Origin of the sequence: Bradyrhizobium sp. 1, from assembly GCF_023073315.1 — a bacterium.
Taxonomy (GTDB): domain Bacteria; phylum Pseudomonadota; class Alphaproteobacteria; order Rhizobiales; family Xanthobacteraceae; genus Bradyrhizobium.
This window is the reverse complement of record NZ_JADPJH010000014.1, coordinates 403,791-452,679: the sequence shown is the minus strand read 5'-3', so window position 1 is coordinate 452,679 and position 48,889 is coordinate 403,791. Positions and strand designations below refer to the sequence as shown.

At 64.3% G+C, this 48,889-nt stretch carries 50 protein-coding genes and 1 pseudogene; 28 read left to right on the top strand and 23 right to left on the bottom strand.

The window, feature by feature from the left end:
- Positions 1-765 precede the first annotated feature (765 nt).
- The gene (locus IVB29_RS10815; RefSeq protein ID WP_247503366.1) at positions 766-1,479 is read right to left on the bottom strand and encodes a DUF599 domain-containing protein; all 714 of its coding nucleotides are present in this window, start codon (positions 1,477-1,479) and stop codon (positions 766-768) included.
- 122 nt (positions 1,480-1,601) lie between these two features.
- On the opposite strand from IVB29_RS10815, the gene IVB29_RS10810 reads away from it, so the two are divergent.
- The 5 genes from IVB29_RS10810 (at position 1,602) to IVB29_RS10790 (ending at position 4,744) form a co-directional block, all read left to right on the top strand.
- Positions 1,602-2,264: a glutathione S-transferase family protein gene (locus IVB29_RS10810; protein ID WP_247503365.1), complete on the top strand. Its 663-nt coding sequence runs from the start codon at positions 1,602-1,604 to the stop codon at positions 2,262-2,264.
- A gap of 88 nt (positions 2,265-2,352) precedes the next feature.
- Complete coding sequence (locus IVB29_RS10805) at positions 2,353-2,721, top strand: YidB family protein (RefSeq protein ID WP_247503364.1); 369 nt, start codon at positions 2,353-2,355, stop codon at positions 2,719-2,721.
- 188 nt (positions 2,722-2,909) lie between these two features.
- Positions 2,910-3,113 (top strand): hypothetical protein, encoded by a 204-nt coding sequence (locus IVB29_RS10800; RefSeq protein ID WP_084292202.1) that lies wholly within the window; start codon positions 2,910-2,912, stop codon positions 3,111-3,113.
- 152 nt (positions 3,114-3,265) lie between these two features.
- Entirely contained in the window at positions 3,266-4,261 is a 996-nt protein-coding gene (locus IVB29_RS10795; protein ID WP_247503363.1) for a hypothetical protein, read from the top strand.
- A 42-nt stretch (positions 4,262-4,303) separates the two neighbouring features.
- A complete protein-coding gene (locus IVB29_RS10790; RefSeq protein ID WP_247503362.1) occupies positions 4,304-4,744 on the top strand; it encodes a DUF1489 domain-containing protein in 441 nt (146 codons plus the stop codon).
- Positions 4,745-4,747: 3 nt separating this feature from the next.
- Here the strand turns inward: IVB29_RS10790 and IVB29_RS10785 are convergent, their stop codons facing one another.
- The gene (locus IVB29_RS10785) at positions 4,748-5,239 is read right to left on the bottom strand and encodes a hypothetical protein (protein WP_247503361.1); all 492 of its coding nucleotides are present in this window, start codon (positions 5,237-5,239) and stop codon (positions 4,748-4,750) included.
- Between the two features lie 121 nt (positions 5,240-5,360).
- Positions 5,361-6,212: a pantoate--beta-alanine ligase gene (gene panC, locus IVB29_RS10780; protein WP_247503360.1), complete on the bottom strand. Its 852-nt coding sequence runs from the start codon at positions 6,210-6,212 to the stop codon at positions 5,361-5,363.
- A gap of 284 nt (positions 6,213-6,496) precedes the next feature.
- Between panC and IVB29_RS10775 the strand changes: the two genes are divergently transcribed.
- The 3 genes from IVB29_RS10775 (at position 6,497) to IVB29_RS10765 (ending at position 9,508) form a co-directional block, all read left to right on the top strand.
- The gene (locus IVB29_RS10775; protein WP_247503359.1) at positions 6,497-7,420 is read left to right on the top strand and encodes a division plane positioning ATPase MipZ; all 924 of its coding nucleotides are present in this window, start codon (positions 6,497-6,499) and stop codon (positions 7,418-7,420) included.
- A gap of 344 nt (positions 7,421-7,764) precedes the next feature.
- Positions 7,765-8,625 (top strand): alpha/beta fold hydrolase, encoded by an 861-nt coding sequence (locus IVB29_RS10770; RefSeq protein WP_092030249.1) that lies wholly within the window; start codon positions 7,765-7,767, stop codon positions 8,623-8,625.
- 139 nt (positions 8,626-8,764) lie between these two features.
- Positions 8,765-9,508, top strand: a complete 744-nt coding sequence (locus IVB29_RS10765; RefSeq protein WP_247503358.1) for a VWA domain-containing protein — start codon at positions 8,765-8,767, stop codon at positions 9,506-9,508.
- Positions 9,509-9,511: 3 nt separating this feature from the next.
- Here IVB29_RS10765 and tehA read toward each other — a convergent pair whose 3' ends face one another.
- The gene (tehA, locus tag IVB29_RS10760) at positions 9,512-10,507 is read right to left on the bottom strand and encodes a dicarboxylate transporter/tellurite-resistance protein TehA (RefSeq protein ID WP_247503357.1); all 996 of its coding nucleotides are present in this window, start codon (positions 10,505-10,507) and stop codon (positions 9,512-9,514) included.
- 156 nt (positions 10,508-10,663) lie between these two features.
- Here tehA and IVB29_RS10755 point away from each other — a divergent pair, with 156 nt between their 5' ends.
- Positions 10,664-11,389 (top strand): DnaJ domain-containing protein, encoded by a 726-nt coding sequence (locus tag IVB29_RS10755; RefSeq protein WP_247503356.1) that lies wholly within the window; start codon positions 10,664-10,666, stop codon positions 11,387-11,389.
- Between the two features lie 310 nt (positions 11,390-11,699).
- Here the strand turns inward: IVB29_RS10755 and IVB29_RS10750 are convergent, their stop codons facing one another.
- Positions 11,700-13,532 carry a D-alanyl-D-alanine carboxypeptidase gene (locus IVB29_RS10750; RefSeq protein WP_247503355.1) on the bottom strand — a complete coding sequence of 611 codons (1,833 nt, stop codon included), beginning with the start codon at positions 13,530-13,532 and terminating at the stop codon, positions 11,700-11,702.
- 389 nt (positions 13,533-13,921) lie between these two features.
- Between IVB29_RS10750 and IVB29_RS10745 the strand changes: the two genes are divergently transcribed.
- Positions 13,922-14,260 carry a phasin family protein gene (locus tag IVB29_RS10745; RefSeq protein WP_247503354.1) on the top strand — a complete coding sequence of 113 codons (339 nt, stop codon included), beginning with the start codon at positions 13,922-13,924 and terminating at the stop codon, positions 14,258-14,260.
- A gap of 76 nt (positions 14,261-14,336) precedes the next feature.
- Here IVB29_RS10745 and IVB29_RS10740 read toward each other — a convergent pair whose 3' ends face one another.
- The gene (locus tag IVB29_RS10740; RefSeq protein ID WP_247503353.1) at positions 14,337-15,992 is read right to left on the bottom strand and encodes a TadE/TadG family type IV pilus assembly protein; all 1,656 of its coding nucleotides are present in this window, start codon (positions 15,990-15,992) and stop codon (positions 14,337-14,339) included.
- A gap of 490 nt (positions 15,993-16,482) precedes the next feature.
- Here IVB29_RS10740 and clpS point away from each other — a divergent pair, with 490 nt between their 5' ends.
- Both clpS and clpA read left to right on the top strand, forming a co-directional pair.
- Positions 16,483-16,815, top strand: coding sequence for an ATP-dependent Clp protease adapter ClpS (gene clpS, locus IVB29_RS10735; protein WP_247503533.1), 333 nt, complete (start codon positions 16,483-16,485; stop codon positions 16,813-16,815).
- A 291-nt stretch (positions 16,816-17,106) separates the two neighbouring features.
- Positions 17,107-19,512 (top strand): ATP-dependent Clp protease ATP-binding subunit ClpA, encoded by a 2,406-nt coding sequence (gene clpA / locus IVB29_RS10730; RefSeq protein ID WP_247503352.1) that lies wholly within the window; start codon positions 17,107-17,109, stop codon positions 19,510-19,512.
- A gap of 80 nt (positions 19,513-19,592) precedes the next feature.
- Here clpA and IVB29_RS10725 read toward each other — a convergent pair whose 3' ends face one another.
- The 4 genes from IVB29_RS10725 to gcvA all read right to left on the bottom strand — a co-directional run bounded on the left by IVB29_RS10725 (position 19,593) and on the right by gcvA (position 23,838).
- Positions 19,593-20,072: a hypothetical protein gene (locus tag IVB29_RS10725; protein ID WP_247503351.1), complete on the bottom strand. Its 480-nt coding sequence runs from the start codon at positions 20,070-20,072 to the stop codon at positions 19,593-19,595.
- A 110-nt stretch (positions 20,073-20,182) separates the two neighbouring features.
- Positions 20,183-21,604: an MFS transporter gene (locus tag IVB29_RS10720; RefSeq protein WP_247503350.1), complete on the bottom strand. Its 1,422-nt coding sequence runs from the start codon at positions 21,602-21,604 to the stop codon at positions 20,183-20,185.
- 182 nt (positions 21,605-21,786) lie between these two features.
- Entirely contained in the window at positions 21,787-22,812 is a 1,026-nt protein-coding gene (locus tag IVB29_RS10715) for an aldo/keto reductase (protein WP_247503349.1), read from the bottom strand.
- Positions 22,813-22,935: 123 nt separating this feature from the next.
- The gene (gcvA, locus tag IVB29_RS10710; protein ID WP_247503348.1) at positions 22,936-23,838 is read right to left on the bottom strand and encodes a transcriptional regulator GcvA; all 903 of its coding nucleotides are present in this window, start codon (positions 23,836-23,838) and stop codon (positions 22,936-22,938) included.
- A 227-nt stretch (positions 23,839-24,065) separates the two neighbouring features.
- On the opposite strand from gcvA, the gene IVB29_RS10705 reads away from it, so the two are divergent.
- Both IVB29_RS10705 and IVB29_RS10700 read left to right on the top strand, forming a co-directional pair.
- Complete coding sequence (locus tag IVB29_RS10705; RefSeq protein WP_247503347.1) at positions 24,066-25,388, top strand: aspartate aminotransferase family protein; 1,323 nt, start codon at positions 24,066-24,068, stop codon at positions 25,386-25,388.
- Between the two features lie 20 nt (positions 25,389-25,408).
- Positions 25,409-26,305 carry an amino acid ABC transporter substrate-binding protein gene (locus IVB29_RS10700; RefSeq protein ID WP_247503346.1) on the top strand — a complete coding sequence of 299 codons (897 nt, stop codon included), beginning with the start codon at positions 25,409-25,411 and terminating at the stop codon, positions 26,303-26,305.
- Here the strand turns inward: IVB29_RS10700 and IVB29_RS10695 are convergent.
- A complete protein-coding gene (locus IVB29_RS10695; protein WP_247503345.1) occupies positions 26,302-26,535 on the bottom strand; it encodes a hypothetical protein in 234 nt (77 codons plus the stop codon). The genes IVB29_RS10700 and IVB29_RS10695 overlap by 4 nt on opposite strands.
- Before the next feature lie 91 nt (positions 26,536-26,626).
- Entirely contained in the window at positions 26,627-27,583 is a 957-nt protein-coding gene (locus tag IVB29_RS10690) for a helix-turn-helix domain-containing protein (protein ID WP_247503344.1), read from the bottom strand.
- Positions 27,584-27,769: 186 nt separating this feature from the next.
- Between IVB29_RS10690 and IVB29_RS10685 the strand changes: the two genes are divergently transcribed.
- Positions 27,770-28,786 (top strand): carbon-nitrogen hydrolase family protein, encoded by a 1,017-nt coding sequence (locus IVB29_RS10685; RefSeq protein WP_247503343.1) that lies wholly within the window; start codon positions 27,770-27,772, stop codon positions 28,784-28,786.
- Between the two features lie 27 nt (positions 28,787-28,813).
- Complete coding sequence (locus IVB29_RS10680) at positions 28,814-29,845, top strand: phenylacetaldoxime dehydratase family protein (RefSeq protein ID WP_247503342.1); 1,032 nt, start codon at positions 28,814-28,816, stop codon at positions 29,843-29,845.
- On the opposite strand, the gene IVB29_RS10675 is transcribed toward IVB29_RS10680, so the two are convergent.
- Entirely contained in the window at positions 29,842-30,480 is a 639-nt protein-coding gene (locus IVB29_RS10675) for an HAD family hydrolase (protein ID WP_247503341.1), read from the bottom strand. The genes IVB29_RS10680 and IVB29_RS10675 overlap by 4 nt on opposite strands.
- Positions 30,481-30,567: 87 nt before the next feature.
- Positions 30,568-31,584, bottom strand: coding sequence for a TRAP transporter substrate-binding protein (locus IVB29_RS10670; RefSeq protein WP_247503340.1), 1,017 nt, complete (start codon positions 31,582-31,584; stop codon positions 30,568-30,570).
- 39 nt (positions 31,585-31,623) lie between these two features.
- On the opposite strand from IVB29_RS10670, the gene IVB29_RS10665 reads away from it, so the two are divergent.
- The 4 genes from IVB29_RS10665 (at position 31,624) to tsaA (ending at position 34,359) form a co-directional block, all read left to right on the top strand.
- Positions 31,624-32,643: a lytic transglycosylase domain-containing protein gene (locus IVB29_RS10665; RefSeq protein ID WP_247503339.1), complete on the top strand. Its 1,020-nt coding sequence runs from the start codon at positions 31,624-31,626 to the stop codon at positions 32,641-32,643.
- 103 nt (positions 32,644-32,746) lie between these two features.
- Positions 32,747-33,487, top strand: coding sequence for an AzlC family ABC transporter permease (locus tag IVB29_RS10660; RefSeq protein ID WP_247503338.1), 741 nt, complete (start codon positions 32,747-32,749; stop codon positions 33,485-33,487).
- Complete coding sequence (locus tag IVB29_RS10655) at positions 33,484-33,834, top strand: AzlD domain-containing protein (protein ID WP_247503337.1); 351 nt, start codon at positions 33,484-33,486, stop codon at positions 33,832-33,834. The genes IVB29_RS10660 and IVB29_RS10655 overlap by 4 nt, the downstream gene beginning before the upstream one ends.
- A 33-nt stretch (positions 33,835-33,867) precedes the next feature.
- Positions 33,868-34,359: a tRNA (N6-threonylcarbamoyladenosine(37)-N6)-methyltransferase TrmO gene (tsaA, locus tag IVB29_RS10650; protein ID WP_247503336.1), complete on the top strand. Its 492-nt coding sequence runs from the start codon at positions 33,868-33,870 to the stop codon at positions 34,357-34,359.
- Between the two features lie 109 nt (positions 34,360-34,468).
- Here tsaA and IVB29_RS10645 read toward each other — a convergent pair whose 3' ends face one another.
- From IVB29_RS10645 to IVB29_RS10630, 4 genes are read right to left on the bottom strand one after another with little or no spacing between them, the layout of a single operon-like run.
- A complete protein-coding gene (locus IVB29_RS10645; protein WP_247503335.1) occupies positions 34,469-34,897 on the bottom strand; it encodes an HIT family protein in 429 nt (142 codons plus the stop codon).
- A 49-nt stretch (positions 34,898-34,946) separates the two neighbouring features.
- On the bottom strand, positions 34,947-36,188 hold the full coding sequence (locus tag IVB29_RS10640) for a GNAT family N-acetyltransferase (protein ID WP_247503334.1): 1,242 nt from the start codon (positions 36,186-36,188) through the stop codon (positions 34,947-34,949).
- Positions 36,189-36,242: 54 nt separating this feature from the next.
- A complete protein-coding gene (locus IVB29_RS10635; RefSeq protein WP_247503333.1) occupies positions 36,243-36,989 on the bottom strand; it encodes a glycerophosphodiester phosphodiesterase in 747 nt (248 codons plus the stop codon).
- A 5-nt stretch (positions 36,990-36,994) separates the two neighbouring features.
- Complete coding sequence (locus IVB29_RS10630; RefSeq protein WP_247503332.1) at positions 36,995-37,462, bottom strand: RidA family protein; 468 nt, start codon at positions 37,460-37,462, stop codon at positions 36,995-36,997.
- A 271-nt stretch (positions 37,463-37,733) separates the two neighbouring features.
- Between IVB29_RS10630 and IVB29_RS10625 the strand changes: the two genes are divergently transcribed.
- Positions 37,734-38,579 carry a cell envelope integrity EipB family protein gene (locus tag IVB29_RS10625; RefSeq protein WP_247503331.1) on the top strand — a complete coding sequence of 282 codons (846 nt, stop codon included), beginning with the start codon at positions 37,734-37,736 and terminating at the stop codon, positions 38,577-38,579.
- Positions 38,580-38,652: 73 nt separating this feature from the next.
- Entirely contained in the window at positions 38,653-39,054 is a 402-nt protein-coding gene (locus IVB29_RS10620) for a RidA family protein (RefSeq protein ID WP_247503330.1), read from the top strand.
- 7 nt (positions 39,055-39,061) lie between these two features.
- Here the strand turns inward: IVB29_RS10620 and IVB29_RS10615 are convergent, their stop codons facing one another.
- The 3 genes from IVB29_RS10615 to IVB29_RS10605 are packed head-to-tail and all read right to left on the bottom strand — an operon-like array spanning position 39,062 to position 41,057.
- A complete protein-coding gene (locus IVB29_RS10615) occupies positions 39,062-39,460 on the bottom strand; it encodes an ACT domain-containing protein (protein ID WP_247503329.1) in 399 nt (132 codons plus the stop codon).
- Positions 39,460-40,749 carry a DNA polymerase IV gene (locus IVB29_RS10610; RefSeq protein ID WP_247503328.1) on the bottom strand — a complete coding sequence of 430 codons (1,290 nt, stop codon included), beginning with the start codon at positions 40,747-40,749 and terminating at the stop codon, positions 39,460-39,462. Before IVB29_RS10610 ends, IVB29_RS10615 begins: the two co-directional genes overlap by 1 nt.
- Complete coding sequence (locus tag IVB29_RS10605; RefSeq protein ID WP_008130066.1) at positions 40,746-41,057, bottom strand: DUF3572 domain-containing protein; 312 nt, start codon at positions 41,055-41,057, stop codon at positions 40,746-40,748. The genes IVB29_RS10610 and IVB29_RS10605 overlap by 4 nt, the downstream gene beginning before the upstream one ends.
- A gap of 229 nt (positions 41,058-41,286) precedes the next feature.
- Between IVB29_RS10605 and IVB29_RS10600 the strand changes: the two genes are divergently transcribed.
- Positions 41,287-41,652 (top strand): response regulator, encoded by a 366-nt coding sequence (locus IVB29_RS10600; protein ID WP_008130064.1) that lies wholly within the window; start codon positions 41,287-41,289, stop codon positions 41,650-41,652.
- Between the two features lie 14 nt (positions 41,653-41,666).
- A complete protein-coding gene (locus tag IVB29_RS10595) occupies positions 41,667-43,040 on the top strand; it encodes a PleD family two-component system response regulator (protein WP_247503327.1) in 1,374 nt (457 codons plus the stop codon).
- A gap of 343 nt (positions 43,041-43,383) precedes the next feature.
- On the opposite strand, the gene IVB29_RS10590 is transcribed toward IVB29_RS10595, so the two are convergent.
- Complete coding sequence (locus IVB29_RS10590) at positions 43,384-43,953, bottom strand: TetR/AcrR family transcriptional regulator (RefSeq protein ID WP_247503326.1); 570 nt, start codon at positions 43,951-43,953, stop codon at positions 43,384-43,386.
- 129 nt (positions 43,954-44,082) lie between these two features.
- Here IVB29_RS10590 and IVB29_RS10585 point away from each other — a divergent pair, with 129 nt between their 5' ends.
- Positions 44,083-45,321 carry an MFS transporter gene (locus IVB29_RS10585; RefSeq protein ID WP_247503325.1) on the top strand — a complete coding sequence of 413 codons (1,239 nt, stop codon included), beginning with the start codon at positions 44,083-44,085 and terminating at the stop codon, positions 45,319-45,321.
- Between the two features lie 72 nt (positions 45,322-45,393).
- On the opposite strand, the gene IVB29_RS10580 is transcribed toward IVB29_RS10585, so the two are convergent.
- Positions 45,394-45,852 (bottom strand): cupin domain-containing protein, encoded by a 459-nt coding sequence (locus IVB29_RS10580; RefSeq protein ID WP_247503324.1) that lies wholly within the window; start codon positions 45,850-45,852, stop codon positions 45,394-45,396.
- Positions 45,853-45,869: 17 nt separating this feature from the next.
- On the opposite strand from IVB29_RS10580, the gene IVB29_RS10575 reads away from it, so the two are divergent.
- From IVB29_RS10575 to IVB29_RS10565, 3 genes and pseudogenes are all read left to right on the top strand, one after another.
- Positions 45,870-47,504 carry a winged helix-turn-helix domain-containing protein gene (locus IVB29_RS10575; protein ID WP_346731279.1) on the top strand — a complete coding sequence of 545 codons (1,635 nt, stop codon included), beginning with the start codon at positions 45,870-45,872 and terminating at the stop codon, positions 47,502-47,504.
- A gap of 115 nt (positions 47,505-47,619) precedes the next feature.
- Positions 47,620-48,132 (top strand): lipocalin-like domain-containing protein, encoded by a 513-nt coding sequence (locus IVB29_RS10570; RefSeq protein WP_247503323.1) that lies wholly within the window; start codon positions 47,620-47,622, stop codon positions 48,130-48,132.
- A 465-nt stretch (positions 48,133-48,597) separates the two neighbouring features.
- Positions 48,598-48,889, top strand: a pseudogene (locus tag IVB29_RS10565) (ABC transporter substrate-binding protein); the annotation flags it as partial.

The following is a 48,889-nucleotide window of genomic DNA, read 5'->3' as shown; positions in this document are numbered from 1 at the left end:
CAAAAATATTCCACTTTACCGAAATTCGGTTTTAGCGTATGTGTCGACCATCCCGGCTCATCCTTGAGGGGCGATCGTACGTCGTCACGATATGCGAGCCGGGTTGCGGTGGACGCGGCAGCGTCGTGCGCGAGAGGTGCGGGCAGGGCGGGTAGTCCCTGTGAGCCCGTGGCCACGTGCGGACGAGCGGCGCCGAAGTCCGGCGAAGCCTCTTGGCGAAGCCGGATGAGCTGCGTACGGCAAAACCGTGTGGTCCTGGCCGTCGTTGCTACGGTCAAGCCTTTCGCGGAGATGCGCGCGAGCCCAACCGGGCGGACAGCATCGTCAATTCGCGGGGCGAGGGAGGCCAGAAGGAAAGTTCGGCTCCCGGGAGAGCACGGCATAAGCCGTCCGACCATCGCGCAGGGAAGGCCGAGTGATTGGCACCACCTGTATGCTGCTGTGCGGTTTTCCTGCGTGTGCTTTTCGCGCAGCGGACCGCGGGTGCCAGCCTGCACCCGGCCTTCCCTGCGCCCTCTTGGCTCAAGAGGGTGAAGCGACGAAGCAAAGCTCGGGCGAAATGCGCCGCGAGGACGCGAAGGTGTGTCCGAGTTGAAGATGAACGCGAAGAAATCCGCTCTCGTGCCCCGGACGCGGCGCAGCGTCCCTTTGACGGTGCGCTGCAGAGCCGGGGCCCACGTCGCTGCATTGGACCGTGTCGCCATCTGGGTCCCGGTTCTGCGCAGCAACGCTAAGAGCGTTGCAGCGCGCCCGGGACACGAGACATCAATGACCGCGCTTGACCTCATCCACGGCCATCGCCTCCGGCGCCATCGCGGCCCAGGCGCTGGATGCGAACTGCCGGCGCCAGGTTACGATCACCACGGCTGCCGTGGTCACGAACAGCACCCAGGGGCTGACGAACCAGCCGAGATAGCCGAGCGCGAAGAAAAAAGCGCGCTGGCCGCGGTTGAAGTGGCGGCCGGCGGATTCGAAGACGCGCGAGGTGCGGATGACGTGGGCCTCGGCCTCCGGTGTGTCGCGCTGGGAGGCGAGCGGCATGCCGCCGAACAGGATCGCGACATAGTTGAACAGGCGATAGGCCCAGGCGAACTTGAAGAAGGCGTAGACGCAGATCAGCACCAGGCCGACGCATTTCAGCTCCCACATCGCGGGCGAAGTGCTGAGATCGATCGGCAGCTTGCTCAGGATCATGATCGCGTCGTTGGTGGCGTGCAGCAGCGCCAGCGCGCCCCCGAGCGCGAACAGGCTGGTGGAGGCGAAGAAGGCGGTGCCGTTCTGGAGCGAGGCCATGATCTGCATGTCCACCATGCGCGCCTCGCGGTCGAGCAGGCGGCGGACCCAGACCTCGCGGTAGCGGTTCATCCGCGCCGACAGGCTGTCGCGGCCATAGGCCGAATGCTCGAGCGTTACGGCATAGACCAGCCATTCGATGATGAAGAAGCCGACGGCGGTGATGTCGACCCAATGCCTGCTCATATCTTGCTCCTCAGGGATCGCAACGATTGCCACGCATGCCCCATGGCGGCAACGATTGATTGGTGGCAGGTGATGGCGCTAAAAGCAGCCGCATCAGACGGACTTTCGGAAGGACCAGTGACATGGCTGCTCTCAAACTTGCCATCGGCAACAAGAACTATTCGTCATGGTCGATGCGGCCCTGGCTCGCGCTGCGCGCCAACGACATCCCGTTCGTGGAGACCCTGATCCCGCTCTACACCGACAACCCCGCCGACAAGGAACAGATCCTGTCCTTCAGCCGCGCCGGCAAGGTGCCGGTGCTGGTCGACGGCGAGACCGTTGTGTGGGATTCGCTCGCTATCATCGAATACATCGCCGAGTGCTACCCGGAGAAGAAGTTGTGGCCCGACGAGGCTGCGGCCCGCGCCCATGCCCGTTCGGTCTGCGCCGAGATGCATTCCGGTTTCGTGCCGCTGCGCAGCGAATGCGGCATGAACCTGCACCGGCCGGTCCGCCCCGTGGCGCTGTCGGCGGATGCCAAAGCCAATGTCGCGCGCATCGAGGAGATCTGGCGCGAGTGCCGGGCGCGCTATGGCGATGGTGGACCTTTCCTGTTCGGCCGCTTCGGCGCTGCGGACGCCATGTATGCGCCGGTCGTGCACCGCTTGCGCACCTACGCGATCGACGTCGCGCCTGATACGAAAGCCTACATGGAGACGATGATGGCGCTGCCGGCATTCCAGGAATGGACTAGCGAGGGGCTTGCCGAAACACTCGTCATCGCGAAGTTCGAGGACGCGTAACCCGCGAAAGTGATTGAGCGCGGCTTGACGATGCGCCGCATGGCGGCGCTCAATTACGGCGCAACGACGGCTGAGGAGAGGGCACGCCATGGGAATTCTGGACTCGCTGGAAAACAACCCCGCGCTGCGCAGCGCACTCGGACAGCTCGGCGCCGCCGTGCTGCCGGCCGTGCTGAGCGAGGTGCTCGGCAGCAACAATCAGGGCGGCCTCAGCGCGATCGTGGCAAAGCTCCAGCAGGCGGGCCTCGGCGACCAGGTCAAATCCTGGCTCGGCAACGGCCAGAATCTGCCGATCTCGGCCGACCAGCTTCGCGCCGTGCTCGGCAACGACACCGTCCGCCAGCTCGCTGCGCGCTACAACATCCCGGTCGACCAGCTCGGCCAGATCCTGGCCCAGGAGCTGCCCAAAGCCGTCGATCATGCGAGCCCCGACGGCAAGTTGCCGCATACCGCCTGATGGGGCGGTTCCAGCGGTATTACCGTGGTCCGTTGTTCCCGTTATCGTCCTGAAAAGACTTAAAAATTTGTAGGTTTGCCATGCTCGCATGAGGCTGGCCAAAAACGTCGCATGCGTGCTATACAGCGGCTGGGTTTCCGGTCGGCCATCGCAGTGGGACATTCGGCGAGGCAGGCGTTGTTTGAGTAATGGAGAGGGTGTTGAAGCACAAATTCCCGATTGGAACGCGCGTCTTGTTCACGGCAAGCAACGTTGCGCGCCCGGCTGCCAGCGGTTCGTATGAAATCATCCGCCTGCTGCCGACGGACGGCGACGATTGCCAGTACCGGATCAAGAGCTCGACCGAAGCCTTCGAACGGGTCGCCAAGGAAAGCCAGCTCGCTCAATCCTGACGCGCGGACTACTGCGCATTGACGTTGCGGGTGAAAGATCCGCTCGCCGTCAAAAGGCCCGCTTCACCTCGACAAGGTGGGCCGGGGGCAGTTTCCGACTCACGGTGCTCGCTTGACCATTCGCTCTCAGCTCGCGTGAAGGGACGCCGCGCATGAACTGGGCATGGGCCTCGTCGCTCGACCAAATCTGGCGCTCGCCGGCCTTCCCGATGTGGATGACGCTGGCGGCTGCCGGCTTCTTCGGATTGATTCTGCTGATCACGCTGCTGCGCGCCGAGAAATCGGTCGCCAACGGCGCGCTGACCGTCATCACGCTGCTTGCGATTGCCATCGCGGTCGCTGCCACCGTGCGCGTCTATGGACCGCCGGGGCAGATCGCGCCCAGCGAGGCGCGCGCGCAGGCTGCGGTCACCGCAAGCCTGCCGGCGCTGTCCTGCCTCGACGATCTCGCCGGTGATGCCGTCGCCATCGGCTGCGAAAAGGTGCTGTTCGGCGCGCCCGACACGGCGGCTGCCGCCATCGTCTACACCGCTGCCAGGATCGACCGGCTGACCGCGCTCGGCGACGCCGCGACCGCCGAGAAAAGCCTGACGCCCGACATGAAGGTGCTGCGCAAGTCGCTGGAGCACGATCGCTACGGCCTCGTCGCGCAGGTGCTGGTCGCCCGCGACGGCTGCACGCAGTTCGATTGCGCCGCCTTCCGCTCGCTGACCGATCAGCAGCAGGTCGCCGCCAACATGGATGCGCATCTCTACGATCAGCTGGTCGCGCGCTACGCGCCGGGCTGGAACGCGCCCGCAGCAGCGCCGGCGACGGCGGCCATGCCGATGCCGGGAGCGCTTGCCGGTCTGCCGCCCACGATGCCGACGGGCAAGCCGACCAATGCCGAGTTCCCGAGTGCCTCGTCGACGCCGCCGGTGAGCATCATGAATCCGGAGCCGCCCACGGCAGCGACGCGCCAGGCGGCGCCTTCTGCCAACGCAGCCGCTCCGCGCGCGCCGGCCGCGACCTCGGCGCAGGCCTCAGCTCCTGCGGTAGCGCCGGCCGCAGCAAAGAAGCAGCCTGCCGCGAAACGTGCACCGGCTGCCGCGCCGGTTCCGCTCGCACCGCCACCGGCCTCGGCTCCCGCGGCTGCGGATAACGAATAGATCGGCATTCCAAATGGGTGGCTGGCCCGCTAATGCTGGGCCATGCCACTCCATCTGATCAAGCTTGCCGTCGGCTGCGACTCCGTCAAGGAATTGAAGGAGTGGGTGGCCGAACGGATGCAGACCGCCAAGAAGAAGGGTCTGCCGCAACATCACATCCACATCACCCGCATGACGCCCAAGCGCGACGCCGAGATCCTCGCCGGCGGGTCGCTCTATTGGGTCATCAAGGGCGAGGTCGCCGCGCGCGAAAAGATCATCGGCATCGAGCCGTTCCGCGACAAGGACGGCATCGGGCGCTGCCGCATCGTGATGCAGCCGAAGGTGATCATGGTGTCGCCGCGGCCGATGCGCCCGTTCCAGGGCTGGCGCTATCTCGCGGACGATTCCGTACCGCTCGATCTCGGCAAATCCGCCGCCGGCTCGATCGCGGCGATGCCTGAGCCGATGCGCCGCGAGCTGCGCGATCTCGGATTGCTGTAGCCGCTACTGCGAAGGCGTCACGATGTGCAGCCGTGCCCAGTCGGCCGGCGGTATGACGACCGGTCGCCCGCCTTCGCCGATGCGATCCACGATGTCGATGAGATCCGGCGCAATGCCCATCTCGTTCAGATATTTCCGGTGTTGTTCGCCAAAATACTCCGTCAGGCTCTCGCGCTGCTCGGTCGAGACGTTGGGTGCAAGCCGGTTACGGATGCCGCGACCTCCAAGCACCACTTTCGCGCCCTGCGGCAGGCTGCGATGCACTCCGCCTGCCAGCGTGAGCACGCAAGCGAAATCGCAAATCAGATCCGACACCGACAATCTTGCATCAAGCGGTCCGCCCGGGCGCTTCAAGGTGAAGCATTCCGCCTCCGGTTTCCCGGCACAGGCTGCGACCTCGGTGGTCCCAGCCGTGGCGTCGAGACCGCGGTCGCGCAGGATGCGGCCGAGGCTGCTCGCGACCTTGAGGTTGGACACACCCCAGCTATGGATCACGACAGGCAGCTTCGCCGCTCACGATTATCGTGCAGATCAATGACATGCTCTGCCGGCCGGTTCGTTTCCCCGCGCCGATCATCCATCCGCGCGAGGGAGCGCGCAAGATCAACCTCGGCGTTCACACCGCGATATTGTCGATCAGCCTGGTGTTGCCGAGCTTGGCGGCGACCAGGATGCGCAATGGGCCGTCCTTGCGCGAGGTGACCTGTGCCAGCGTCTCGGCACGGCGGACCTCGAAATAGTCGAGCGCAAAGCCGGCCGCTGTGATGCTCTCGGCGCCGCGCGCCATCGCGGGCGCGATCGCTTCGCCGGCACGGATGCGGCGGGCGCTGTCCTTCATGGCGCGGTAGAGGACGGTTGCGGTCTGCCGCTCCTCGGGTGAGAGGTAGACGTTGCGCGAGGACATCGCGAGCCCGTCGCGCTCGCGCACCGTGCGGGAGCCTATGACTTTCACGCCGAGATCGAGATCCCGCGCCATCTGCGAGACCACCCGCAATTGCTGAAAGTCCTTCTCGCCGAAGATCGCAAAGTCCGGCCGGCATTGCGTGAACAGCTTGCCGACGACGGTGGCGACGCCGCCGAAGAAGTGCGGCCGGAAGCGGTCCTCGAGGCCGGCCAAGGCCGGGCCCTCCGGCACGATGCGGGTCGCAAAGCCCTCCGGGTACATCGCCTCGACGCCGGGGTGCCAGACGATCTCGACGTTCTCGGCCGCAAGCTTGGCGATGTCGGACTTCCACGTGCGCGGATAGGCACCAAAGTCCTCGGTCGGAGCGAACTGGGTCGGGTTGACGAAGATCGACACCACGACGCGGTTGGCGCGCCGCTTGGCCAGGCGCACCAGCGACACATGCCCGTCATGGAGCGCCCCCATGGTCGGGACCAGCGCGATCGTGGCCTTTCGCTTGCGAAGATTGTCGACGGCGCGTCGCAGGGTGGGGACCGTGCGGGCGATCAAGGGGCTTCGTGACATCAGGACTCGACAGCGTTGGGGATTTGAAGCGGCGCGTCCCGGCGCCCGCAGGGCTAACCTTAACAAGCGGCGCTCGTGGACGCCATGCATCCGGATGCGGCACAGCATCCCGCCCGAAGCCGCGCATGATGTTGCGACATTGTGGGCTGGATCACAGACGGCAGCATGTGCCGCGATTCATGATGAAGAACGGCGCAGTGCGAATTGCATTTACTGTCACGCATTTAACTTGACCGCAGACGCGGCCATCTCGAAGATATTCGTCAGGGGTTTTGAGGATCACTATGCTTGTGCAGGCTAGCCAAGGCCAATCCGGCTCGGCGCATGTGGTCGTGCTCGGCAACGAGAAGGGCGGCTCCGGCAAATCGACCACCGCCCTGCACATCGCGGTCGCGCTCCTGAAGGCCGGCCAGCGCGTCGCCACCATCGACCTCGACTGCCGCCAGCAGAGCTTTACCCACTACATCAACAACCGATCCGCCTGGGCCCGCCGCACGGGGCTCGGCCTCGAACTGCCGCTGCATCGCTGCATCAAGCTCGGCGAGACCATGCAGGTCGCCGAGAACGAGAATTCCGAGTTCCTTCAGTTCATGGAAGCGGTCTCGGCGGTCGAGAGCAGCTTCGACTTCATCGTCATCGACACGCCCGGCACCGACAGCTATCTGATGCGCCTTGCGCATTCGATGGCCGACACGCTCGTCACCCCGATCAACGACAGCTTCCTCGACTTCGACGTGCTCGGCACCGTCGATCCCACCAACTACGCGGTGACGGGCGAGAGTCATTACGCCGAGATGGTGCGGGATGTCAGGCGCAAGCGCCGCCAGCTCGACGGCTCCTCGACCGACTGGATCGTGGTGCGCAACCGCCTGTCGATGCTCGGCTCCCGCAACAAGCAGCTCGTTGCCGACAGCCTGAAGGATTTGTCGCTGCGGCTCGGCTTCCGCTATGTCGACGGCTTCGCCGAGCGCGTGGTCTATCGCGAATTCTTCCCGCGCGGACTGACCGCGCTCGACGAGATCGACGAGGCCACGCTCGGCATGCGGCCCAATCTCGGCCACCTGACCGCGCGCGAGGAGGTGACGAGCCTGCTCCGCCAGCTCAAGCTGCCGCTCGACGAGCGCGGCCGCCGCCGTGCGGCAAATCGCGCCGAATGGTTCAGCCAAGTCGACAAGCCGCTCGAGGTCCACGACATCCTCGGCGCCTGAGCCAGCGGTATATCGCTACTTCCAGCTGCTCAAAGCCGCCGGTTCCCGCGGGAACAGAGCGCGCGCCCGACCGTTTTCACCCAGCGTTTACCGCGAAAATGAACCCAATCGAGACCGGTTGCGTCGGATGGTAACCTGCATCCTGGCGTAGCGGTATGAGAACGGGGTGCCCAAGAAACGTGTGCGCCGCACAATGAAAGGGCGGCCGGTTCACAATATTTAGCCTTCCTGTCACGCCCCTGTGACATATATTAGGGAATAGGCGACCAGGGGCCGAAGAGCCCCGGAAGAACACGATTTTCAACAGGGATTCAGGCCGAAAGAGCCTGAGGCTGAGGACGAAAATGAAGCGTGGAATTGCCGTTCTGGTTTCGGTCAGTGCTCTCTGCGGCGTCGCCTATTTTACGGCGAGCAAGTGGGCGATCAAGCACGAGACCATCACCTTCTACGACGCTTCGCGCGACAACCGTCCCGTGCCTGTCGATATCGCGATCCGTCGCGACAAGGAAATGCAGGCCAATGCCGGCATGATCACGATGCCGGTCGCCGTGATCAATCACGGCAACACAGTCAAGAACACCGAGTACGGCTTCCTCGCCAACATCTTCGCTGCGCGCGGCTACCTCGTCGTGAGCCCCCAGCATGATTTGCCGACCGATCCTCCGATGGTGACCAAGCCCGGCGAGATCTACGTCGGCCGCCTGCCGCAGATTCTGCGCGGCGTCGCCAATATCCATCTCGCCATGCAGGAGATGAAGAAGGTTCAGCCCAACGCCGACTACGACAGGGTGACGATGGTCGGCCACTCCATGGGCGGCGACATCACGATGTATTTCGCCAAGCAATATCCGGATGAAGTCAAGAAGGTCGTCACGCTCGACAATCTGCGCGTGCCCTTCGTCACCGCTGGCAAGTTCAAGATCCTGTCGTTCCGTTCGCAAGATCCGCAGTTCAAGACCGATGCGGGCGTGATCCCGACCGACGAGGAATGCGAGAAGGCCGGCATTCAGGTCGTGAAGACCGAATTCCAGCACAACGACATGCGCGACACCGGTCCGGATAACGCGAAGAACTCGATCCAGGGCATGCTCGACAAGTTCCTGAGCGATACCGACAGCGCGATCGCACCGGTCGACACCCGCTCGGCCCCGCCCAAGATCCTGGAGCCCGGTCCGGTTGCTCTGATGGCGCCCGCCAAAAGCTGACAGCAACAAGAGCTGACACCGCTCTGATCGTCAGCACGACTTCCAAAGCCTCCGTCGGCAGCCGCCCGGGGAGGCTTTGCACATTGACCGGGCGGCATGCGCTATCCACATTAGCTGCTCGTGCAAGAGGTGAGCAGGGATGCCCGGCGAACCCGTCAAACCGCGTGACCGTGATGCCGTCTCGACCGAAGCCGGCGGTGCGCTGCCGAAAGCCAGCACCTCGGAGGATATCGCCGCCTTCGTCGCCAAGGCGCGGGCGCTGTCACCGCACGCGCCCGGCGCCAAGGGGCGGCTGATCTTCGCGCTGGATGCGACGATGAGCCGACAGCCGACCTGGGACATGGCCTGCGCGCTCCAGGCGGACATGTTTCGCGAGACCGCAGCGCTCGGCAGTCTCGACATCCGGCTCGTCTACTATCGCGGCTACAACGAGTGTCGCTCCACGGGCTGGATTTCCGATAGCGCGAGGCTCGCGACGCTGATGAGCAAGATCGATTGCCGCGGCGGCGACACCCAGATCGGCAAGGTCCTGAGCGAGGCGCGGCGCGAGGCGGTCGCATCCGGTGTGCGGGCGGTCGTCTTCGTCGGCGATGCCATGGAAGAGAAGGTCGACGAGCTCTGCGCCAAGGCCGGCGAGCTCGGCATGCTCAAGGTACCCGTCTTCCTGTTTCAGGAAGGCGACGACGCGGTGGCCGAAAGGGCCTTCCGCGAGATTGCGCGGCTGACCGGCGGGGCCTGGTGCCGGTTCGATCCCGGTGCGGCGGCGCAGTTGCGTGAGCTGCTGCGCGCTGTCGCGGTCTACGCCGCCGGCGGCCGCGAGGCGCTGTTGAAATTGGCGAAGAGCGCCGGCAGCGCGGCCAAGCTGATCGGCCAGATGAAGTAGCGCTCAGGCTGGTGCGGCTTGCGTTGGCGGCACCGCTGTGACCGGCGGCGGCAACAGGCGTCCCTGCAGCATCAGGCGCAGCGTGCCGAGCGCGATCAGTCCGACCACGATGTTTGCGGCGGCAAACAGGCAGGGCGCAAGGAGTGCGATCGCACCGGTGTCGCCGTGTCCGGCCATACGGATCGGCGCGATTGCAAGTGCCGTCGCGCCGAAAGTAAAACCCCAATAGGACACCGAGAACGGCTGCTCCATGATCCACGGCAGCAGCCGAAGCAGCAGCAGTGCCATCATCAGCCCGTAGCCCACCAGGATATGCGCAGCCATGTCCGGCACGCCGCCGTTGACCGCGAGCCATGCGACGGCGCCGACCGCGGGCGGTGCGAGCTGGATGCCGAGCGTCGGCCGCAGCGCGACTGGTAGCGTGGCAGCGATGTAGAGCCGGTGCAGCAGCACGGATTCGATCGCGAGCCAGGAGAACAGCGCGACGCCGAAAGCGAGTTGCCCCCAATCGGGGTAGCCGAGCGCCGAGGACACCGCAGCCGTGACGAAGCCGCCGGCCACGGTCGGCAGATACAGGACCGGCGTGGTTGCGGTGTGGTCGCGGTTGCCGCGCCATAGCAATCCCGTTCGCCACAGTGCGAAGCCCAGTGTGAACGCGGCGCCCACGCCGAACAAGATGATTGCGGCAAGATGCGAATAGGGCTCCGCGGCGATTGCGATCAGCATGGTGGAGACGCCGGCAAGACCGATGAAGCAGCACTGCACGGGATGATGAGCTTCGCCGAGCGATTCCGCGCGCGCAAAAATCCAGCGCAGGATGAAGAGAACCAGCAGCAGAGCCCAGACGATGGAAGCGAGGCCGAGCAGGATCTCGCCGACGATCGCCGGCAGATGCCAGACCTGATGCGCGACGCGCCAGGCATTGCCGAGGCCTGCGAGGCCGAGCACGATGCCGAAGAAGGCGGCCGGCACGATCGGCGGCTTGAACCCGTTGCTCATGCTCTTCCCCAAAATGCTCACCCCCACGCGGCCAGCCGTGCCGGAATGACCGGGCAGGGCGCTTATCGGCAAACGAATTTCCCGTGTCACCCTTCAATCGTGGACGCGGGCGAAGGACGCCATGCTTTTTGACAAGAGGACGACTATATTCCGGCCATGACCCTGATCGCCGGCGCCATCGCAATTATCACGCTTTATCTGCTGCTCCAGATGTTCCGCTCCGCCAATCCGGCGGTGCTGGCGCGCACCATCAAATTTGGCGGCGGCGTGGTCGCGCTCGCGGTCGCGGCCTTCACGGGCTTGCGGGGTGAGCTGGCGGTTGCGATCCCGCTCGGAATTTTTGGCGCCGGCTTGCTCGGCTGGACGCCATTGGCGAACGCCGGCTTCGGCAATATCGGCGGGCTGTTCGGCGGCGGCGCGACGCGCCCGACCGGTCAGGCCTCACGCGTGCGCTCGCAATTCCTGGACATGCGGCTCGACCACGATTCCGGCCAGCTCAAAGGCCAGATCGTCGCCGGGCCTTATGCCGGACGCGAGCTCGACGAGTTTGACCTCGCGGGCCTGCTGGCGATGGCCCCGGCGTTCGACGCCGAGAGCGTGGCCTTACTTGAAAGCTATCTGGACCGCCGGTTTCCCGCCTGGCGTCAGAACGCGCAGGGCGACGCGGCAGGGCGGCAGCGCCGCACGACGGCGAGCGGTAAAATGACGACGGAGGAGGCCTATCAGATCCTTGGCTTGCAGCCGGGCGCGGGGCGCGACGACATCAGCAGGGCTCACAAGTCCCTGATGAAGAAACTCCATCCCGACCAGGGGGGCTCGACGTATCTCGCTGCCCGTGTGAACGAGGCCAAGGATACTCTGCTTCGTACGCATAACGGCTAACTCCGGCATCACGCTACAAACGCTAATCCCGCGTCAGCTCCGCTTGCTCTGTCTGCCGTCGCCCCGATGCCCGCCTTGTCGGCGTGGTCGATCTGTTGAGTAAAAATTTAACCGTAAATCGTTGACGAGAGGTTGTCGCGGAACCGACTTTGCGCGACCTGGGTCCCTAAAGCGCGACGAGATCATCGCGCGTTAGGTTGTTGTTTGGGCATGATCTTTTCGGAAAACCGCTTCGCACTTTGCCGGATCATGCCTCGAAACAAAAATGCCCGCGCAAGGCGCGGGCATTTTGATTGGGCGGTCCGGTAAATCAGTTGCGGACGGTGATGCAGGAGATGTCGGCGCGCTTCAGGGCGCGGCAGACGGCTTCGGCCTGGTCGCGCTCGAGCCCGGCGAAACGGGCGCGGTAGAGCTTGCGATTGTCCTTGGCGACAACAGGCTCGGTGAACGGGTCGGCCTTGCTGAGCAGGCCGCGGGCCGAGCTGCGCGCGGCATCGATGCGCTGCTGGGCTTCGTTCTCGCTCTCGAGCGCGCCGACCTGGACGATCCAGCCGCTGTGGGTGACGACCGGCCTGGTGGTGGCGCTCATCTGGATCGTCTGCGGCGCCGGATCGGCGGAGGCGAGCTTTGCGGCTGCCGGGGCGGGCGCGGCGGCGGTCGCAGCCGGCAGCACGCCCAGGATGCCGTTGCCGGTGCCAAAGCCCGCCGGCTGACGGGGCATTTCGGCGCGGGCGATCTCGGCCTTCGGCGCTTCCGGCTGGCTCATCATTTCGGGCTTGTTGATGAGATCGGCCCGGGCGACGACGGCGCCGGAGGTTTCCGCCACGTCGGAGCGAGGGGCAATCGTGTTCGTGACCTGCGGTCCGACCTGAGCGGGGGCGGCGGAGGCGACCTTGACGGTGCCGGCCTTGACCTGAACGGTCTTGACCCGGACCGGCTTCATCGGCTCGGACGAGCCGGGGATGATGGAGAGCGGCTGGCTCGAGATCACGCCACTGGTGAGCGGCGCCGGCTCGATCTTGGATTCAGTCGGCCGAACTTCAGGCTTGGCCTGAGCCGGCGGCATCGCGGCAGTCGCAGCGGCGAGGGCGGACAGGCGCGAAGCAAGACGCGACGGGGCGGCTTCAGGGGCGGCCGCGGCCTGAACCTGCGGCGCGGCGCGGGCGGGGGTCTCCGATGCATCGGTGACGTCGGTATTGGCGTCAGCGCCGTTGCGCTCGGTGACCGCGGCGACGGTGTGGGTGGTCGCGCCCTTCTCGAGGTTCTCCGCGAGCAGGTTGCGCATGATGGCGTCGCGCGAGCCGCCGCTGCGGCCGCCCAGCACCACGCCGATCAAATGGCGGTTGCCGCGGCGCATCGAGGTCACGAGATTGAAGCCGGAGGCGCGGGTGTAGCCGGTCTTGATGCCGTCCACGCCCTCGACGCTGCCGAGCAAGTGATTGTGGTTGCGGATCGACTGGCCGCGCCAGTTGAACGTCGAGGTCGCGAAATAGCGATAATAGCGCGGGAAGCGCTCCTGGATGGCGCGGCCGAGCGTGGCCTGGTCGCGCGCGGTCGTGACCTGCTCGTCGTTGGGAAGGCCGTTGGCGTTGCGGTAGACCGTCCTGGACATGCCGAGCGAGCGCGCCTTGCGCGTCATCATCGTGGCAAAATCGTCCTCGTCGCCGCCGATCGCTTCGGCGATCACCACGGCGGCGTCGTTGGCCGAGCGGGTGACGAGACCCTTGATCGCGTCCTCGACGCGAATGGTCTGGCCGGCACGCAGGTTCAGCTTGGTTGGATCCTGATCGGCGGCATGCTGGGACACCGGCATCTCGGTGTCGAGCTTCATCTTGCCGGACTCCAGACGCTCGAACAGCAGATAGAGCGTCATGATCTTGGTGAGCGAGGCGGGATGACGGATCCCGTCCGGGCTGTTCGACTGAAGCACCGTGCCGGAATTGCCGTCGACGATGATCGACGCGAATTTGGGGCTGGAGCTCTCGGACACATCGCGCTGCACCCGATGGTGCGCGGTGTGACGAGACCGATGGCGCCGCGCCTCGGCAGCATCTGTGGTGAAGATGACTGCGGTGGTGATCGTAAGAAGCCCGAAAACGCCAACCCGCGCCAAGCGCGAGGAAGCCAAGTTTTTACGAAGCATGGAACCCCGTCCCCGTTTCTGACTTGATCACCGGCTCGTGAGGCGAAATTGTGCCCACTGGACCCGTGATCATTACCTGCTCAGGCTGTCCCTCCGCTGGTGTTCGCCGCGGGGGACGTTGGGCCTGAGCCGCTATTCTGGCTAAGGTGATGTTCTCAAACGGCTTTTGGCCGATTGCGGAAGCTGAACACGTCCAGAGAATCAAAGTAGGGGGCCGCGGTTTCCAAAAGCTTAAGGAACCATTGCGGGAAACTCCGGGAATCTCAGCGATTTGGATCTGATTTTGTGCGGCGCACAAGATTCTTGACTTTTTTGTGCGTTGCACTAATTGTGGGCAGAGTCAGGGAGCCGGGGCTTCCGGACGCGAGCTAGGGAAAAGGGATTCCGAAATGTTCAAGGTTGAAGACATTCAGAGCTACGGGAAAGAGCACTTCGAGACGTACGTCGCTTCCGCGACCACGATGCAGCATGGCCTCCAGGCGATCGCCAGCGCCTATGGCGACTACACCAAGAAGTCGTTCGAAGACACCAAGTCCTTCGTCGAGAAGCTTTCCGGCGTGAAGTCGATGGACAAGGCGATGGAAGCGCAGACCGAGTTCGCTCGTTCCGCCTACGAGACCTTCGTTGCGGAATCGCAGAAGATCGCCGGCCTCTACAGCGACCTCGCCAAGCAGGCGTTCAAGCCGGTCGAGACCATCGTTTCGAAGTTCACCCCGGCCGCCAACTAATTTTTCTGGAAGTCCTGGAATCGAAAAGCCCGGCTGGTTCAGCCGGGCTTTTTTTGTTGGCGAGAACAGGTTCGGATTATTTCGCGACGCGCAGCTTGGAGATCTGCGTGAGGATGTTCTTGAACGCGTCGGACGTGTCGGACGACTTCGTGATCATCTGGAAATTGCCATTGGTCGCGCAGTCCTGGAGCACCTGCGATTTCGCGTCCCTGTTGTTGATGTTGACCTGGATCGTGAAAATCGTGACCGGGTTTGTCGTGTCGCCCTTGACGTTCGCGCAGAGGATTTCCTGGCGGGCATCGATGCTCGACTGGCTCGTGCTCCAGCGGTTCTGGGTATTCAAACCGTCGGACAGCAGCACAACGTAGTCCTTGTAGATGTAGTTGCTGGCCTTGGCCGGCGCCGCGATCGGCCCGTTGGTCGTGCTGAGGGATTGCCATCCCCACGCGAGGCCCACGGCCTGGTTGGTATTGCCGCTCGGAGACATCGCCGTGATCTGGTCCTTGAGCGTCTGCCACTGATTGCTCATCGGAAACACCGTGGCCGGAAGGCAGCCGGACCACTGCTCAGCATAGAACTGCGTCGAAGGGGCTGAGCTGCCCGAGCCCGGAGCAGTGTTCAGGGTGTCGTAATTCTGATCGCGATCGTTGACGCAGCCGGTCCAGGTGCTGTGCCCGGGGGCTGCTGCGGCCGTTGCTGCCGTGCCGTCGCCGCGCCAGAGATGACAAATCTTGCTTGAGCCGGTGCCCGTGCAGGTGCAACTCGTGTTCGATCCGCAGCTTGCGCTTGAGCCTGTGACGGTCGTGTAGCAACCATTGTAGTAGATGCCGGACTTGCCGGCGAGTTTGTTGCCGCTGTCAATGCTGGGGCAGATGTACCCGCTATAGGTGCCGCTCGACGGTATGTTGTTGACGCTGTTGGCGCCGCTCAACGTCGCGGGCCGGTCCATGCAGGTAAAGCCATGGCTGTTGTTCGTGAACGGGCAGCTCGATCCGGCGACGGCCGAGTTGAAGCTGTTGGATTTGTTGTTGACGAGGAACGGAGGCTCGGCCTCCCACTCGGTCCAATTGATCCACGATGCACCGACATTGGCAGTGTCGACGTTGACGTCCTTCGAGAACGGAACGATCGAGATGTAAACGTCGCCAGTCTGCTTGTTGTAGCCCGACAGCGTGTCGATCATGTCCTTGGCCGCAGACTGCATGGCGGTCATCTTGCCGTTCTGGGCCATCGATCCCGTGTTATCCAGGATCATCGCCACGCGCATGCGGGTGTTTCCCCATGCCGCGGTCGAAGTCGCATTGAACGGAAGCGTGGGGTAGCCCGCAATCTGCATAAAATCGGTCTGCATGATGCCCGACCCGGTGACTACGATATTCGAGATCCCGCTGGCATTCTTGGGGGTGTAGGTAGCGTGGATGTCGCCGGTCGACACCGTGCCGGTGCGGCCGGTGTAAAGGCCGGTGAAATAGGATTTCGTCTTGGTCTCGATATCGGTTTCCGTGATGGTGCCGTTGGTCAGATCCTTGGAGACCATCAGCGCGGCCGAATCGAGCGCGGTCTGCAGCGAACTGCGCGCATGGACGGCGCGGCTATAATCCACCGCGGCACCGATGAAGCCGAGCACCGGGACCAGCACGATGGCGAATATCACGGCGATATTGCCTTGCTCGGCACCGGCAAAGCGGGCGAGCTGTCGACCAATGCGGCTGACAACGGGCAGGCGAAACATGGCAATCCCCGAAATCTGTGGTTTGCCCGATTTCGCGCCATACTCTTCAACGGCAGGTAAATCAGGCCGTAGAAACCCGGAGATATCCCGCTGCGGTCACGCTGATGTCAGGTTCCTGGTCAACACGTTCTAAACATTTGACGTGGAAATTTTTGTCAAATCGGTCCGGATTGATTAACCTTGGCCCAGATCGCCCGGACCGGGAATCAGGCCGCATAAGGCCAGGCCTTGACTGACAAGCCTTTGCCAACAAGCCGTTGCACGCTTGCGGCGAGCCGGGGGCAGGCCCATATTGCTGACGAACGATCCGGCTTGGACCGGACCGGTCGGAAGCGGCGATCCAACAAGGCGGCGCGCCTGTGCGAGGCTCCGGACCAGGGGGCCGCGCGGCGGACCGTTATTCGCTTCCATGGGGAATTTGAACGCCTGAGCCATGCCGCAACTGACTTCCATAACCGACCTGTCCTCGGCCGCCGTTTCCGCTCCCCGTATGAGCAATGACGAGAACCGTTCCGGCGGCCCGACGGGTCCGAACACCTCCGTCATTACGAAGGTCAAGCCGAAGACCAAGCGGCCGAACCTGTATCGCGTGCTGATCCTGAACGACGACTACACGCCGATGGAATTCGTCGTGCACGTGCTGGAGAAATTCTTCCAGAAGGACGCCGAGGCGGCCACCAAGATCATGCTGCACGTCCACCATCACGGTATCGGCGAGTGCGGCGTATTCACCTACGAGATTGCCGAGACCAAAGTGACGCAGGTGATGGACTTCGCCCGCAAGCACCAGCATCCGCTGCAATGCGTGATGGAAAAGAAGTAACTGCGCGTTCGCATCCAGAGTTCTTCAGATTGGTTCAGTCGTGCGGTGTGTGATGTCAGCGCATCCTGCTGCGCGATCCGGTGAAAATCAGCGCCGGCGTCAATCCTGCCCAAATGGGTAGTTCTGCCCAAATCGGAACGGGTTTTGCATCGAAAATACCGCAGGTGTCGAGCCTGATTGAGTCGCGGAACCGGTCTTTCGCCGCGGCCTTATATAACTATATGTGACAAAGGTTGTTGTTGCCTGACCGGGCGATGGCGATCATGATGGTGGGGGCCATAGAGGACGCGAATGCCGACTTTTTCCCAAAGCCTTGAACAATCCCTGCATCGTGCACTGGCGATCGCAAACGAGCGTCATCACCAATACGCGACGCTCGAGCATCTCCTGCTCTCCTTGATCGACGACTCCGATGCAGCCGCGGTCATGCGCGCCTGTAGCGTCGATCTCGACAAGCTCCGCACGAGCCTCGTCAATTATCTTGAAACCGAATTCGAGAATCTGGTGACGGATGGCGCCGACGACGCCAAGCCGACCGCCGGTTTCCAGCGCGTGATCCAGCGCGCGGTGATCCACGTGCAGTCGTCAGGGCGCGAAGAGGTGACCGGCGCAAACGTGCTGATCGCGATCTTCGCCGAGCGCGAGAGCCACGCCGCGTACTTCCTGCAAGAGCAGGACATGACGCGCTACGACGCCGTCAACTACATCAGCCACGGCATCGCCAAGCGGCCGGGCGTCTCCGAGGCGCGCCCCGTGCGCGGCGTCGACGAGGAGGCTGAGGCCAAGGGCACCGAGGACGCCAAGAAGAAGGGCGAGGCGCTCGAGACCTATTGCGTCAATCTCAACAAGAAGGCGCGTGACGGCAAGATCGATCCGGTGATCGGACGCAATTCCGAGATCAACCGCGCGATCCAGGTGCTTTGCCGCCGGCAGAAGAACAATCCGCTGTTCGTGGGCGAAGCCGGTGTTGGCAAGACCGCGATCGCGGAGGGCCTTGCCAAGCGCATCGTCGACAGCGAGGTGCCGGAGGTTCTGGCGGCTGCGACCGTGTTCTCGCTCGACATGGGCACGCTGCTCGCCGGCACGCGCTATCGCGGCGACTTCGAAGAGCGCCTCAAGCAGGTGCTGAAGGAGCTTGAGGCGCATCCCAACGCCATCCTGTTTATCGACGAGATCCACACCGTGATCGGTGCGGGTGCGACGTCGGGCGGCGCAATGGATGCGTCGAACCTGCTCAAGCCGGCGCTTGCCTCGGGCACCATCCGCTGCATGGGCTCGACCACCTACAAGGAATACCGCCAGCACTTCGAGAAGGACCGCGCGCTGGTGCGGCGCTTCCAGAAGATCGACATCAACGAGCCGACGGTCGAGGACGCCATCGCGATCCTCAAGGGCCTCAAGCCGTATTTCGAGGACTACCACCGGCTGAAGTACACCAATGAGGCGATCGAGGCTGCCGTTCAGCTGTCCTCGCGCTATATCCACGACCGCAAGCTGCCGGACAAGGCTATCGACGTGATCGACGAGTCCGGCGCGGCGCAGATGCTGGTGGCCGAGAACAAGCGCAAGAAGACGATCGGCATCAAGGAGATCGAGACCACGATCGCCTCGATGGCGCGGATTCCGCCGAAGAGCGTGTCGAAGGACGATGCCGAGGTGCTCAAGCATCTCGAGCAGACCCTGAAGCGCACGGTTTTCGGCCAGGACAAGGCGATCGAGTCGCTCGCCGCCTCGATCAAGCTTGCCCGGGCGGGTCTGCGTGAACCGGAGAAGCCGATCGGCAGCTACCTGTTTTCGGGCCCCACCGGCGTCGGCAAGACCGAAGTCGCAAAGCAGCTCGCGGCGTCGCTCGGTGTCGAGCTGCTGCGCTTCGACATGTCCGAATACATGGAGCGGCATACCGTGTCGCGCCTGATCGGCGCGCCTCCCGGCTATGTCGGCTTCGACCAGGGTGGCTTGCTCACCGACGGCGTCGATCAGCATCCGCATTGCGTGGTGCTGCTCGACGAAATCGAGAAGGCGCATCCCGATCTCTACAACGTGCTGCTCCAGATCATGGACCACGGCCGGCTCACCGATCACAACGGCAAGCAGGTCAATTTCCGCAACGTGATCCTGATCATGACCACGAATGCGGGTGCTTCGGATCTCGCCAAGCAGGCGTTCGGCTTCACGCGCACCAAGCGGGAAGGCGACGACCACGAGGCGATCAACCGGCAGTTCGCGCCGGAATTCCGCAACCGTCTCGATGCCGTCGTTTCGTTCGGCCATCTCAGCGTCGAGGTGATCGGCACCGTGGTCGAGAAGTTCGTGCTTCAACTCGAGGCGCAGCTTGGCGACCGCGACGTCACCATCGAGCTGTCCGAGCCGGCCAAGGCCTGGCTGGTCCAGCACGGCTACGACGAGCAGATGGGCGCACGTCCCATGGCCCGCGTGATCCAGGAGCACATCAAGAAGCCGTTGGCGGACGAGGTGCTGTTCGGCAAGCTGAAGGGCGGCGGCCACGTTCGCGTCGTTCTCGTCAAGGACGAGGCCGACGAGACCAAGGACAAGATCGGATTCGAATTCGTCGAGGGTCCGGTCACGCCGAAGCAGGAAAAGCTGCCCGGCGCCCGCAAGCGTCCCCCGGGCAAATCCAAGCCGGGCGGTCCTGGTGGTTCGAAGGGGCCTACTAAGAGCCCGCTGGTCAAGGCTTGATCGGCACGTCATGAATTGAAAAGGCCGGCTGAAAAGCCGGCCTTTTTGTTGGCGCTACCTCATTTGGGCCGGCGTTCACTTCACTTCTGTTCCGTCGCCGGAGGTGCTGCTGCTGCGGCGGCGGGAGGAAGAGAGGATACCGTCTTCGGTTTCGCCTTGGGCCTCTTCGAAGGCTCCGCAATTGCCTTGTCCGGCTCTCCAGTGTTGTCCCCGCAGCGACGCTGCTCGGCGAGAGCACCCAGGTACTGCTGGCGAGCCTGAAGTGCCTGTATTTCGGTATCTGCGGTTCCCTGGAAATCCATGCCGAACCAAATTATGGGCACGACCAAACCGGCAACTCCAGCAGCGACGTTCTGAGCCACCTTTAAACCCTTGTCGGACGCGAGCTGCTGGACCTTGGCGTTATTGGCCTGGACCTCGATGGTGATGGCTGCACAGTCCATATACCGGTCCTGAGGCTGGACCACCGAAACCGGAGCTGGTGCGCGACCAGCACAACCGCTCACTGCTGCAGCAGCGGCAAGCATGACAATTGGCGTTGCCACTTTAAAGAAATGCATGAAAAGCCCCCAGCTGCGGCAATCAATCGCAACCGGAACGCGAGCGCAATAGTCATTGCGGCCTATCGTAAAACTACGGAGTGGTTGTACTCAGCTGACAGGTTGATCGGTTATTCGCCACGCAGGCGCTGGTCGTCCTGCACGCGGACGTGCTCGGCGCCACGCGCGCCTGCGGGCGACAGCCGCAGCATGCTCAGCACCGCGCCGCAGAGCGCAAAGCCGACGCCGGTCAGCAGTGCGATCCGGGTTCCCTCGACCGGATAGCGGCCGAGGAACAGCGCCACCAGCGCCGCGCCGGTGGTCTGGCCGAGCAGGCGCGCCGTGCCCAGCATGCCGCTGGCGCCGCCGGAGCGCTCGCGCGGGGCGGCTGCGATCATGGTGCGATTGTTCGGCGTCTGGAACAGGCCGAAGCCGGCGCCGGCCAGCGCCATCCGCCAGATGATATCGAGCGGCGTCGGGGCCGCAGGCAGGAACGCGAGCGCGCCGAGACCGCAGGCGAACAGCGTGAGCCCGATGCCGCCGAGCAGGCCGGCCGGATAATGCTCGACCAGACGGCCGGCGAGGGGCGCTGCGAAGGCGACTGCGATCGGCCAGGGCGTGATCAGCAGGCCCATATGCACGGCCGAATAGCCAAACCGGCTCTGGAGGTAGAAGGGGATCGCAACGAAGGCCAGCATCTGTCCGCAGAACGAGGCGATCGAGGTCGCAATCGACAGCCCGAAAACAGGAATCCGCAGCAGGTCGACCGGCAGCAACGGCGAGGTCATGTGCGTTTCGCGATAAATCAACAGCGTACCTGCGAGGATGGCGATCGCGAACTGGACGAGGTACACGACGGGTGTCTCGCCATGGCCGACGCTGTCGATCGCGGCGATACCGACGCCGAACGTGATCGCGGAGAGGCCCGCGCTCTGCCAGTCGAATGAACGGCCCGCCGGCATCGTGTGCGGCAGGCTGCGCAACCCGAGCACCAGCGTCACCACACCAAGCGGGACGTTGATGGCGAACAGCCAGGGCCAGCTTCCGAGCGCGAGGATTGCGGCAGCAATTGTCGGTCCCACCGCGGCCGAGAAGGCGACGACGAGTGCGTTGAGCCCGATGCCGCGGCCGAGCTGGCTGCGCGGATAGGTGAAGCGCACCAGCGCCGCGTTGACGCTCATGATGCCGGCCGCGCCGAACCCTTGCATGATGCGCGCGATCGTGAGCAGCGGCAGCGTGTGTGCCAGCGCGCAGAAGGCGGATGCGAGCGTGAACAGCACGAGCCCGACCAGATAGACGCGGCGATAGCCGACGATCTCGCCGAGCGAGGCCAGCGGCAGCAGCGAGATCGTGATCGCGAGCTGATAGCCGTTGACGATCCAGATCGAAAAGGCAGGGCTTGCGTTCAGGTCAGCCGCGATCGTCGGCAGTGCGACATTGGCGATGGCGCTGTCGACGACGGCCATGATGATGCCGAGCGCAATCGTCAGCACAGCCTGGTTGCGCTGCGGCTGCGGCAGGCCGTCGGCGTGTTCAATCGGAGCGGACGACATGAGGGGCGCTGGCTTGGTTAGGGCCGTGATTCGTCTCCGGAGCAGGAAATTGCTGGATTAATCGCAACCCGGCAAGACACAGACAGTTCCCGTGCCGCGGGCAGGCCTGTCAGCGCCGCGGGCACGGGCAGCGCGGCTCTGCGCGATGCAGCCCGAGCCGGGACGCGCTTGGCACTCGCTTGCTACACCGGTGGCGGATTGCGATCGGAGAAAGTCCCCCGCTGGTGCCAGTAGGGATAGGGCAGCGTCACCTTGCTCGCGGCATCGAGCTTCGCGATCTGGTCCTTGGTCAACGACCAGCCGACCGCGCCGAGATTTTCACGCAGCTGCGTCTCGTTGCGCGCGCCAACGATCAGCGTCGAGACCGTCGGACGCTGCAGCAGCCAGTTCAACGCGATCTGCGAGACGCTCTTGCCCGTTTCACTGGCGACCTCGTCGATCGCGTCGACGACACGATAGACGTGCTCGTCGGGCACGGGCGGGCCGAACTCGGCCGTCTTGGGCAGACGGCTGACATCGGGTTTCGGTTGGCCCCGCCGAATCTTTCCGGTGAGACGTCCCCAGCCGAGCGGCGACCAGACCACTGCGCCGAGCCCCTGGTCGACGCCGAGCGGCATCAGCTCCCATTCGTAGTCGCGCCCGATCAGTGAATAGTAGGTCTGGTTGGCGACGTAGCGCGGGAAGCCGTGCTTGTCGGCAACACTGAGCGATTTCATCAGGTGCCAGCCCGAAAAATTCGAGACGCCGACATAGCGGATCTTGCCGGCACGCACGAGCACGTCGAGGGTGCTGAGCACCTCTTCGGGCGGCGTGAAGGCGTCGAAGCCGTGGAGCTGGAACAGGTCGATATAGTCGGTGCCGAGCCGCTTGAGTGAACTGTCGATCGCCGCGAGCAGATGCTGCCGCGACGAGCCGACGTCGTTGGGGCCGTCGCCGAAGCGGAAGGTAGCCTTGGTCGAGATCAAGACCTTGTCGCGGCGACCCTTGATGGCCTCGCCGAGAACACGCTCGGACTCGCCGAGGGAATAGACGTCGGCGGTGTCGAACATCGACACGCCGGCCTCAAGGCAGATATCCAGCAGCCGCCGCGCTTCGGTCGCGTCAGTCGTGCCCCACGCAGCAAGGCGGCCGACGCCGCCGAACGTGCCCGTTCCCAGGCTCAAAGCGGGCACCATCAGGCCTGAGCGGCCCAAGCGTCGGTATTCCATCGGTATGCTCCTCGGCTGGCCGTTGCTTTATCCACGCGGCCTTGGTGCCGAGATTAGCGCAAGCATGAGCGTCGCACCATCACGCGCGCACATGGCGGCTCTGCTTTGCGACGTGCGCGATCGTTACGTCATTGTCGTCTGCAAATTTGCAGCAGTAATCTTTGCGCGCAGCCAGGTCTCGAAGGCGGCAACATGGCTGCGGCCTTTGGTTTCGGCAGACCGCACCAGATAATAAGACACCGTCTCGACTTCGAACTTCGGCTGGCGAAACGGCGCAACCAGCGTGCCCTTGGCGATCTCCTCGGCGGCAAGGATCTCGCTTTCGAGAACGACGCCGAGACCTTCGGCGGCTGCATCGATCGCCATGGTGGACCGGTCAAACCACAATTCCTGGCGTGCCTTGATGGTCGATCCGACGACCTTGCGCAGATAGTCGGTCCAGGTCAGCGCGTTCGAGGAGTGGATCAGGGTGGCGCGGGCGAGATCAGCGGGCCCGCGAAGCCCGAGCTGTTCGATCAGCTGTGGGCTGCACAGCGGACGCAGGCGTTCGGCCAGCAGCGGTTCGACCTGCCTCCCGTCGAGAGTTGGAGGGCGACCATAGGCAATCGCAAGATCGAAGCGAATGGTTTCGAGATCGCGCAAATCCGAGATGGTCGACAGCCTGATCCCGATCTCCGGATGCTGGCCGATGAAATTTCCGATCCGCGGCTGAAGCCATTTGGCGGCGAAGCTCGGGCCGCTCGCGATGAAGAGATGATCGCGCTGCGATTGCGGCGCCACCAGCCGTGTTGCGCCGATGATCGTTCCGAAGGCGCGCTCGATCTCGCTGGCATAGAGGCGGCCTGCATTGGTGAGCACCGCGCGGCCGGCGTGCCGGGAAAACACGCGTACGCCGAGGAAATCCTCGAGCTTCTGAATGTGATGGCTGATCGCCGACGGCGTCACGCCGAGCTCCTCGGCGGCGCGGCTGAAGCTGCCGTGGCGCGCGGCCGCTTCGAACGCCGACAGCGCCTTGAGCGGCGGCATTCTCGGCCGTTCCGTTGACTCCAGTTCATCGGCTGCTGAGTTTTTTGAACTGGCGCCCATCATGTCTGCCCGATACGAATTGCCGTGTTGCTCAGGCAATTTTCGTACCGTGAACGTCCTGATGCAACAGCTTCGTGCCCCCCAAACCGCCCCGAGACCGGCGAGCGCAATCCGCGTCGCGGCGCCGCACAGCCGTGCGGCTGACTCTGCTTGCCCGAGGAGACCACATGACTTCATCGCTGAAACAGGCCGCCGACGAATTCCTGGTCCGGTACGGCGGAGACGTGTTCCCGAACCTCTTCACCTCGGCGAAGGGGACGATCGTCACCGACAGTGACGGGCGCGACTATCTCGATTTCACCTCCGGCCAGATGTGCGCCACCATCGGCCACAACCATCCCGCCATTGTCGCGGCGGTGGAGCGGGCCGGGAAGAAGGCATTCCATCTCTTCAGCGGGATGATCCCCGAAGTCGTGGCCGAGCTTGCCCAGGTGCTGGCGAAGGACTGGCTGCCCGGCGACCTCAAGCGCTCGATCTTCATCAACACCGGTTCGGAAGCGACCGAAGTCGCGCTCCGGATGGCCAAGATGTACACCAGCGGCTACGAGGTGCTGGTCCTCGGCGGCTCCTGGCACGGCATCACCGGTGGCGCCGCCTCGGTGTCCATGGCGAGCGACCGCAAGGGCTACGGCGTGCCGCCGCCCGGCGTTTTCGTGATCCCGGAGCCCAACGCTTACCGGCCCTATATCGACAAGGGAAGTGAGGAAGCGTCCGCACTCGCCAATCTCGAGCTGGCGCTGAAAATGTTCGACATGCAGTCGAGCGGGCGGGGGGCGGCGATCATCGCCGAGCCCGTGATCAGCGCCGGCGGCGTGCTGGTGCCGCCGAAGGCGTTCATGGAGGCGTTGCGCAAGGCCGCTGACGCGCGCGGCATGCTGCTGATCTTCGACGAGGCCCAGACCGCGTTCGGGCGCATCGGCAAGAAGACGGGAGCCGAATATTTCGGCGTCGTCCCTGATATCATGACCATGTCGAAGACGCTCGGCGGCGGGCTTCCGCTTGCGGCCGTGTCGACCACGGAGGCAATCGAGAGCAAGCTCCACGAGGATCATTTCACCTACTACACCAGCCACGTCTCTGATCCCCTCCTGGCCGAGGTCGGGCTCGCGGTGCTGCGTGTGATCGCCGCGGAGAAGCTGGTCGAACGCGCCAATGTCATGGGCGCTTATCTGCGCGGCCGGTTCGAGGGCCTTCAGCAGAAATACGAACAGATCGGCGACATCAGGGGCATGGGTCTTCTGCTCGGCGTCGAGCTGGTCACTGATCGCAACAGCCGGCGCGCGGCCCATCAGCTCGGTGGACTGACGACGCAGAAATGCTTCGAGTACGGGCTGAGCATGAACATCCGCCGCCGCCCCGAGCGCGGATCGGTGTGGCGTATCGCACCGCCACTGACCGTCTCGACCGAGGAGATCGACCGCGCTGTCGAGATCCTGGATCGGTCCTTGCGGGAAAGCCTCGACGAGCTGTCGCGAAATCCCGCCGCTTAAGCAACAGTCCGGAGGCTGACATGATCCGCAAAAACGCGCCGACGCTTGCCATTGCCGCTCTCTCGCTTGCGCTGGTGGATATTCCAGCAGCGGCCAGCCAGACCCTCGAGAAAATCAAGGAGGTCGGAAAGGTCACCTTTGGCTACCGCGAGGCCTCGATTCCGTTCGCTTATCTCGGCGCCGACCAGAAGCCGACCGGACTCTCGCTCGATCTCTGCTCCGCGGTGGCCGACAAGATCAAGGCCGTGTTGAAGCGGCCTGCGTTGCAAATCGATTACGTGCCGGTGAATGCGTCCAATCGTATTCCGCTGCTTCAGAACGGCACCATCGACGTCGAGTGCGGCAGCACGACCAACACCGCCGAACGGCAGAAGCAGGTCTCCTTCTCCATCGCGACCTATGTGGCATCGCCGCGCTGGCTGGTGCCTGCCTCGTCTCGTGTGACAGAGCCGAAAGGACTTGACGGACAGACTGTCGTCATCACGCAGGGCTCGCTGAACTTTGGTGTCGCCAGGAAATTCCTCGACGACCAGCGACTGAACGTGACGATCGTTCAGGCCAAGGATCACGCCGAGTCGCTTCTCATGCTCGGAACAGGCCGTGCCGCGGCGTGGTTCGAGGACGATATCCTGGTCGCCGGGCTCGTCGCGAACGCATCCGATCCAAGGTCGTTCCGGATGCTGGCGACGACCTTCGCGCCGTCTTATTACGGGCTGATGACCCGCAGCGAGGATCCCGAGTTCAAGACGCTCGTGGACGCCGCGATCAAGGACAAGATGGCCTCTGGCGAGTTCGACCGTCTCTACGTCAAGTGGTTCGAATCGCCGATTCCGCCGAGGGGACAGAACCTCCAGCTTCCCATGAGCGAAGCGATGAAGGCGCGCGTGACGTCTCCAAGCGATGCGCTTGTGCCTTAATCGTGCCGGAGCATATCGTCGACAGCGGGATCGCCGGCGTGCAAGCTGCTCTTCGGCACCGCCTGTGCCTCGATCCGCGCTGCGGGAGTGGGAAAGCAGACGGATTCGCTGTCGCGCGTCTGCGGCGGCAGGAGCGTCAGGCTCCAGCCCACCACGACGAGCACCGCGAGCCGGATCGCGATCACGCCCAGCAGCAGCTCCGATCCGCTTATGGTGGCGTGAGTCCTCATGCGCGCCAGCCTGATGCACGGCTCTCAGCAAGACAATCTGGAATTGGCGAGCCTTGCCTTCGTCCCGAACGAAGGCTTGGGGAGATAGCTGTCAGTGCCGCTGCTGACTCTGCCTGAAATCCCGCGGCGACATCCCAAAATGCTCGCGGAAGACGCGGCCGAAATGCGAGAGGTCGTTAAAGCCCCAGGCGAACGCGATCTCGCTGATGTGGCGGTGGGCGAGCATTGGCGAGGCGAGGTCGCGCCGGCATTGGGCGAGGCGCTCGGCAAGGACGTAGCGCTGGAACGAAATGTCCTCGTCGGCGAGGAGATCGTTGACATAGCGCGGCGAGATGCCGAGCGCGGCTGCGCTCTCCGCCAGCGACAGATCGGGATCGGCGAGGTGCGTCCTGATGTGCGCCTTCAGCCGGTAGAGCAGGGCGGAGCGATGAGTCGACGACGGCAGCGACGTCTTGCCGAGCCGCTCGCTCAGCGCCATCGCCAGCAGATCGACGGCTTGTTCCGACAACGCCGCGGCATTGTCCGGAGCAAGCCGGTCCGCGCTGCGGCAGAGCCTGAAGATGAAATCGTAAGCGAGCCGTTCGAGTGGCATGTCAGCGCCGAATGACATTGCGGTGAGCGCCTCGGTGGCGCCGAGCCGCCGCTGCAACATCTCTCGCGGCACCTTGAAGATGGTCTGGGTGAAGATGTCGTTGAACTTCAGCTCATAGGGACGCGTGGTGTCGTAGAGCGCGAACTCGCCGGGATGGATCACGGTCTCGCGGCCGTCCTGCACCACGCCGCCGTCGCCGCGATTGCCGAGCGCGACCAGAACATAATCCTGGTCCGAGCGTGCGATGCGCGAGGGTGTGCGGAACACGTGCTGGCGGTCGGAGCAGACGTCGGAGCACACCGCCTTGCCGAGCGGGACTTGCGTGACCGAGCCGTGAAAGGCGCTGCCGAGGTCGGACTTGCAGTCGAGCCCGACAAAGACATCGCAGACAATGTCCTGCCAGAGAGCGAGCCGCCGGTAGCCGGGGCTGTCGTCCGTGGTGAACTGGATTGGCATCGGCAAGCCTCCCTTTCACATCCCGCAAAATCGCAAATCCAACCTGACCGCAGGCAAGTTCCGTACCCGTTCGTCGACCCGTCCGGTCGAGTTTTTGTTCCGCCGTGGTCGAGCGCCCGGCCGCCCGGTTTGGCCAAATAGACTGCATCGGACCTGGCTTCCGATCAACCGGCAATGGAGGCGGCAATGGGCATCGAACATCCCAAATACAAGGTGGCGGTGGTGCAGGCAGCGCCCGCCTGGCTCGATCTCGACGCCTCGATCGACAAGTCGATCGCGCTGATCAGGGAGGCGGCGGAAAAGGGCGCCAAGCTGGTCGCCTTTCCCGAGGCCTTCATCCCCGGCTACCCTTGGCACATCTGGATGGACTCGCCGGCCTGGGCGATCGGCCGCGGTTTTGTGCAGCGCTATTTCGACAATTCGCTGTCCTACGATAGCCCGCAGGCCGAGCGGCTACGCGACGCCGTGCGCAAGGCAAAGCTGACGGCCGTGCTCGGCCTCTCTGAGCGTGACGGCGGCAGCCTCTATCTGGCGCAATGGCTGATCGGCCCGGACGGCGAGACCATCGCAAAGCGCCGCAAGCTGCGGCCGACCCATGCCGAGCGCACCGTCTATGGCGAGGGCGACGGCAGCGATCTCGCCGTGCATGCGAGGGCCGACATTGGCCGCATCGGCGCGCTGTGCTGCTGGGAGCATCTCCAGCCGTTGTCGAAATACGCGATGTACGCCCAGAACGAGCAGGTGCACGTCGCGGCGTGGCCGAGCTTCTCGCTGTACGATCCCTTCGCGCCAGCGCTCGGCGCCGAGGTGAACAACGCCGCCTCGCGCGTCTACGCGGTGGAAGGCTCCTGCTTCGTGCTGGCGCCGTGCGCGACGGTGTCGCAGGCGATGATCGACGCGCTCTGCGACCGGCCGGACAAGAACGCGCTGTTGCATGTCGGCGGCGGCTTCGCGGCGATCTACGGGCCCGACGGCAGCCAGATCGGCGACAAGCTCGCGCCGGATCAGGAGGGCCTGCTGATTGCCGAGATCGATCTCGGCGCCATCGGCGTTGCCAAGAACGCCGCCGATCCCGCCGGGCACTATTCGCGGCCCGACGTGACGCGGCTGCTGCTCAACAAGAAGCGATACCAGCGCGTCGAGCAGTTTTCGCTGCCGGTCGACAGCGTCGAGCCTGCGGACATCGCGGCGGCGGCAAGCTGATCACTGCAATCGAGGGAGGGCACGATCATGGAATCCGCGATTCCTCTGCATCTCGAAACCCAGCGCACGCGCCACAAGCGCGTGCCTGATGATTACCAGCCGCCATATCCGTCCTTCGTGGCGCGCTACAAGCCGGCGGTAGGCCGCGTCGTGATGGCGTATTTCGGTGTCCAGCATCGTGGTGATACGCCACTGGCGGCGCTGAAGGACATCGCAGGGCGATTTGCTGGCGAGGGCGGTCCCTCCCATTGGGACCGCGCGCACTATGTCGACCAGTCGGGCTATGAGACCATCGTTACGGTGGCCTATTGGGACGATGTCGCACGTTTCGACGCCTGGTTCGCTCCGGCGCGCGAAGCCTGGACTGGCAGAGCTCGCGAGGGCATCGGCACCTTCATCGAGGTGCTGCGTCCCACTGTCGCGCGGCACGAGACGCTGTTCTCCTCGCCCGACCGGCCCGAGGGTGTCGCCGTCATCGCTGACGGCATGAGCGGCGAGGTGCAGGAGCACGCCTATTGGGGTGGCATGCGCGATCGCATTCCGCTGTCGCAGACCGATCCGATGCCGCCGGGCGGTGCACCGGAACTGATCCGCGACGGCGCGCGGCTGCGCGTGAAGGCGCACGATAATCTCTGCCTGATCCGCTCCGGGCAGGACTGGGGTGACACCGAGTTGTCCGAGCGAAAGCTTTATCTCGATGACGTCGAGCCGGTGCTGCGCGAGGGCATGGATTTTCTGCGCGACGAGGGCCTTGCCATCGGCTGCTATGCCAACCGCTACATGCAGGTGCTTGCGGCCGACGGCAGCGTCAGCGAAAAGTCCTACGGCCAGAGCTGGTGGAAAAGTCTCGCCGCGCTGGAGCGCTGGGCGGAGTCGCACCCGACCCATGTCAGGATCTTTGGTGCGGCGATGAAATATCTCTCGACGGTCGGGCCGTCAGCAAAACTGCGGCTCTATCACGAGATCACGGTGGCGGCCGCGGACGAGCAGTTCTTCGAATATCGGAACTGCCACGCCAGGACCGGCATGCTGGCGGCGGTCGAGACCGTCAGCGGCTAGGCCACGCAATGGCCGAGCAGCTCGGGATGCGCCGCGCAGATGTGATGCGCGCCGGCCTCCCGCAACTCGGCCTCGCTGCCATAGCCATAGAGCACGCCGATCGCGGTCATGCCGTTGGTGCGCGCGCCGACCACGTCATGGCTGCGGTCGCCGATCATGATCGCGCGGCTCGCATCGACCTTGGCCTCGTCGAGCGCGTAGCGCAGCAGGTCGCGCTTGTCGACGCGGGTGCCGTCGAGCTCGGAGCCGAACACGCGCTCGAAATACGGTTTCAAGCCAAAGTGCTCGACGATGCGAATGGCGTAGACCGCGGGCTTGCTGGTCGCCACGAACATGCGCTGGTCGGTCGCAGCAATCGTCGTCAGCGTATCGATGATGCCGGCATAGGCCTCGTTCTCGAACAGGCCGATATCGCTAAACCGCTCGCGGTAGAGCAGGAGTGCGCGGTCGGCGAGCTCGTCGCTTCCCGTGAGCTTCTTCAGGCTGGCATGCAGCGGCGGGCCGATACACCAGGTCAGCTCGTCCTCGCTCGGCGCCGCCAGGTTCAGCCGCTCCAGCGCGCACTGGATCGAGCGGGTGATCCCCGGCTTCGGGTTGGTCAGCGTGCCGTCGAGATCAAAGAAGATTGTCGCCATCAGGACCCGGCCAGCGTTGAAATTGCCGCCCGTTGCTAATTGGCTGAGCTCTCAAGTCAAGAGCCAAGACGTCTCAAGAGCAAGGTGTCATTGCTGCCGGGCCCAATCGACGATCGCTGTGGCATCGGGGCCGGCCTTCGCCTCCCAGCCGGCGATCGTGCTTGTGGCGGCGCTGCGCAGGGCCGCGACGAGGGATTGCGGCGCGGGCTCGACGATGTTCACGCCGTTGTCGCGCATGCGCGCGTAGTTCTCGGCCGTGCGATGGGCGAGCAGCGCGAACTGGCTCTGCTCGGTTTCGGCTGCGGCCGCCATCACCTCGCGCTGCATCGGCTCGGACAATGCGGCAAACGTCTCGCTGCGGACGAAGGCGATCGAGACCGGCATCGCGTAATTGATCGCGGTGAAATGCGGCAGGAAGTCCCAGAGTTTTCGCCCCGCGCCGCCGTCGCCGGAGGTGAGGAATGCGTTCAGTTGATGGTCCTTCAGGCCGGCCAGCGCCTTGTCCATCGGCAGGAACTGCGCATTGGCCCCGGCTGCACGCATCACCGCACTGGAATTGGAATCGTAGGCTCGCAAGTTCAGTTTTGGCAGATCGTCGGCGCCTGCAAGCGCATGATCCGACCACAGGCCGGTCGCGGGCCAGATCGTCAGATAGAGCAGCTTGAGACCGCGGTCAGCGAACGCCTTCTCGTAGAGCGGCCGGGCCCGTGCGTTGGTGGCGCGGGCGACATCGACCGATTGCACCAGGAAGGGCAGGGTGGAGAGGCCGAGCACGGGATCGAGGCCGGACAGCGCGCCGGCAAAGGCGTCTCCGCCGGCGATCCGGCCATCGAGCGCCGCGCCCGGCATCTCGCCCGAGCTGATCTTGAGCTCGTTGTCGAAGGCGTTGGCCAGGGTCACGAAACCGTTTGTGCGCGCCGCGACGCGATCGGCGAAAGTGGTGAGGCCGATCCCGGAAATGTTGTTTTGTGGATATTCCGTGGTCATCCGCCAGCTGACTTGAGCCATGGCGGGCGCGGCGGACAGGACAAGGGCGGCGAGGATAAGGAGCGCGCGGATCCCTTTGGCGGGGATGCGCATTGGGAGAAGCAGGTCAGGCAGCATATATTGGCAACTCGTTGAACCATGGCACGATGCCGGAACATGGCAGATCATCTTGTTGCATGCCCCGCCGGCGTGCGCCACGGCGATGCTTGGGCAGTGTTGGCGCGAATTGTAGCACTCGTCGTTGCCGCACTGCTGGTCTCTGCGACAGAGGTCGCGGCGTGGGACAGCTCGCCGGCAAAAACCAATGTCGCCGTCCCCAGCGTCGAAGAGCTCGCGGTGCCGCCGGCGAAGCCTGATGCGCGCGAGAGCGACACGCGGGAATCGATCTGCCTGATCGTCGAGGCCGCCGCGCGCGATGCCAATCTGCCGCTGGAATTCTTCGCCCGCGTGATCTGGCAGGAAAGCCGATTCCAGGCCGATGCCGTGGGCCCGGTGACGCGCAGCGGTGAGCAGGCGCAGGGGATTGCGCAGTTCATGCCGGGCACTGCGAGCGAACGCGGGCTGCTCAATCCCTTCAATCCGGTGCAGGCGCTGCCGAAGTCGGCGGAGTTCCTGAACGAGCTGCGCAACCAGTTCGGCAATCTCGGCCTTGCGGCCGCCGCCTACAATGCCGGCCCGCGTCGCGTCCAGGAATGGCTCGCCGGCACTGGTCCGATGCCGGACCAGACGCGCAGCTACGTCTACGCCATCACGGGCACGAGCGTTGATGCGTGGGCGAAGGCTGGCGCGACTGGTAAGGGACCACCGAGCGCGCCGCCGACGAGTTGCCGCGATCTGATGGCGCTTTTGAAGCGTGCACCGAATGCCTTCGTCGCCGAGCTCGAGCAGCATGTGGAGCTTGCCGCCGCAAAAATCTGGGGCGTGCAGCTCGCCGCCGGTTTTGATCGCAACAAGGCGCTGGCGATGTATTCCCGCGCTGTCACGCGGCTCAGCGCCGTCATCGGCGAGCGCGATCCGAGCCTGTTGAGCTCGGTGGTGCGCAGCCGCGGCACGCGCGCGTTCTACCAGGTCCGCATCGGCGCGGAAACGCGCAACGAGGCGGATGATCTGTGCAATCGAATCCGGAAAGCGGGTGGGGCCTGCTTCGTGCTGAAGAACCGTGGTATGAGCGGGTAGAGCGCACCGCGCACGCATGCCAGCCCCGCCGCGTGGTTCCTTGACGCGAGCCGCCGCATTGCCCGTTATGCGGGCACGATTCCTTATCTAGGCCGGCCGTCCCGTGGCGCTCCCTCCGCTTGATTCCCCTCAATGGCAAAGTCCCTGGCGCGCCTTTGCGTGGGGTCTGCGCTCGATCACGCAGACGATCCTCACTCTCGTCCTGTTTGCGACCTATCTTGGCATTGGCGCGCTCGCCCATGACAGCCATTTCAGCCTGCTCTGGGCGCTCTGCTCGACGCTGTTCGTCTGGGCAGGGCCGGCGCAAATCATCCTGATCACCACGCTCGGCTCGGGCGCCACCGTCATCCAATCGGCGATTGCGGTGACCGTCAGCGCCATCCGCCTGTTCCCGATGGTGGTCTCGGTGCTGCCACTGATGCGCACGCCGACGACCAAGCGGCGCGAGCTGTTCTTCGCGGCGCATCTGACCGCCGTGACATTGTGGGTCGAGTGCCATCGCTTTTTGCCGCAGGTGCCGCGCGAGCGGCGGATCGCGTTCGTCAACGGACTTGGCTTCGGTCTGGTCTCGGTCTGCCTCACCGCCAACACGGTCGGCTATTTCCTCGCCGCCAATCTCACGAAGACGCTGGGCGCAGCGATTCTGCTGCTGACGCCGCTGTCATTCCTGTTCTCGACCGCGCGCAACAGCCGCGAGGTCGCCGATGTCGTCGCGCTGGCGCTCGGGGTTCTGCTCTATCCGCTAGCGGCGAAGATGAACTCCGGTCTCGACATCCTCGTCAGTGGCCTCGTGGCCGGCACGATCGCCTATAGCGTGCATTGGTGGCGGGAGGTGCGCGCATGAGCTTTGCGCAGCTCATCGGTGATTGGCACGCCCTGTTCGTGCTGTTCGTCGCCGGCGTCGTTCCCAACCAGATCTGGCGCATGCTGGGCCTGTGGTTCGGCGGCGGCATCGACGAAGGCTCGGAGCTGCTGGTCTGGGTGAGGGCGGTCGCGACCGCGATCCTGGCCGGCGTCATCGCCCAGATCGTGGTCGAGCCGCCAGGTGCGCTCGCGAGCGTGCCCGATGTCCTGCGTTACGGCGCCGTCGCCGCCGGCCTCGTCGTTTTCCTGCTGACGCGCCGCTCGATTTTCGCGGGCGTGGTCGCGGGCGAAGTCTTCATGCTGGCCGGCACCTGGTGGTTGGGCTAAAATCGCCTTCGACTGGCTTAAGGAACAGGAAATATGGTTCGCGAAAACGAGCTCCGCGAGGGCGAGGTCGCCATCTCGCTGCCGTCGACGGAGGATGCCGGCCTCGTCTTCATCGGCCGCATCCGCACGCCCTGGACCTCGCGGCTGGAGACGCCGCGGCAGGGCCGCGCCGACGGCCCGATCTGTCGCCTCGAGATTTTTGAGCCGTTCGTGCCGGCGATCAAGGGCGTCGATTTCTACAGCAATCTCGAAGTGCTCTACTGGCTCGACAAGTCGCGCCGGGACATCGTGTTGCAAAGCCCGAAGAACAACGAGAAAACCCGCGGCACCTTTTCGCTGCGCTCGCCGGTGCGGCCGAACCCGATCGGCACTTCGATCGTCAAGCTGGTCGCCATCGAGGGCAGCACGATCCTGGTGCGCGGCCTCGACTGTCTCGACAACACGCCGCTGATCGACCTCAAGCCGGATCGTTGCGAGTTCACCCCGCTGGCCGCGCCGCAGCCGGGGGATTTTCAGACGGAGTGATGTCTATCCTCCGTCATTGCGAGGAGCCCTTGCGACGAAGCAATCCAGGCTGCCTCTGCGGAACCACTCTGGATTGCTTCGCTTCGCTCGCAATGACGAGCCGAGAGACCTACCCCGCCTTCAGCGCCGCAATCAGCTTGGCCGCGTTCTCTTCGAGCACCTTGACGTCTTCCTTGCGGCTCGCGGGCGGCAGCATCGCCACGCCGTCGTGGCGCGGCATCACGTGCATGTGGAGATGAAACACCACCTGACCGCCGGCGGACTCGTTGAACTGCTGCACGGTGATGCCGTCGGCGTTGAACGCCGTCATCGCGGCCATCGCGATCTTCTTCGCGCCCCGGGCAACATGGGCGTAGTCGTCGGGCTTGATGTCGAGGATGTTGCGGGCAGGAGCCTTCGGGATCACCAGCGTATGGCCCGGCACGCGCGGCATGATGTCGAGGAAGGCGAGCACGTGCTCGTCCTCATAGACCTTGTGGCAGGGGAATTCGCCGCGCAGGATCTTTGCAAAAATGTTGTTGGTGTCGTAGGCGGTCATAACGGCTCCCTAGAATTTTGCGCTTACTGTCACCAGAGGCGGTAAACCGTCAAGGCGCCTCGTCGATGCCCTTGCGGAACGGGCCGAGTTCGGCGAGCTCCCGTCCGGCCTCGGCGACATAGGCACGCTCACGCTTGAGGTAATCGTCGATGGCGCGGCGCAGGCCGGGATCGGCGATGAAGTGCGCGGAATGAGTCGTGCGCGGCAGGTAGCCGCGCGCGATCTTGTGCTCGCCCTGTGCGCCGGCCTCGACATTTGCGAGGCCCCGTTTGATGGCGAAGTCGATCGCCTGATAGTAGCAGACCTCGAAATGCAGGAAGGGGTGATGCTCGACCGCGCCCCAGTTGCGCCCGAACAGCGTATCCGAGCCGATGAAGTTGATCGCGCCCGCGATCCAGCGGTCGTTGCGACGGGCCATCACCAGCAGCACGTCGTCGCTCATGGTCTCGCCGATCAGCGAGAAGAATTCGCGCGTCAGATAAGGCCGGCCCCATTTGCGCGAGCCGGTCTCCATGTAGAACTCGAAGAAGGCGTCCCAGGCATCCTCGGTAATGTCGCGGCCGGTGAGGCAGTGGATGGTGATTCCGGCAGAGAGTGCGTCGCGCCGCTCGCGCTTGATCGATTTGCGATGGCGCGAGTTGAGCGTAGCGAGGAAGTCGTCGAAGCTTGCAAAGCCCTCATTGCGCCAGTGGAACTGCTGGTCGGTGCGCTGAAGGAAGCCGTGCCGGGCGAGCAGCTTCCATTCGCTCTCGCGGGCGAAGGTGACGTGCACCGAGGAGGCCTTGCTGACGCCGCACAGCGCCACCAGCCCGCTCGCCAGCGTCTCCATGATGCGCTCGTGGTCGACGCCGTCGCGGACCAGCAGACGTGGTCCCGTTGCCGGAGTGAAGGGAACCGAGACCTGGAGCTTCGGATAATAGCGTCCGCCGGCGCGCTCATAGGCATCCGCCCAGCCGCGGTCGAAGACGTATTCGCCTTGAGAGTGCGATTTCAGATAGCAGGGCACGATTCCAACGACGCGGCCATCGACCTTGGCCACCAGATGCCGGGGGCCCCAGCCGGTGCGGATCGTGGCTGAACCCGACTTCTCAACGGCGGAGAGAAACGCGTGCGAGACGAACGGGTTATAGGCGGGTTTTAAGAGGCCGAGGGAATCGCCTGTAAGGGCGGATGAGGTTCCGTTGTTGACCCCATTGCACCGGCCTCCGGGATTGGCGCAGGCGTCCCAATCCTCGGCAGACACTTCGGCAATGGACGGGACCGCCTCGAGCGTGATTTCAGATGATGCCATCGTGCTCAAGATCGTGCATTGCAGCAGCGACTTCAAGAGTGAGGAACATCAGCCCTACGGCACGAACCCCTCGAAGATCATCTGATCGGCATATTGCCCCACCCGCGCCCGCTGCTCTGGGGTACGCACGGTCCAACCGAGCAGAGCGCAGCCGAACACATTGCGCGCGATCCAGGGGGCGGGGGCCGGGAGATGGTCGACCTTGAAGGCGACGAAATGCGGCCGGGTCTGAAAACCGTGGCGCAGGTACAGCATGCTGTCGCGCTGTTCTTGCGTCAGGTAGGCCCAATACTCGTCCTCATAGCTCCGCTGCGCCACGATGCCGCGCGGGCGGGCGGGCAACAACTCTCGCAGCGCCAGCACCTGGTCGGGATCGAAGGACATGCCGACTGCCCGGCCCTGATAGGACGCCAGTACCTCGGCCATCCGCTTCACCAGCTTGCGGTCGCCGTCAAAATGGCTCTTCACCTCGATCACCAGCGGCACGCGGCCGGCGACCATGGCGCAGAGGTCGGACAGCGACATCATCCGCTCGTCGGTGTCCTTGAACCTGATCGCCTTCAGCTCCGCCGCGGTCCTCTCGACCACCTCGCCGGTGGCCTCGGTGAGGCGGCCGAGCGCATGGTCGTGATGCACCATGGCCTCGCCGTCGGACGAGAGCTGGATGTCGACCTCGATCGAGAAATTGCCCGCGATCGCCGCCTGCACCGCACCCGGCATGTTCTCCACGATACCGCGTGAGATGTCATGCAGGCCGCGATGGGCGACCGGCCGGGCTGTCAGCCAATCCGGAGCGCGCATGCGCGTCAGGCGACCTCGAACACGCCGTCGACCTCGACCGCCGCATCGGCTGGCAGCGAGGCGACGCCGACGGTGGTGCGGGCATGGCGGCCCTTGTCACCGAAGGCGGCGACCATCAAGTCGGAGGCGCCGTTGAGCACCTTGGGCCCGTCCAAAAAGTCAGGCGCCGAGTTGATGAAGCCGCCGAGGCGCACCACGCGCGTGACCTTGTCGAGGTCGCCGAGCGCCGCCTTGACCTGGGCCAGCAAATTGACCGCGCAGCCGCGCGCCGCCGCGGCGCCTTCTTCGATCGAGACGCCGGCGCCAAGCTTGCCCTTGGCGATCAGCTTTCCGTCGGGGGCGAAGCAGACCTGGCCGGAGACGAACAGCAAATTGCCGGTGCGCACGAACGGCACGTAATTGGCCACCGGGGTGGGGGCCTCGTGCAGCTTGATGCCCTGTTCCGCCAGTTTCTGCTCGACCGTGCCCGCCATGTTCGACCTCGTTGTCCAAGAACCAATTCAGGAGTTCATTCCGCCCGGGCGCCTCCGTTTGGAGGCCGGGCGCGCCCTGTTTCGCCCATCGTGCCGCCACATGCAAGCAACCCCAAAAGGGCTCCGGGGCTGCATTTTGTTGAGGCAGGGCAGGAGGTTCAGCGGGAGGGGTGCAACTTTACGTGAAACTGCCTCAGTTGCGGCGTAATGGAACGGTCATTAAAATGCCGAATCTGCGCTTTCCCCAGGGACGCACCCTCAAGGACCAGACATGCAGCACCTTTTTCGGACTTCGCTCGGTATGATGGCGCTCGCGGCGACCGCTTGCGGTCCCGGCGGCGCGGCGCAAGCCGCCAACGGTCCGTTCCTGGCGCATCAGGCGCTCTATGATTTGAGCCTGGTCAAATCGCGCTCCAATTCGGTCAACAGCGCCCGTGGCCGGATCCTCTACAATTTCGCCGGCAGCTCCTGCGAGGGCTACACCTCCGAATTCCGCCAGGTGTCCGAGCTCGACAGCGGCGAGGGCAAGATCACGCTCAGCGATCTCCGCTCCAATTCCTGGGAGGACGCCGCCGGCAAGAGCTACACCTTCAAGATCGAGACGCGGATGAACGAGGCCGACGCCGGCCGGGTCGACGGTTCGGCCGAGCGCGACGGCGACCACATCAACGTCAAGCTGAAGCTGCCGGCGCCGAAGAACTTTACGCTTGACGGCAAGATCGTGTTCCCGACCGAGCAGATCCAGCGCATCATTGCCGCCGCCAAGGACGGCAAGTCGCTGCTCGAGCTCTCCGTCTATGATGGCTCCGACGATGGCCAGAAGGTCTACAACACGCTGACCGTGATCGGCCAGCCGATCCCCGACGACCGCACCGCCTCGCCTGACGCGTCGACGTCGGACGAGCACATGAAGTCGCTGAAGCGCTGGCCCGTCACTGTCAGCTATTTCGACCGCGAGTCGCAGCAGAAGGAAGGCGAGCAGACGCCTGTTTACGCGATGGCGTTCGAGCTCTACGAAAACGGCGTCTCGCGCCAGCTCGTGCTCGATTACAACGATTTTGTCATTTCTGGTGCGATGGGCAAGTTCGACGTGAAGGACAGCAAGCCCTGTAATTGAGGGCGAGACGTCTAGCCCTTGTCGCACTCTGCGGCTACGCTTGCTCCAACGACAAACCTCCGGGAGCCAGCCCATGCCCAAGCTCGACCATCTCCGCCCCAGCGGCCTGCACCACAATCCCGCCTATTCTCACGTCGTCACCGCCACGGGCGCACGCACCATCTACATCTCCGGCCAGGTATCGACCGACGAAGAGGGTCGGATCGTCGGCGAGGGCGATCTCGCTGCGCAGACCATGCAGGTGATGCAGAATCTCGGTCACGCGCTGAAGGCTGCCGGCGCGACCTACGCCAATATCGTGAAGATCACGACCTTCGTGGTCGGCTACAAGCCGGAGCTGCGCCCGATCATCGGCAAGGCCCGCTCGGCCTTCTTCGAAGGCATGGAGCCGCCGGCCTCGACCCTCGTCGGCGTCTCCGCGCTCGCCGCGCCGGAATGGCTGATCGAGATCGAGGCGATCGCGGTCGCGGATTGAAGCCGGGCTACACTCCAGACATCTCTTGCAGAACAGCCAAGGCCTCGTCAGCCCTATCAACCGGCACGAAGAGATGGTCGTGGTGGAAGGCCGACACGGCGTTCACACTGATGCCGGCGTCGGCCAGGCCCGCTGTGATGACAGCCAGGAATCCCACCGCATCTAGCGCGGAGTGAACCGTCAAGGTGATCAGGCGCGAGGGGAATGTGTAGCGCAGTCGCGCCGCTTCGGCCTCTTCGCGTAAGATCACCAGCGTCATTCCTTCCTGCTCGCGGAATGTCAGCAGCGGGCGGAGCCCTGCTGGAGCGGGCTCGTTTGCCGGGATCGAGCAGAACACGAAGACGCCCGGCCGCAGCTCCGGCTTCATGTCCCTCAGCAGCGCGCCGAGATCGCGTTCGCCCGTCATCACTCCTGCGCCTTCTCCGGCCCGTCATACGCGATGCCGCGGATCACCGCGGCGCTGCCGAACTTCTTGCGCAGGCTGTCCACCGCGCGCTCGGCATGCGCAGCGCGGCGGTCGAGCATGTCGGTGTCGTCGGCAGGCGAGCCTTCGCGCAGCGCGCTGACGCCGGCGCCCATCAGGCGGAAGGCGGTGCCGTCGATTTCTTTGGCCAGCATCTCGCGGCAGATCGAGAAGATCTTTGCGGCAAGCTGCGTCGGCGCCGCGATCGACTGCGAGCGCGTGCGCTGGCGGAAGTCGGCGGTCTTCAGTTTTAGCGTCACCGTCGATCCCGCAAGTTCGCTGCTTTTCAGCCGCGACGATGTCTTCTCGCACAGCCGCCAAAGAATCTTCTCCAGCGTCGCGAAATCGCGGATGTCGGTCTCGAACGTGGTCTCGCTCGAAATCGTCTTGGCGCCCCTGTCAGGCTCGACGCGGCGGTCGTCGATGCCGCGCGCGAGCCGCCACAGCCTGCGGCCGTCGCTCGGAAACTGCCGCATCATCTCGATCTCATCGGCCTTCTGCAGATCGGCGATGATGCGGAAGCCGCGTTGCACGAGGCGCTCTTGCGTCGCAGGCCCCACGCCGAAGATGAAGCCGACCGGCCTCGAAGCCAGCATGGAACGCGCTTCCTCCTGATCGAGCGCGGCGAAGCCACGCGGCTTGTCGAGGTCGGAGGCGATCTTGGCCAGAAACTTGTTGCAGGACAGGCCGACCGAAACGGAGATGCCGATGTCGCGCTCGACCTCGCGGGCAAAGCGCGCCAGCACCTTTGCCGGGATCATGCCGTGGACCCGTTCGGTGCCGGACAGATCGAGGAAGGCCTCATCGATCGAGAGCGGCTCGACCAGCGGGGTCAGCGCCTGCATGGCCTGCCGCACCTCGCGGCCGACGCGGACGTATTTTGCGATATCAGGCGGGATCACGGTCGCATGCGGGCAGGCGTCGAGCGCCTTGTACATCGGCATGGCCGAGCGGACGCCATAGGTGCGCGCGATGTAGCAGGCGGCCGAGACGACGCCGCGCTTGCCCCCGCCGATGATGACCGGCTTGTCGGCGATCTCAGGGTTGTCGCGCTTCTCGACCGTCGCATAGAAGGCGTCGCAGTCGATATGGGCGATGGTCAGGCTCGACAGCGTCCGGTGGCGGACGAGGCGAGGGGAACCGCAGGCGGAACAGCGCCGCACACCCATATCCAGATCGGCCGAACAATCCCGGCAGAAGCAGCGGGGCCCGGCCGTATCAGGGGCGGTCACGGCACGTCGCGCTCCCAGGTCCGGTCGCCGAGCGCGTCGCCCAGCACCTGCCGCGCTGCGGCAACATTGGTTGGATGCAGCTCCGAGGCCTTGGCAAAGGCCTTCACGGTGTCGTCATCGCGCAGCACGAAGTCGAGCACGCTGAGCAGGAAATTCGGGTCCGAGGCAGCGTTCCGAAGCGTCTCCGGACCGACACCTGTCTCGGCCAGGAACAGGCCGAGTCGCTCGGGATCGCCGGCAACGAAGGACAGCGCCTGAATCGCAACGATTTCAGCGACTTCGCGAGGGTTGTGAACAGGCTTTTTCAAGGGTCCGGTTTGCCTTTCCATTAACTTTCGGTGTCTACTTTGAAATCCATCATGCCCGAGTCTCAAGACCGCAGACAAGCAACTGGAAACCACATCGCAGAAAGTCGCCCCTCGGGTTTAACGAAACTCAAGCGAATCCGAGTCTAGTTTGAATCCAGTTTTCGAAGCGCCTGATAGCGGCGCCTGAGGCGTCACATGCATCGGTCGTCAGGACCAACAGGAGGGCGGGATGGCTAAGACCGTCCTGATCGTGGAAGACAACGAGCTCAACATGAAGCTCTTCCGCGACCTGTTGGAGGCGCACGGCTACCAGACCTCCGGCACCAGCAACGGATATGAGGCGCTCGACCTCGTTCGCAAGATGCGGCCCGACCTCGTGCTGATGGATATCCAATTGCCGCAGGTCTCCGGCCTCGAGGTCACGCGCTGGATCAAGGACGATCCGGAGCTGCGTTCCATTCCCGTCGTCGCGGTCACCGCGTTCGCGATGAAGGGCGACGAAGAACGCATCCGCGAGGGCGGCTGCGAGGCCTATTTGTCCAAGCCGATCTCGGTCGGCAAATTCATTGAGACGGTCCGGCGTTTTATCGGATAGGAAGTGAGTTCACAGTGTCCGCGCGTATCCTGGTCGTCGATGACGTTCCTGCCAACGTCAAGCTGCTAGAGGCCCGTCTGTCGGCCGAATATTTCGACGTGATGACCGCCTCGAACGGCACCGAGGCGCTGGCGCTGGCCAGCCGCGCCGAATGCGACATCATCCTGCTCGACGTGATGATGCCCGACATGGATGGCTTTGAAGTCTGCCGCCGCCTGAAGACCGATCCGGCGACGCACCACATTCCCGTCGTGATGGTCACCGCGCTCGACAGCCCCGCCGACCGTAACCGCGGGCTCGAAGCCGGCGCCGACGATTTCCTGACAAAGCCCGTCTCCGACGTCGTGCTGATCGCGCGCGTGCGCTCGCTGACGCGGCTGAAGATGATGACGGATGAGCTGCGCATGCGCGCCATCACCTCGCTCGAGATCGGCATGCAGGCGCCCGAGCGCAGCGCCGTCTCCGACACCGGCAAGGGCGGCCGCATCCTGCTGGTCGACGACCGCCAGTCCTCCTATGAGCGGCTGGCGAGCCTGCTCGCGGCCGAGCACACCGTCGACGTCGAGCCGAACCCGACGGAAGCGCTGTTCCACGCCGCCGAAGGCAATTACGACTTGCTGATCGTCTCGCTCGACCTCAACAATTTCGATGGCCTGCGGCTCTGCAGCCAGGCGCGCTCGCTGGAGCGCACGCGCCACGTGCCGATCCTGGCGATCGCCGACCCCGAGAACTCGACCCGGCTGCTCCGCGGCCTCGAGATCGGCGTCAACGATTACCTGCTGCGGCCCATCGACAAGACCGAGCTGCTGGCGCGCGCCCGCACCCAGATCCGCCGCCGCCGCTACACCGATCATCTCCGTGACAACGTGCAGAACTCGATCGAGATGGCGATCACCGACGCGCTCACGGGCCTGCACAATCGCCGCTACATGGAGAGCCATCTCGCAACGCTCGCCGAACAGGCCTCGACCCGCGGCAAGCCGCTGGCGCTGATGATCCTCGACATCGACTATTTCAAGTCGATCAACGACAATTACGGCCACGACGCCGGCGATGACGTGCTGCGGGAATTCGCGGTGCGGGTGCGCAAGTCGATTCGCGGCATCGATCTCGCCTGCCGCTACGGCGGCGAGGAGTTCGTCATCGTGATGCCGGAGACCGACCTGCACGTCGCCGGCATGGTCGCCGAGCGGCTGCGCCGCTCGATCGCGGGCGAGCCGTTCGCCGTCCACAAGGGCACCAAGCGCATCGAGGTCACGATCTCGATCGGCCTGACCACGCTGGAGCAGAAGGGCGAGGCGGTGGCCGACGTCCTCAAGCGCGCCGACACCGCGCTGTACCGCGCCAAGCACGATGGCCGCAACCGGGTGGTCTCGCACGCGGCGTGAGGCTGCCTGCAACAAGAATTGCGAAAACAACCCCATGCACAGTAGCCGGCGCTAGTCGGATCAATGGGTTACGCGGGTGGCAAGCTTGTTTGAGCGGGCAAGTAGACTCCGTTTGACACGTCGGGCAAAACAGGAGTATTATTCTATAATTCCGAATTTGCCACAACCTCGCTATCATTCCCCGCGAAGGCGCGCGCAGGCGGGAATCCAGTACGCCGCGGCCTCTCGGTTCTAGCTTCGCTGTCTCTGGAATACTGGATGCCCGCCTTCGCGGGGCATGACACCGTGAAATGCGGTGACGGCGGTTAGTGTGGCGTGCGCTTGTCCCGCGTCACAGCGGGCTTTACCGCACCCCCACATCCACCCCCGCATTCCGCAGCAGCACCTTCGCCGCTTCCTTCGCTGCGCGCGCCATCGCGGGATCGTCGCGCACCAGGTCCTGCGCGATGGAGCCATCGACCAGCAGCACGAGCTGCGTCGCGAGCGCCTCTGCGTCGGCAACACCGAGCTCGTTCAGCCGGTCACGAAACCACACCCGGCGGCTTTCCTTGAAGGCGATTGCGATCTTCTTGACGGCGCGGTCAGTCGGCCCGAGCTCGGCGACCGCATTCACGAACGGGCAGCCGCGAAAATCCTTGGCGGCAAACCGGCGCTCCAGCGAATCGAAGGTGGCCAGGATCTGCTCGGCCGGCGGCTTGTCGGAGGGACGCGGAGCTACGAAGCGGCGCTCGAGATAGGCCGCGATCAGCGCGTCCTTGGACGGGAAGTGGTTGTAGAGCGTGCGCTTGGAGATGCCGATCTCGGCTGCAATGGTGTCGACGCCGATGGCGCGAATGCCTTGCAGATAGAACAGCTTGTCGGCGGTCGCGAGGATCCGCTCTTTCATCGTCTGTGGGGCGGGCGGGGGAGCCATGCGGCAGCGTGCATCCTGTTCGCTTGACAGCGTGTACCTTTCATAGCCTAATTACACAGGTCTGTGTAACCAAAATCAAGGCGAATTGCAGACGCCGGCGCGCGCGCCGTGCCCACGAGGGAGAACGAAATGCCCCTGTTGCAGGTCCTGCGTCCGACGTTGCCAATCCTGATCGGCGCCTCGATCATGCTGACGCTGAGCATGGGGTTGCGGCAGAGCCTCGGCATCTTCATGCAGCCCTTGACGCATGACATCCACCTTTCGATCTCGGATTTCACGCTGGCGCTCGCCGTGCAGAACCTCGCCTGGGGCTTTCTCCAGCCGCTCGCCGGCGCGATGACCACGCGCTACGGCTTCCGTCCGATCATGATCGTGGGATCGTTCATGTACATCGCGGGCCTGGTGCTGATGGCGACCGCGAACGGTCTCGTCGCCATCATGATCGGCGCCGGCGTGCTGATCGGCACCTCGCTCGCCTGCACCGCGGCCGCGATCGCGATGTCGGTGGCCGCGCGCGCGGTACCCGCGACGGTGCGCTCGACCGTGCTCGGCATCGTCTCCGGCGCGGGTTCGCTCGGCGCGCTGCTGTCGGCGCCGCTCGGGCAGATGCTCAATGAAGGATTTGGCTGGCGCGTCGGGCTCGCCGGCTTCGTAGTGATGTCGGTGCTGATGATTCCCGCGGCCTGGTACGCCGGCCGCGTCGATGCGATTCCGCTGCCGAAGCCGGCCGCCGATGACATCAGCGATGCAACGGCCATGACGGCGGCGAAGACCGCGTTCGGTAACGCGTCCTTCGTGGTGATGACCTGCGCCTATCTCGTCTGCGGCATGCAGCTCGTCTTCCTCACCACGCATCTGCCGTCCTATCTCGCCATCTGCGGCCTCGATCCGATGCTGAGCGCGCAGACGCTCGGCATGATCGGCGGCTTCAACGTGCTGGGCTCGCTGTTCTTCGGCTGGGCCGGCCAGCGCTGGAACAAGCTGGCGCTGCTGGGCGGCATCTATGTCCTGCGCTCGCTCGCGCTCGCCTGGTACTTCATGCTGCCGGCGACGCCGGCCTCGACGCTGCTGTTCGGCGCGATCATGGGTTTCCTTTGGATGGGCGTCGGCCCGCTGGTCGCGGGCGCGGTTGCCGAGATGTTCGGCCTGCGCTGGCAGGCGATGATCCAGGGCCTCGCCTTCATGAGCCACCAGATCGGCAGCTTCCTCGGCGCCTACGGGGGAGGGTTGATCTACGACGCGCTCGGGTCCTACACCATGGCCTGGCGCATCGGCGTCGCGCTGGGCCTCGCCGGCGGCATCATCCAGGTCGCGTTCGCGCTGATCCGGCCGTCGCAGCCGCCGGCGCCGGTGTTGCGGACGGCGTAAGGGGGCGTGCGGGCGTCCGCTTGCGGTGACTCGGTGAGCGCGAGCGGATGAATTGCCCGTTTGCGGTCGTCGCTAGCTTTTGAGTGCCGAGAGCTGTTCGGTGTCATAGCGAGCCCGCAACTCTGCGATTGCCGCCGGGTCCGCCGCACCGCCTCGTGCCACTGTCTCGGACAGCTCCTCGAAATAGCGCTCGTGACCGGGCGGAGACACTGTCATGAGCACGCGCGCGACCGTTGCGGACCCGTTGGCGATATTGTGCGGCACGCCCGGCGGCAAGAACAGATAAGTGCCGGGAATCGCGCGCACGCGTTCGTCTCCAACCTGCCAGTCGCACTCGCCCTCCAGGACATAGAATGTTTCCTCCTGCACGCGATGGACATGCAGACCGGTGGCGAAGCCGGGTGGGATGGTCCACTCGAACATTGAGGTGTGCCGGGTATCACTGCCGGTGACCAGAAACCCCATCGGTTGGCCGGCCAGTTTGATGGATTTGCCTTCGCCGGGGCGTCGAATAATCGGCTGTCGGCTCATGATGACTCTCCAGATTGGTGATCAAGGTGCCTGAATCTGCCGGTCGGCCATCCAAAGGTCGTGAAACACTTCCGAAATTGTTGCAAAATGTCACCGAAATGACCGAGCAACCCGCACCAGCAACCTACAGGTTCGGCTCCTTTGCCCTCTATGCCGACACCGGCGCGCTGCTTTGCGAAGGTGTCACGAGCTTGCTCGGCCGGCGCGGCGCGTCGCTGCTGCGCCTTCTGCTCGAGCGCGCAGCAACGCCCGTCAGCAAGGACGCGCTGATCGACGCCGCATGGCCCGGGCTCATCGTTGAGGACAGCAATCTCACTGTGCAGATTGCGGCGCTTCGCCGCGCGCTCGAGCCGGGCGAGGGAGGACGCTGGATCGAGACGCTGCCACGTCGCGGCTATCGCTATATCGGACCGCCGGTGACGCGCGTCGATGCGAATGCAGCCGACGCTCCCCAACCGACCGCGCTTGCTGTGCCGGCAAAACCTTCGATCGCGGTGCTACCGTTCGAACAATCGGGCGAAGCCGCCTGGTTCGCCGACGGCATGGTCGACGAAATCATCACCGGACTGTCGCGCATCAGGTGGCTGTTCGTGATCGCTCGTAGCTCGAGCTTTGTTTGGCGTGGTCGTAGCGCCGATGTCAAGCAAGTCGGCCGCGACCTCGGCGTGCGTTATGTCCTGCAAGGAAGCGTCCGCCGCGTCGACGATCGTGTCCGCATCAACGCGCAGCTCGCCGACGCCACAAGTGGTGCGCAGATCTGGGCCGAACGCTACGACCGCACCGCCGGCGATCTGTTTCTCCTGCAGGATGAGATCGCGCTTGCCGTGGTCGGCGCAATCGAGCCGAGCTTGCGCCGCGCCGAGGTCGAGCGCATCCGCCGCAAACGCCCCGACAGCCTTGATGCCTATGAGCTCGTACTGCGTGCGCAGCCGGATGTTGACTCCGGAATGCCCGATCGTGCCACGGTCGCTCTGACACAACTGGGGCGCGCCCTTAGTCTCGAACCCACCTACGCACTCGCCCATGGACTGGCCGCGATGAGCCATCATAACCGCTTTCTGCGCGCGGGGCTGAAGGAGGAGGACCGCCTGGCGTCAGTGCGGCACGCGCGCCTCGCAATCGAGCACGGCCGCGACGATGCGCTGGCACTTACCTTTGCGGGGTTCTCGCTCGGGATGGACGGGCACGACCGCCAGGCAGCTTTCGCAGCCTTCGAAGCGGCGCTTGCCTTGAGCCCATCAACCGCGCTTGCCTGGATCCTCGGAAGCGTCGTCGCCGGGTGGGCGGGCGAGGCGGAGCGTGCAATCGATTGGAGCGAGCGCGGCATTCGCTTGAGTCCGTTCGATCCCTGGGCATTTGCGGCTTACGACGCGCAGGCGCTCGGTCACTTCAATTGTGATCGCTACGCCGAGGCCGCCGGCGCTGCTTACAAATCTAACCTGGCCAATCCAGCTCATAGCATTACCTGGGTACAACTCGCCGCATCGCTCGTCGCGCTCGGACGGATGGAAGAGGCCCGGGCCGCGGCAGCTTGCGTGCTGGAATTGCAGCCTGGCTTCCGCGTCAGCGGACAGCTCACCGGCGTGGATTGCGCGCCCGAATTGGCGTCGAAGCTGGGCAATGCCCTGCGCGCATCTGGGCTGCCGGAATGATCTGCCAACATTTATCGGCCCATCGTCGACCTCGAGCAGCTCAGCAGGTTGTGGCCCATTGCTGTCAGTCGCAGCGATGGGTACCTTGCGGCATTGCCAAAAAGCAGGGGGTTTCATGAACAGGCGGTATGCACTTGGACTTTGCGCGACGGCAGTGATCTCGGTTGCAGCATTCCCGGACGATGGCATTTCCCAGGGAAAGTCTCTGAGGGATCAGCTGATTGGTACCTGGATTTACGTATCCAGCACCGGCACACGCGAGGACGGGAGTGCCGTGGAGCGGCCGAAGCTGCAAGGCGCTGTCACCTATACCGCCGATGGTCGCTTCCATTTCATCACTGTGCGATCCGACGCCCCAAAGTATGCATCGGGCGACTCTGCGCTGCCGTCCCCCGAGGAGGCAATGGCGATCGCATCAGGTGTCGTTGCCTACACCGGGACATACACGGTGGACGATGGCACGAGCACGATCCACGTCAACATCGAGACAAGTTCGTTTCCCAACTTGGTCGGACGGCCAAATCAACGCCGGATCGTGACATCGATTACCAATGACGAATTGAAGTTTACAAATCCACGCACCCCCGCCGGCATCACGCTGGAGCTGGTGTTCAAGCGGGCGAAATGACGATCCGGGCGTCCGCTTGTCGCGACGTTCGTCTGCTTCAGGCCACTTTTGATATCGAGCGCGTCGGCATCGACGTCGTGTTCTGCGCGCATGGCGGATGCGACAATTCCAGCAACTCGGCTGGCTTAGCCCAGCTCTCGTGCCCCGGACGCAGCGCAGCGCTTCTTCAGCGGAGCGCTGCAGAGCCGGGGCCCACGTCTCCGCATCGTGTTGTGTTGCTTTCTGGGTCCCGGCTCTGCGCAGCAGCGTTTCACGCTGCAGCGCGTCCGGGACACGAGAGGGCACGAAACCCATCAACCTGTCGCGCCGGCAACCCAGTGAGATGGGTTTCGCGACGTGCTCAACCCATCCTACGCGCTGCTTCGTCCGGATCGACAGCTTCTGACCCCGAGCGGACACCGGCTCGCTTGGACCCATGTCGAAAATTGCATACCCTCTGCTCGAGGTTATGAGATTGAGGTTGGCATGAAGCGACGTGAATTCTTGGCTCTGGTTGGTGCGGCATTGGCGCGACCTATGGCGGCGCGGGCCGAGCAAGCGAAGCGAATCGCCCGCATTGGGCTTTTTCTGCCCCCACCGCGTAATCTAGAGGTCGATGCGTTTCTCGGGGCGCTCCGCGATCTCGGCTGGGTTGAGGGCGAGAACGTTCATGTCGAATATCGCGACGCCAGCGGCGACGACACCCGGTTGCCGGCGCTGGCGGCTGAACTGGTCGCCCTCGATGTCGACGTTCTCGTGACAGCCACATTTCCCGGGG

What these genes read in the sequence shown, in the direction of transcription:
- IVB29_RS10815 (WP_247503366.1), bottom strand. Translation starts at nt 1,479, where the DNA reads ATGAGCAGGCATTGGGTCGACATCACCGCCGTCGGCTTCTTCATCATC.
- IVB29_RS10810 (WP_247503365.1), top strand. Translation starts at nt 1,602, where the DNA reads ATGGCTGCTCTCAAACTTGCCATCGGCAACAAGAACTATTCGTCATGG.
- IVB29_RS10805 (WP_247503364.1), top strand. Translation starts at nt 2,353, where the DNA reads ATGGGAATTCTGGACTCGCTGGAAAACAACCCCGCGCTGCGCAGCGCA.
- IVB29_RS10800 (WP_084292202.1), top strand. Translation starts at nt 2,910, where the DNA reads ATGGAGAGGGTGTTGAAGCACAAATTCCCGATTGGAACGCGCGTCTTG.
- IVB29_RS10795 (WP_247503363.1), top strand. Translation starts at nt 3,266, where the DNA reads ATGAACTGGGCATGGGCCTCGTCGCTCGACCAAATCTGGCGCTCGCCG.
- IVB29_RS10790 (WP_247503362.1), top strand. Translation starts at nt 4,304, where the DNA reads ATGCCACTCCATCTGATCAAGCTTGCCGTCGGCTGCGACTCCGTCAAG.
- panC (WP_247503360.1), bottom strand. Translation starts at nt 6,212, where the DNA reads ATGTCACGAAGCCCCTTGATCGCCCGCACGGTCCCCACCCTGCGACGC.
- IVB29_RS10775 (WP_247503359.1), top strand. Translation starts at nt 6,497, where the DNA reads ATGCTTGTGCAGGCTAGCCAAGGCCAATCCGGCTCGGCGCATGTGGTC.
- IVB29_RS10770 (WP_092030249.1), top strand. Translation starts at nt 7,765, where the DNA reads ATGAAGCGTGGAATTGCCGTTCTGGTTTCGGTCAGTGCTCTCTGCGGC.
- IVB29_RS10765 (WP_247503358.1), top strand. Translation starts at nt 8,765, where the DNA reads ATGCCCGGCGAACCCGTCAAACCGCGTGACCGTGATGCCGTCTCGACC.
- tehA (WP_247503357.1), bottom strand. Translation starts at nt 10,507, where the DNA reads ATGAGCAACGGGTTCAAGCCGCCGATCGTGCCGGCCGCCTTCTTCGGC.
- IVB29_RS10755 (WP_247503356.1), top strand. Translation starts at nt 10,664, where the DNA reads ATGACCCTGATCGCCGGCGCCATCGCAATTATCACGCTTTATCTGCTG.
- IVB29_RS10750 (WP_247503355.1), bottom strand. Translation starts at nt 13,532, where the DNA reads ATGCTTCGTAAAAACTTGGCTTCCTCGCGCTTGGCGCGGGTTGGCGTT.
- IVB29_RS10745 (WP_247503354.1), top strand. Translation starts at nt 13,922, where the DNA reads ATGTTCAAGGTTGAAGACATTCAGAGCTACGGGAAAGAGCACTTCGAG.
- IVB29_RS10740 (WP_247503353.1), bottom strand. Translation starts at nt 15,992, where the DNA reads ATGTTTCGCCTGCCCGTTGTCAGCCGCATTGGTCGACAGCTCGCCCGC.
- clpS (WP_247503533.1), top strand. Translation starts at nt 16,483, where the DNA reads ATGAGCAATGACGAGAACCGTTCCGGCGGCCCGACGGGTCCGAACACC.
- clpA (WP_247503352.1), top strand. Translation starts at nt 17,107, where the DNA reads ATGCCGACTTTTTCCCAAAGCCTTGAACAATCCCTGCATCGTGCACTG.
- IVB29_RS10725 (WP_247503351.1), bottom strand. Translation starts at nt 20,072, where the DNA reads ATGCATTTCTTTAAAGTGGCAACGCCAATTGTCATGCTTGCCGCTGCT.
- IVB29_RS10720 (WP_247503350.1), bottom strand. Translation starts at nt 21,604, where the DNA reads ATGTCGTCCGCTCCGATTGAACACGCCGACGGCCTGCCGCAGCCGCAG.
- IVB29_RS10715 (WP_247503349.1), bottom strand. Translation starts at nt 22,812, where the DNA reads ATGGAATACCGACGCTTGGGCCGCTCAGGCCTGATGGTGCCCGCTTTG.
- gcvA (WP_247503348.1), bottom strand. Translation starts at nt 23,838, where the DNA reads ATGCCGCCGCTCAAGGCGCTGTCGGCGTTCGAAGCGGCCGCGCGCCAC.
- IVB29_RS10705 (WP_247503347.1), top strand. Translation starts at nt 24,066, where the DNA reads ATGACTTCATCGCTGAAACAGGCCGCCGACGAATTCCTGGTCCGGTAC.
- IVB29_RS10700 (WP_247503346.1), top strand. Translation starts at nt 25,409, where the DNA reads ATGATCCGCAAAAACGCGCCGACGCTTGCCATTGCCGCTCTCTCGCTT.
- IVB29_RS10695 (WP_247503345.1), bottom strand. Translation starts at nt 26,535, where the DNA reads ATGAGGACTCACGCCACCATAAGCGGATCGGAGCTGCTGCTGGGCGTG.
- IVB29_RS10690 (WP_247503344.1), bottom strand. Translation starts at nt 27,583, where the DNA reads ATGCCAATCCAGTTCACCACGGACGACAGCCCCGGCTACCGGCGGCTC.
- IVB29_RS10685 (WP_247503343.1), top strand. Translation starts at nt 27,770, where the DNA reads ATGGGCATCGAACATCCCAAATACAAGGTGGCGGTGGTGCAGGCAGCG.
- IVB29_RS10680 (WP_247503342.1), top strand. Translation starts at nt 28,814, where the DNA reads ATGGAATCCGCGATTCCTCTGCATCTCGAAACCCAGCGCACGCGCCAC.
- IVB29_RS10675 (WP_247503341.1), bottom strand. Translation starts at nt 30,480, where the DNA reads ATGGCGACAATCTTCTTTGATCTCGACGGCACGCTGACCAACCCGAAG.
- IVB29_RS10670 (WP_247503340.1), bottom strand. Translation starts at nt 31,584, where the DNA reads ATGCTGCCTGACCTGCTTCTCCCAATGCGCATCCCCGCCAAAGGGATC.
- IVB29_RS10665 (WP_247503339.1), top strand. Translation starts at nt 31,624, where the DNA reads ATGGCAGATCATCTTGTTGCATGCCCCGCCGGCGTGCGCCACGGCGAT.
- IVB29_RS10655 (WP_247503337.1), top strand. Translation starts at nt 33,484, where the DNA reads ATGAGCTTTGCGCAGCTCATCGGTGATTGGCACGCCCTGTTCGTGCTG.
- tsaA (WP_247503336.1), top strand. Translation starts at nt 33,868, where the DNA reads ATGGTTCGCGAAAACGAGCTCCGCGAGGGCGAGGTCGCCATCTCGCTG.
- IVB29_RS10645 (WP_247503335.1), bottom strand. Translation starts at nt 34,897, where the DNA reads ATGACCGCCTACGACACCAACAACATTTTTGCAAAGATCCTGCGCGGC.
- IVB29_RS10640 (WP_247503334.1), bottom strand. Translation starts at nt 36,188, where the DNA reads ATGGCATCATCTGAAATCACGCTCGAGGCGGTCCCGTCCATTGCCGAA.
- IVB29_RS10635 (WP_247503333.1), bottom strand. Translation starts at nt 36,989, where the DNA reads ATGCGCGCTCCGGATTGGCTGACAGCCCGGCCGGTCGCCCATCGCGGC.
- IVB29_RS10630 (WP_247503332.1), bottom strand. Translation starts at nt 37,462, where the DNA reads ATGGCGGGCACGGTCGAGCAGAAACTGGCGGAACAGGGCATCAAGCTG.
- IVB29_RS10625 (WP_247503331.1), top strand. Translation starts at nt 37,734, where the DNA reads ATGCAGCACCTTTTTCGGACTTCGCTCGGTATGATGGCGCTCGCGGCG.
- IVB29_RS10620 (WP_247503330.1), top strand. Translation starts at nt 38,653, where the DNA reads ATGCCCAAGCTCGACCATCTCCGCCCCAGCGGCCTGCACCACAATCCC.
- IVB29_RS10615 (WP_247503329.1), bottom strand. Translation starts at nt 39,460, where the DNA reads ATGACGGGCGAACGCGATCTCGGCGCGCTGCTGAGGGACATGAAGCCG.
- IVB29_RS10600 (WP_008130064.1), top strand. Translation starts at nt 41,287, where the DNA reads ATGGCTAAGACCGTCCTGATCGTGGAAGACAACGAGCTCAACATGAAG.
- IVB29_RS10590 (WP_247503326.1), bottom strand. Translation starts at nt 43,953, where the DNA reads ATGGCTCCCCCGCCCGCCCCACAGACGATGAAAGAGCGGATCCTCGCG.
- IVB29_RS10585 (WP_247503325.1), top strand. Translation starts at nt 44,083, where the DNA reads ATGCCCCTGTTGCAGGTCCTGCGTCCGACGTTGCCAATCCTGATCGGC.
- IVB29_RS10580 (WP_247503324.1), bottom strand. Translation starts at nt 45,852, where the DNA reads ATGAGCCGACAGCCGATTATTCGACGCCCCGGCGAAGGCAAATCCATC.
- IVB29_RS10570 (WP_247503323.1), top strand. Translation starts at nt 47,620, where the DNA reads ATGAACAGGCGGTATGCACTTGGACTTTGCGCGACGGCAGTGATCTCG.